Consider the following 55,486-nt stretch of genomic DNA (forward strand, 5'->3'; position numbering starts at 1 on the left):
TTCCGGCCCGTACGGAGCGCATCGGCATCCGTACGGGTCTGCGATGGAAGCTGAGCGCGGCGATCGCGCTGGTCGGCGCGCTGGTGGCGATCACGCTGAGCCTGGTCGTGCACAACGCCGCACGCGTGTCCATGCTGGACAACGCGCGCGACCTCGCCGACGAGCGCGTCCAGGTCGCCCAGCGCAACTACGAGGCGTCGGGGCGGCCGAACTTCCCCAACATCAAGATCGACGACTCGAACCTGCCGCCGGCGTTGGAGGAGAAGGTCCGGGACGGCCGCCGGGCCACGTTCGTCTCCGACCGCGCGGGCGGTGTGCCGGACATCTGGGCGGCCGTGCCGGTCAAGGACGGGCATGTGCTCTCCCTGCACACCGGGTTCACCGACCGCAGCACGGACATCCTCAACGACCTCGACCAGGCTCTGGTGATCGGCTCGATCGCGGTCGTCCTCGGCGGCAGCGCGCTCGGCGTCCTCATCGGCGGGCAGCTCTCGCGCCGGCTGCGCAAAGCGGCGGCCGCGGCGAACCAGGTCGCCAAGGGAGAGTCGGACGTCCGCGTACGGGACGCCATCGGCGGGGTCGTGCGCGACGAGACCGACGACCTCGCGAGCGCGGTCGACGCCATGGCGGACACCCTCCAGGAACGGCTGGAGGCCGAGCGCAGGGTCACCGCCGACATCGCGCACGAACTGCGCACTCCGGTGACGGGACTGCTGACGGCCGCCGAGCTGCTGCCGCCCGGCCGGCCGACGGAGCTGGTCCTGGACCGGGCGAAGGCCATGCGCACCCTCGTCGAGGATGTGCTGGAGGTCGCCCGTCTCGACGGCGCCTCGGAGCGGGCCGAGTTGCAGGACATCGTGCTGGGCGAGTTCGTGGCCCGGCGGGTGGCGGCCAAGGACCCGGATATCGAGGTGCGGGTGGTGCACGAGTCGATGGTCACGACCGATCCACGCCGTCTGGAGCGGGTCCTGTTCAACCTGCTCGCCAACGCTGCCCGGCACGGCAAGCCGCCGATCCAGGTCACCGTCGAGGGCCGGGTCATCCGGGTCCGCGACCACGGCCCCGGCTTCCCCGCGGACCTGCTCGCCGAGGGGCCGAGCCGCTTCCGCACCGGCAGCACCGACCGCGCCGGGCACGGCCACGGGCTCGGCCTGACCATCGCGGCGGGCCAGGCCCGTGTCCTGGGCGCCCGGCTGACCTTCCGCAACGTACGGCCCGCGGGAGCCCCGGAGCACATACCGTCCGAGGGTGCCGTCGCCGTCCTGTGGCTGCCCGAGCACGCGCCGACGAACACGGGAAGCTATCCGATGATGCCGTGAGGGCGGGCCGCGCGAGCTGCGACCGGTGCGCCGGCACGGTGAGCGGAGCGCCTGGTCGGCGAGCGGAGCGCCTCGATGCCGTACGGCTGCTCCTACGGCGGAGCGTCTCCTCGGCCCGCTCGATACGGCCGTGCATGAGGGACTGGCCGGGCGTTCCGCTGTAGGCCTCCTTGAAGGCACGGACGAAGTGGTGGCGGGAGTAGCCGGTGTGGCCTGCTCCCCTTGCGGCAGCGACCGTCGGTGGAGGAGCCCCTTACGGGGGTCGAGCTTGTCTGGGAGAGCGGTGCCCGTTCAGGCGCGCAGGAAGGCCCCCCGGGGCGGACACCGCCGGGGGGCCTTCGTTCAGGGCGAGGTCAGACCTCGACCATGGTGGGCGGCGCGGGCGCCGCACCGCCGCTCGCCTCGTCCGTCTTCTGCGGCCCCGCCCCCTTCAGCGGAACCTCCTTCACGAACACCGCCGCGACCAGCGCGGCCACCGCCACCACGGCCCCCAGCAGGAACGCCGAGTGGATGCCGGCCGACACCGCGTGCTGGTAGGCATCCCGGGCCTTCGCGGGCAGCTTGGCCAGGCTGGCCGCGTCCAACTGCGCGGACTGCTCTGTGATCTTCGAGCCCAGTGCTCCGGCCCGCTTGGACATGACGTCCTGGACCCGGTTGTTGAACAGCGCGCCCATGATCGCGACGCCGAAGGAGGAGCCGAGGGTACGGAAGAGCGTGGTGGACGAGGACGCGACGCCCATGTCCTTCATCTCGACGCTGTTCTGCGCGACCAGCATCGTGATCTGCATCAGGCAGCCCATGCCGAGTCCGACGACGGCCATGAAGACACCGGAGGTGAAGCGGCTGGTCCCGGTGTCCATCGTGGACAGCAGGTACAGGCCGATGACCATGAACACGCTGCCGACGACCGGGAAGATCTTGTACTTGCCGCTGCTCGTGGTCACTCGGCCCGCGACCATCGAGGTGACCAGCATGGCGCCGAGCATCGGCAGGAGCAGCAGCCCGGAGTTGGTCGCGGAGGCGCCCTGCACGGACTGCTGGTACAGCGGCAGGAAGAGGGTCGCGCCGAACATCACGAAACCGGTGATGAAGCCGATGATCGACATCAGGGTGAAGTTGCGGCTGCGGAAGATGTGCAGCGGCACGATCGGCTCGGCGGCCTTGGTCTGCCAGTACACGAACCCGATGAGCGAGGCCACACCGATGCCGATGAGCTCCATGATCCGCGCGGACGTCCAGGCGTACTCCGAGCCGCCCCAGGTGGTGACGAGGACGATGGAGGTGATGCCGACGGTCAGCAGCACGACACCGAGGTAGTCGATGCCCGCCTTCGACCGCTTCTTCGGCAGGTGCAGGACGGTGCTGATGAGAGCCAGCGACACCGCGCCGAGCGGCAGGTTGATGTAGAAGGACCAGCGCCAGCCCCAGTTGTCGGTGATGGTGCCGCCGACGAGCGGGCCGCCGATCATCGCGAGCGCCATGACTCCGGCCATCATGCCCTGGTACTTGCCGCGCTCCCTCGGCGGGATCAGGTCGCCGATGATCGCCATCACGCCGACCATCAGACCGCCCGCGCCGAGGCCCTGGATCGCGCGGAAGCCGATGAGCTCGCCCATGTTCTGGGCCATGCCGCTGAGCGCGGATCCGACCAGGAACAGCACGATCGACGACATGAAGACGCCCTTGCGGCCGTACATGTCGCCGAGCTTGCCCCAGATCGGGGTGGAAGCGGCGGTCGCGAGGGTGTACGCGGTCACCACCCAGGAAAGGTGTTCGAGCCCGCCCAGATCGCCGACGATCGTCGGCATCGCCGTGCCCACGATCATGTTGTCGAGCATCGCGAGCATCATCGTGATCATCAGTGCGAGCAGGACGACCCGCACGCTCCTCGGCGGTTTCTCCGCCCCGGTCTCCGCTGTCTTTGTGTCCGCCATCTTCCCCACTCCCCTGGGTACTCCCCCCGACCGGCCACTTACTTGCCGCCCGGCTAGTTCACTACACTGGGAAGGTAGACCTGTCACTAGCCGGGCGTCAAGTAAGTTCCTGCCTCAGACTAGCCGGGCGGCAAGTAAGTGTCCGCGGGAGCTCAAGGAGTACGAGGATGGACGTCACTATGGACGGCACAAAGCAGCAGCGCCGGGGCAATACCCGACAGCGCATCCAGGACGTTGCACTCGAACTCTTCGCCGAGCAGGGCTACGAGAAGACCTCCCTCCGCGAGATCGCGGAGCGCCTGGAGGTCACCAAGGCCGCCTTGTACTACCACTTCAAGACCAAGGAAGAGATCATCGTCAGCATCTTCAGGGATCTGACGAAGCCGATCGAAGACCTGATCGAGTGGGGCAGGAACCAGCCGCACACCCTGGAGACCAAGCAGGAGCTCGTCCGCCGCTACAGCCAGGCCCTCTCCGAGGCGACCCCACTCTTCCGCTTCATGCAGGAGAACCAGGCGACGGTGCGGGAACTCCAGATCGGCGACTCGTTCAAGGACCGCATGCGCAGCCTGCGCGACATCATCATCGACCCGGACGCTCCCCTGACTGACCAGGTCCGCTGCGTGAGCGCCATCTTCACGCTACACGCAGGCATGTTCTTCCTGCAGGACCTCGAAGGCGACCCCGAGGACAAGCGGGAAGCCGTCCTCGAGGTCGCCATCGATCTGGTGACGCAGGCGCACCAGGGCGCCTGATCACGCGAGCGTCAGACCTTCACGCCCTTGGCGCGCAGGAAGGCGACGGGGTCGATCGCCGAGCCGTAGTTCGCGGTCGTACGGATCTCGAAGTGCAGGTGCGGACCACTGGTGTTGCCGGTGTTGCCGGACAGCGCGATCTTCTGGCCCGTCTTGACGATCTGGCCGATCTTCACGTCGATCTGCGAGAGATGGGCGTACTGCGAGTAGACGCCGTTGGCGTGCTTGATCACGATGGCGTTGCCATAGGCCGGGCCGTCACCGGCGCCGTTGCCGCCGGCCTTGACCACGGTGCCGCCGTGCGCGGCCATCACCTTGGTGCCGCTCGGCACGGCGAAGTCCTGACCGCTGTGGGTGGACTGCCACATGGCGCCGGCCTGGGCGAAGCTCGCGGTCAGCGTGTACTTCTTCACCGGGTCGATCCAGGAGGCGGCGGAGACGGCCGTCTTGGCGGCGGGCGCGGCGGGCGCGGCGGCAGGGGCAGCGGCGGACGCCACTCCGGTTCCCAGCACGACCGAGGCGCCGACGGCGGCGGCCCCGACGGCCACGCGGGTGCGGAGCAGGGACGTACGGGAAGAACGGAACGTGACGTGCTGGAACATCGAAGACCTCATGGGAACGGGGACAGAGGAAACCACCCGGCACGAAGCTCTGCCGGAGTGGCTATCCCTTGGTAACCCGAGGGCCCACATACGCCCAAACGTGTGATCTACGACAGAAGCTAGTACTCCACCCCAAAACTTCTCACTTATTGACAGATCGCCCCTTCCCGACATTTTCGGTACCGATCCATGTCGACACCCGGAGTGGGGGTGGGAGTGGGGGTCAGGAGTCCAGGCTCAATGTCCCTTTTCTTAGCATTTAGGGCGACTATCCGGGCTAGTAGGGCCCTATTCACCTGTGCGGCATGTCACCGGCCGCCCACCTCAAGGGACTTCGGAATGTGACGGCGACTACTCCCGCGCCCCGCAGACCACTTGTGACCCCCGTCACGATCACAGACAAGAGTCTGTGACCAGCCTCTCATCGACCACTACCGTCCAGTAACCCGCTGGTTCCCCTCAGGCCACCCCCAGCGATCAGCATGCCCACGACACCGGCAACGCAAGGACGCGAGAGGACCCCACACATGACCAGAGGCACCTGGACGCGCCGCATAGCCATGACCGCCGCGGCGACGGCCGCGGTCACCGCGATGGCCGTCCCGGTCGGTGCCCAGGCCGCGACGGCCACCGGCACCTCCACCGTCGCCACCGCCTCCGCGGCCGCCGCGGAGGACGTCGACTACGCCACCTGGCAGCAGGACTGCCAGGCGGTGATGGACAAGGCCCTGCCGGCGCTGAAGCAGCGGATCGCCGCCGCCAAGCCGGGCGAGAGGCAGGCGATCGTCTTCGACATCGACAACACCACCCTGGAGACCGACTTCGGCTTCAGCTACCCCCAGCCGGCCAACAAGCCGGTCCTCAGCGTCGCCAAGTACGCCCAGGAGCACGGCGTCTCCCTGTTCTTCGTCACCGCCCGGCCGGGCATCATCTCCGGGGTGACCGACTACAACCTCAAGTACGTCGGCTACCAGGTCTCCGGGCTCTACGTGCGCGGCTTCCTCGACCTCTTCAAGGACGTCGCCGCCTACAAGACCGCCCAGCGCGTGAACATCGAGAGCAAGGGCTACACGATCATCGCGAACATCGGCAACAGCGCCACCGACCTCTCCGGCGGCCACGCCGAGACGACGTACAAGCTGCCGGACTACGACGGGCAGCTGTCGTAACCCATCGCGTACACGCAAGAGGGGCCGGTGCCTTTCAGCACCGGCCCCTCTTGTCAGCTCGGACGGAGGCTCAACCCCGGAGGGTCACGCGTCCTTGCTCAGGTTCGGTCCAGCGCCGCCGGCCGCCTGCTCGATCGGGGGGACGTCGGGCAGGGCCGACTTCTCCTCGCCGCGGAAGGTGAAGGTCTTGGTCTCACCCTCGCCCTCCGTGTCCACGACCACGATGTGACCGGGGCGCAGCTCACCGAAGAGGATCTTCTCCGAGAGGGTGTCCTCGATCTCGCGCTGGATGGTGCGACGCAGCGGACGCGCACCCAGCACCGGGTCGTAACCCTTCTTGGACAGCAGTTCCTTGGCGGACTGGGAGAGCTCGATGCCCATGTCCCGGTCCTTGAGGCGCTCGTCGACCTTGCCGATCATCAGGTCGACGATCCGCAGGATGTCCTCCTGCGTCAGCTGCGGGAAGACCACCACGTCGTCGACGCGGTTGAGGAACTCGGGGCGGAAGTGCTGCTTGAGCTCGTCCGAGACCTTGTTCTTCATGCGCTCGTAGTTGGACTTCTTGTCGCCCGAGGCCGCGAAGCCAAGGTTGAAGCCCTTGGAGATGTCCCGGGTGCCGAGGTTGGTCGTCATGATGATGACCGTGTTCTTGAAGTCCACGACCCGGCCCTGGGAGTCGGTCAGACGACCGTCCTCCAGGATCTGCAGCAGCGAGTTGAAGATGTCCGGGTGGGCCTTCTCGACCTCGTCGAAAAGGACGACGGAGAACGGCTTGCGGCGGACCTTCTCGGTCAGCTGGCCGCCCTCTTCGTAACCCACGTATCCGGGCGGGGAACCGAAGAGACGCGACACCGTGTGCTTCTCGCTGAACTCCGACATGTCGAGGGAGATCAGCGCGTCCTCGTCGCCGAAGAGGAACTCGGCGAGCGCCTTGGAGAGTTCGGTCTTACCGACACCGGACGGGCCGGCGAAGATGAACGAACCACCCGGGCGCTTCGGGTCCTTGAGGCCGGCACGCGTACGACGGATCGCCTTCGACAGCGCCTTGACGGCGTCGACCTGACCGATGACCCGCTTGTGGAGCTCGTCCTCCATGCGCAGCAGACGCGAGGACTCCTCCTCGGTCAGCTTGAAGACCGGGATGCCGGTGGCGGTCGCGAGGACCTCGGCGATCAGCTCGCCGTCGACCTCGGCGACGACGTCCATGTCGCCGGCCTTCCACTCCTTCTCCCGCTTGGCCTTGGCGGCCAGGAGCTGCTTCTCCTTGTCGCGGAGGGAGGCGGCCTTCTCGAAGTCCTGCGAGTCGATCGCGGACTCCTTGTCGCGGCGCACGCCCGCGATCTTCTCGTCGAACTCGCGCAGGTCCGGCGGCGCGGTCATCCGGCGGATGCGCATCCGGGAACCGGCCTCGTCGATCAGGTCGATCGCCTTGTCCGGCAGGAAGCGGTCCGAGATGTAGCGGTCAGCCAGGGTGGCGGCCTGGACCAGCGCCTCGTCGGTGATGGAGACGCGGTGGTGGGCCTCGTACCGGTCACGCAGACCCTTGAGGATCTCGATCGTGTGCGGCAGGGACGGTTCGGCGACCTGGATGGGCTGGAAGCGGCGCTCGAGGGCCGCGTCCTTCTCCAGGTGCTTGCGGTACTCGTCCAGCGTGGTGGCGCCGATGGTCTGCAGCTCACCGCGGGCCAGCATCGGCTTCAGGATCGAAGCGGCGTCGATGGCGCCCTCGGCGGCACCCGCACCGACCAGCGTGTGCAGCTCGTCGATGAACAGGATGATGTCGCCGCGGGTGCGGATCTCCTTGAGGACCTTCTTCAGGCGCTCCTCGAAGTCACCGCGGTAGCGGGAGCCGGCGACCAGCGCGCCGAGGTCCAGGGTGTAGAGGTGCTTGTCCTTGAGGGTCTCGGGCACCTCGCCCTTGACGATGGCCTGGGCGAGGCCCTCGACGACGGCGGTCTTGCCGACGCCGGGCTCACCGATCAGGACCGGGTTGTTCTTGGTGCGGCGGGACAGCACCTGCATGACCCGCTCGATCTCCTTCTCGCGCCCGATGACCGGGTCGAGCTTGGACTCACGAGCGGCCTGGGTGAGGTTCCGGCCGAACTGGTCGAGGACCAGGGACGTCGAGGGCGTGCCCTCGGCAGGCCCGCCGGCGGTGGCGGTCTCCTTGCCCTGGTAGCCGGAGAGCAGCTGGATGACCTGCTGCCGCACCCGGTTGAGATCTGCGCCCAGCTTGACGAGGACCTGGGCGGCGACGCCCTCACCCTCGCGGATCAGGCCGAGCAGGATGTGCTCCGTGCCGATGTAGTTGTGGCCCAGCTGAAGGGCCTCGCGGAGCGACAGCTCCAGGACCTTCTTGGCACGGGGGGTGAAGGGGATGTGCCCGGACGGGGCCTGCTGGCCCTGGCCGATGATCTCCTCCACCTGCTGGCGGACCGCCTCGAGCGAAATCCCGAGGCTCTCAAGGGCCTTGGCGGCGACACCCTCACCCTCGTGGATCAGGCCCAGGAGGATGTGCTCGGTGCCGATGTAGTTGTGGTTGAGCATCCGGGCTTCTTCCTGAGCCAGGACGACAACCCGCCGCGCGCGGTCGGTGAACCTCTCGAACATCGTTAATCGCTCCTCAGAGCGGTCAGGCAGTGGGGGGAACTTCCCCTCCCTGTCCTTCCGCAGCTTAGTCCCGCAAGCGGGGACCGCTCATTCCAACTGCCGACACCGTCGATGGCCTCCTGACCCCGAACGCCGACATCTGCTCCAACCCGATGGTGCGAGACGATGTTCCCGCAGGCCAGGCAGTTACCCCACTCGCCAGTACGCCGATGGCGAACGTGAGACGGCCTTTCCTGCGTGTCGCCCCCTCCCACTAGGGATGTCTTACCCGCTGGGACTGACACTCCATGCCGGGGGCACCGGTTCCCTCCGCTATGGGCGAACAACCTTGCGCCTCCCGACGCCCCCAGCCGCCCCGTTTGCCGACACATGGCGCAGCGATGGGAGCACCCAGCGTAACTTGGGAGCCTTTTGGGCGGTTGCGCTTGGCATGGTTGGCTCAGTCCCCCCGGCTGCCGGCTCGGCCGCCTCTGCGATCCTCACGGTTCCCCTCCCCCGACGGCCGCTCGATCCGGATGATCCGGACGGCCCGAACGGTCCGGACGATCGGGCGGACCGGATCCGCGGCTGGTACGAGAACGAACTGGGCTGGGCGACCGTGCCCGGGGAACCGGTACGACTTTTGGTGGGCGAGCGCTTCGACGTCCTGGACGTACCGGCCGAGGCGGGCCTCGCGGCGCTGCGGCGCCTGGCGCCGGGCTCGCCGGTGGCCGCGCGGGGCGACCGGCTGCGGCTGCTCGTGGCAGCGGGCGGCGCGGAGGAGGTGCCGGGGATCCTGCGGTGGCTGGAGTGGGGCGCGCTGCCCCTGGACCTGACGGCGATCGGCGCGGGCGGTCTCATGGAGGCGCCGTTGCCGCCCGACCAGAACCCGGGCCGGCATGCGGGCGGCCGGGACGGGAGCCGCGATCCTGACCGCACTCCTGGCCGCGATCCGGGCCTCGATCATGGCCACGATCCTGACTGCGGCAAGGGCCTTGTGTCGAGCCGTGTTCCGGGCCGCGTCACCGGGCCCCTCACGGGCTCGGACAGCCCCGGGCCGGTGCAGGGGGCCGCCGTGTGGCTGCGGCCCCCCGTGGCAGGGCGCGAGGTCGAGGCCTCGCTGCCGACGATGTCGGCCATGGGGGGCGCCCCCGATCTCGTACGGCTGGTGGACACGCTGGCGACGCATTGTCACCGTGTCCGGCTGCGACGCGCGAGCGCTCAGCCGTTGGCCTTCTCGTAGGCCTCGCGAATGGACGCGGGAACACGGCCACGGTCATTGACCTCGTAACCGTTCTCCTTCGCCCACGCACGGATCTGAGCGGTGTCCTGGCTGCCGCCGGAAGTGGCGCGCGCCTTTCCACGCCCACCCGAAGCACGGCCACCGGTACGACGGCCGCCCTTCACGTAGGGCTCCAGAAGTCCACGCAGCTTGTCCGCATTGGTAGTCGTGAGATCGATCTCGTACGTCTTGCCGTCCAGCGCGAACGTCACGGTCTCGTCCGCCTCGCCGCCGTCGAGGTCGTCGACAAGAAGGACCTGAACCTTCTGTGCCACCGGATTTCCTTTCATCGAAAACGTGAGGGACGGGGGTCCGCGGCGTCCGCCGTTTAGCCGCGCCCTGTTATATGCAGTACTGCAGTACGTCGGAAAGCAAACCGCTTTTCCTGGGAAAACACAAACCCCTGACAGAGACCGGCAGCCCGCCCCGGACCGGAAACGTGCGCGTTTCGGACATAGGGAACCCCGGCTAGGCGGGTCGGGCGGAATGGACGGCCACGATCACAGATGCAGAAGCATCCGGCTGTTGCCCAAGGTGTTCGGTTTCACTCGTTCGAGTCCGAGGAACTCCGCGACGCCCTCGTCATAGGAACGCAACAGCTCCGCGTAGACATCGGTGTCGACCGGCGTCTCGCCGATCTCCACGAAGCCGTGCTTGCCGAAGAAGTCCACTTCGAAGGTCAGGCAGAAAACGCGGCGAACCCCGAGCCAGCGTGCGGTGTGGAGCAACTTCTCCAACAACTGGTGACCGACGCCGGCGCCCTTGAGTCCGGGCTTCACCGCGAGAGTGCGGACTTCCGCCAGGTCTTCCCACATGACGTGCAGGGCGCCGCAGCCGACCACCTCGGCGTTGTCGTCGCGTTCGGCCACCCAGAACTCCTGGATGTCCTCGTAAAGCGTCACCATCGCTTTGTCGAGCAGGATGCCGCCGCGGACGTAGGCGTCAAGGAGACGGCGGACGGCGGAGACATCGCCGGTCCGGGCCCGCCGGACGGTGATGGCTTTAGCGGTGACTTCGGGGTTCTCGGCGGAGGGACTCTCTGCGGACATGTGCCGGACGCTATCGCCCGTCGGCCTCCGTTGCCGAGGCGGGGTTCTCCCCCGTAGTCGCGGTACTTGCCGTAGTCGCCGTACTCCCTGCGCTCCCGGCACTGTCCCCAGTTGCGGGTTCAGCGGTTTCGGGACCTTGGACCATGCGAACGGCGTCGCGCAGCGCGTGTCGCTGTTCGTCGCTCATCATCCCGAAGAAGGCGACGAGAGCGGCTGCTGGGTTGTCGCTCTGCGCCCAGGCGTCGTTCATCAGGGCGGCGGCGTAGGCGGCCCGGGTCGAGACCGCCTCATATCGATAGGCCCGGCCTTCCGCTTCACGGCGCACCCAGCCCTTCTGATGGAGATTGTCCAAAACGGTCATCACCGTGGTGTAGGCGATGGACCGTTCCTGCTGAAGGTCTTCCAGGACTTCTCGAACGGTCACCGGGCGGTTCCACTTCCACACCCGCGTCATGACCGCGTCTTCGAGTTCTCCCAATGGGCGAGGCACAGCTCAGAACAATAGTGGGAGATCTCGCCGATCGCGTGCCGGACGTGCACTTTCATCAACAAACAGGAACAAAAAGGGCGTGCGGGCTCCGAAAGGAGCCGCACGCCCTGGATGGCCGCGGAAGCGTCGCGACCCGGTCAGGCCTCGGGGCTCGCGGAGGCCTGGCGGGTGCTCTCCGCGCGCGCGAGGGCGGCGTCGACGACCGCGTCCTCCTTGGCCTTGTTGGCCCCGCCCTGGGTCTTCACGATCACCCTGATCACACCGATGAAGAACACGGCCATGACGACGGGGGGCACGAGCGCGGAGACGTAGTCCATGGTTCCAGGGTAGCCAGGGAGGAACGGGACATCCGGGCGGGGTCGCCCGGCGACGGCACTCGTCTCAGCCTGCGGCCAGCCGCTGCTGGTCAGGAGTGGCGGGCGGCTGGGTCGGTTTGCGGCGCGGGAAGACCTCGCCCGGCGTCGGGATCGGCCGACGGGCGGGCTCCGGGGCGGACGGCCCGGCGGGTCGGGGGCCGGGCGCGGGCGCGGGTGGGGCCGGCTTCTCGGCGGGTTTCTTCCTGGGCTCCTCGCCCGGATGCTCGCCCGCGTCCTCGGCCATCGCGGAGAGGCGGGCGCAGCCTTCGGCGGAGCGGCCCCCAGGAAGGGCCAGGAGGCGCGTACGGGACGCCGGGACGGCGGGAGCGGGCACAGAGAGCCTGCGGGCCGTACGGCGGGCCAGGCGGACGCGTACGTCCTGTTCGGCGAGCACCTGGCAGCGGTCCAGCAGGACGGCGGCCGTGGGGTTGCCGCGCAGGGCGCGGAGCGCGGCGAGGTCGTCGACGTCGGGCCGGTAGCCGGTGGCCAGGACCTCCTCCAGGAGCGTGAGGTAGCCGGCTGCCGTGCCGGGGAGGGCGGCGCGGTACCGGGCGAGGTCGGCCACCAGGAAGGCCCGCAGCCGGGCGGCCTCGCGCATCGCCTCGTCGAGGGACTCGGCGAGGCGATGGCAGTCCTGGACGTCCTCGGCGGAGACGGGGCCGGGGTGGAGGGCGAGGGCGAGGGCGCGGCGGAGCACACGCAGCTCCTCCGCGCCGAACGCCATGCCGCCGCGGGATCCGTAGGGCGTGGGCATGCCGCGACGATACGCGCTAATCAGACAAATTCGATATAAACGGCGGGTGTGGCGCGCCCCAATCCGACAGAATCCGCCCTGGTGGTGGCTTACATGCGCGAGACGTTGCGCTCGTACACCAGCCGCAGCCCGATCAGTGTCAGCCACGGCTCGTGTTCGTCGATCACCGAGGACTCGCCGAGGACCGTCGGCGCCAGGCCGCCCGTGGCGATCACCGTCACGTCGTCCGGGTCGTCCGCCAGCTCGCGGGCCATCCGGGTCACCACTCCGTCGACCTGGCCGGCGAACCCGTAGACGATGCCCGACTGCATCGCCTCGACCGTGTTCTTGCCGATCACGCTCCGGGGTCTGGCCAGCTCGATCTTGCGCAGCTGTGCGGCCTTGACGCCCAGGGCCTCGACGGAGATCTCGATGCCCGGGGCGATGACGCCGCCGACGTACTCCCCGCGCGCGGAGACCGCGTCGAACGTCGTCGCCGTTCCGAAGTCGACGACGATCGCCGGGCCGCCGTAGAGCTCGTTGGCCGCGACCGCGTTGATGATGCGGTCGGCGCCGACCTCCTTGGGGTTGTCGAAAAGGATCGGCACGCCCGTCTTCACACCGGGTTCGACGAGCACCGCGGGGACGTCGCCGTAGTAGCGCCGCGTCACCTCGCGCAGCTCGTGCAGCACGGAGGGCACGGTGGCGCAGATCGCGATCCCGTCGATGCCGTCGCCCAGATCGTCCCCGAGGAGCGGGTGCATGCCCATCAGGCCCTGCAGGAGTACGGCGAGTTCGTCCGCGGTACGGCGGGCGTCGGTGGAGATCCGCCAGTGCTCGACGATGTCCTCACCGTCGAACAGGCCGAGCACGGTGTGCGTGTTGCCCACGTCGATCGTCAGCAGCATGGCCGTTCCCCGTTCCTACTCCGCCGCTCGCAGATCCAGACCGATGTCCAGGATCGGCGAGGAGTGCGTCAGGGCGCCCACGGCGAGGAAGTCGACGCCGGTGTCGGCGTACGCCTTGGCGTTCTCCAGGGTGAGCCGGCCGGACGCCTCCAGCAGGGCGCGTCCGCCGACGATGCCGACGGCCTCGGCGCACTCGCCGGGCGTGAAGTTGTCCAGCAGGATCAGGTCCGCTCCGGCGTCGACGACCTCGCGCAGCTGGTGCAGGGTGTCGACCTCGACCTCGATCGGCACGTCCGGGAAGGCCTCCCGTACGGCCTCGAAGGCGCGGGCCACGCCGCCGGCGGCGACCACATGGTTGTCCTTGACCAGGGCCGCGTCCGACAGCGACATGCGGTGGTTGACGCCTCCGCCGCAGCGGACGGCGAACTTCTCCAGGGCGCGCAGGCCTGGCGTCGTCTTCCGGGTGTCACGCACGCGTGTCTTGGTGCCCTCCAGGACGTCCGCCCACGCGCGCGTGGCGGTGGCGATGCCGGACAGGCGGCACAGCAGGTTGAGCGCGCTGCGCTCGGCGGTGAGGAGGTCACGCGTGCGCGTGGTGACCGACAGCAGCTTCTGGCCGGCCTCCACCCGGTCGCCGTCCTCGACGTGCCGCTCGACCTCGAACTCGTCCGAGCAGACGACCGAGACGACCGCCTCGGCGATCCTGAGGCCCGCGACCACGCCCGTCTCGCGCGCGGTGAAGTCGGCGGTGGCGACCGCGTCCTCGGGGATGGTCGCGACCGTCGTCACGTCGACGCCGTGGTCCAGGTCCTCCTGGATGGCGACGTTGGCGATGTCCTCGACCTCGACGGGGTCGAGTCCGGCGTCGGCCAGGAGCTGGGCGAGCGCGGGGTCGAGCCCACACTCCAGGTATTCCTCGTCGGCGAACCCGGCGTCGGCGCCACAGGCACAGCCGTCGCCGCAGCCGCCGCTCTGGGCGAGGGGAAGGTCGGGGGTGCTCACTTCTGTCACTGCTCCTGGGGACGGTGCTCCGGCTGGTGCTGCCGGGTCGGGGGGAAGTCTGCGGTATCGGTGGTGTGTACGGCGAGCGTGCGGTCCGGATTCAGCCGGACGACGATGTGACGGCGCCAGTTCGCGTCGTCGCGGTCGGCGTGGTCCTCACGCCAGTGGCAGCCGCGGGTCTCCTCGCGCTGCCGGGCGGCGGCTACGAGGACGCGCGCGACGCACAGGAGGTTGGTGGCCTCCCAGGTGTCGACGCCGGGCTCGGCCGTCTTGCCGTTCTCGTCGAGGGCGTCGCGGGCCTCGCTGTGCAGCCTGTGAAGGTGGTCGGCGGCCTTCTCCAGGGACTCGGCGGAGCGCAGGACGCCCGCGCCGTCGGTCATGATCCGCTGGATGGCGAACCGGGCCTCGGGGGCCAGCAGCGGGTGCGCGGGCTTCTCCGGGCGCTCGACGGGCGCCGGCACGCGCGCGTGGAGGCCGTCGTCGGCCTGGCTCGCGGCGATGTCGGCGACGATGCGCTCGGCGTAGACGAGGCCCTCGAGGAGCGAGTTCGACGCGAGCCGGTTCGCGCCGTGCACGCCGGTGCAGGCGACCTCCCCGCACGCGTACAGGCCCGGCACGGTCGTGCGGCCGTGGGAGTCGGTGCGCACGCCTCCGGAGGCGTAGTGGGCGGCCGGGGCGACCGGGACGGGCTCGGTGACCGGGTCGATGCCGTGCGCCCGACAGGCGGCGAGGATCGTCGGGAAGCGGTGCTCCCACATGTCGGCGCCGAAGTGCCGGGCGTCGAGGAACATGTGCTCGGCGTCCTGCTCCTGCATACGGCGCATGATGCCCTTGGCGACGATGTCGCGGGGCGCGAGCTCGGCGAGTTCGTGCTGTCCGACCATGAAGCGCACGCCGTCCGCGTCCACCAGGTGGGCGCCCTCACCGCGCACGGCCTCCGAGACGAGGGGCTGCTGGCCCTCCGCGTCGGCGCCGAGGAACAGCACGGTCGGGTGGAACTGGACGAATTCCAGGTCGGAGACCTCCGCGCCCGCCCGCAGGGCCAGCGCCACGCCGTCACCGGTGGACACCGACGGGTTGGTGGTGGCGGAGAACACCTGCCCCATGCCGCCGGTCGCCAGGACGACCGCGGGGGCGTGCACGGCGCCCACGCCGTCGTGCTGCCCCTCGCCCATGACGTGCAGGGTGACGCCCGCGGTGCGGCCGTCGGCGTCCGTGAGCAGGTCCAGGACGAGCGCGTTCTCGATCGTGCGCAAGCCACGCGCGCGTACCGCTTCGACGAGCGCGCGGGAGATCTCCGCGCCGGTCGCGTCGCCGCCCGCGTGCGCGATACGACGGCGGTGGTGGCCGCCCTCGCGGGTGAGCTCCAGGCCGCCTTCCTCGGACTCGTCGAAGTGGGCGCCGGTCTCGATCAGCCGGCGCACGGCGTCGGGGCCCTCGGTGACGAGGATCCGTACCGCGTCCTCGTCGCACAGGCCCGCGCCCGCCACCAACGTGTCGTCCAGGTGCTGTTCGGGTGTGTCGCCCTCGCCCAGGGCCGCGGCTATGCCGCCCTGCGCCCAGCGGGTGGAGCCGTCGTCGAGGCGGGCCTTGGTGACGACGACCGTCTTCAGGCCGGCGGCCTCGCAGCGCAGGGCCGCGGTCAGGCCGGCGACGCCGGAGCCGACGACGACGACGTCCGCGGCGATGCTCCACCCGGGTGCGGGCGCGTGCAGTCGTATGCCTGTGCTGGTCACGAGGCGGCTCCGAAGGTGAGGGGGAGGTTGTCGATCAGCCGGGTCGTGCCGACCCGGGCGGCGACGGCGAGGACTGCCTCGCCGGTGAAGTCGTCCTCGATCTCGGTGAAGTCGGACGGGTCGACGAGCGCGAGGTAGTCCAGTTGCAGCGGCGGGTCGAGCCGGGCGGCGTCGTCGAGGACCATGCGGGCGGCCGCGCGGACGGCCGCGGGGTTGCCGGGCGTGGCCTTGGCGACGGCGTGCGCGTCGGCGGCCGCGCGGGACTCCCCTATGGCGCTGAGCGCCTCGGCACGCGCCTGCGTGGCGGGCACCTCACGCGCGCGTGCCCGCAGCGCCTCCTGCGCGGCGTGCCGGTCACCGCCCGCGAACAGGGCCTGGGAGAGCGCGAGCGCGGTGCGCCGCTCCTTGGCGGACAGATAGCGGTTGCGGCTGGACAGGGCCAGCCCGTCGTCCTCGCGCACGGTGGGCACGGCGACGATCTCCACACCGAAGTTCAGGTCCCGCACCATGCGGCGGATCAGGGCGAGCTGCTGGGCGTCCTTCTGCCCGAACAGGGCCACGTCGGGCCGGGTGAGGTGCAGCAGCTTGGCGACGACGGTGAGCATGCCGTCGAAGTGCCCGGGGCGCGAACTGCCCTCCAGGCGCTCCCCCATGGGGCCCGCGGTGATGCGGACCTGGGGCTCGCCGCCCGGGTAGACCTCGTCCACGGCAGGGGCGAACACGACGTCCGCTCCGGCCTGCTCGGCGATCTTGATGTCGGCGTCCAGGGTGCGCGGGTAGCGGTCGAGGTCTTCGCCCGCGCCGAACTGCAGCGGGTTGACGAAGACCGTGACGACGACCTCGCCGTCCGGCCCGGCGAGCTCGCGGGCGGTGCGCACGAGGGTGGCGTGGCCCTCGTGCAGGGCGCCCATGGTCATCACGACGGCCCGGCGGCCGCCACGCGTGCGTGCGTGCAGTTCGCCGGCGGTGCGCAGCAGGGTGGTGGTCATCCGGCGTCTCCTTCGGTGCCGTACGGGCCGGGAGTTCCGGGGCTGCCGGGAGTGCCGTGGGCGCCCTCGGCGAGCACGCCGAGGAGGTCTTGGGCGAGTTCGGGCTTGAGAAGCCCGTGGGCGAGTGCGCGGTCGGCGGTCGCGCGGGCCATCGCGAGGTAGCCGGCGACGGTCTGCGGGGCGTGCTCGCGCAGCTCCGCGACGTGCGCGGCGACCGTGCCCGCGTCCCCGCGCGCGACGGGGCCGGTGAGCGCCCCGTCGCCGGAGCGCAGCGCGTTGTCGAGGGCGGCGCCGAGGAGCGGGCCGAGCATCCGGTCGGGGGCGTCGACGCCGGCGGCGCGCAGCAGCTCCATGGACTGGGCGACCAGGGTGACCAGATGGTTGGCGCCCAGGGCGAGGGCCGCGTGGTAGAGCGGCCGGCGTTCCTCGGCGATCCACTCCGGCTCGCCGCCCATCTCGATCACGAGGGCCTCCGCGGCCAGCCGCAGCTCGTCGGGGGCGGTGACGCCGAAGGAGCAGCCGGCCAGGCGCTGGACGTCCACGGGCGTGCCGGTGAACGTCATCGCCGGGTGCAGCGCGAGCGGCAGCGCGCCCGCGCGCAGGGCGGGGTCGAGGACCTTCGCGCCGTACCGCCCGGAGGTGTGCACGAGCAGCTGGCCCGGCCGTACGGCGCCGGTCTCGGCGAGGCCCTCCACGAGGCCGGGCAGGGTGTCGTCGGGGACGGTCAGCAGCACCAGGTCGGAGCGCTGGAGGACCTCGGCGGGCGGGACGAGGGGCACGTCGGGCAGCAGGAGCGCGGCGCGCCGCCTGGAGGCGTCGGAGACGCCGGAGACGGCGACCGGGCGGTGCCCGGCGAGCTGGAGGGACGCGGCCAGGGCGGGACCCACCCGGCCGGCGCCGACCACGCCCACGGCGAGCCGCGCGGGGCGGTCCCTGGGGTCTGGCTGTTGGGCTGTACTCACGCGACGAGGGCCTTCCGTTCCAGTCCGCTCCGGGTACCGGACGATTTCTCGTCATGTTAACGCGATCGGTTCGAGGGGCGTCCGGTTGTCCACAGGCTGTGGGCTTTCCCACCCGCCTCCCACTGGCCTCCCACCCGCCTCCCACCGGCTTCCCCACTGTTTCCCCGCTGCGTCCCCGGCTTCTTCCCCGCCGCGTTCCCGGCCGCCTTCCGGTGCGGGGCCGGGGGCCGTAAATGCGCGTGCCGATGCGAGCCGCGGCACGGCATCATCCGGGGCATGGCGAACACGGCAGAGCACGACGACGAGAAGACGGCGCGGCAGCGCCTGCGGGAGCGGCGGGCGGTCGCCTTCCGGGAGGCGGAACGCGTCCTGTCGCGCGGCGGCTTCCGGAGCCCGCTGCGGGATCGGCTGGCCCTGCTGCAGGAGGCCGAACACGTCTACGACCTGGACGAACCCGCGGACATCTACGGCGACGGGGTCGTGGAGGCCCTTGAGAGGCGGGTCGCCGGGCTGCTGGGGACGGAGGCCGCGGCGTTCTTCCCGACCGGCACGATGGCCCAGCAGATCGCCCTGCGCTGCTGGGCGGGCCGCACCGGCAACCCCACGGTCGCGCTGCACGCGCTGAGTCATCCCGAGGTATGGGAGCGGGGCGCGTTCACCACCGTCAGCGAGCTGCGCACGGTCCAGGTGACCCGCGAGCCCCGCCTGCCCACGGCCGAGGAGGTCCGCGCCTTCGAGGAGCCCTTCGGGGCGCTGATGCTGGAGCTGCCCCTCAGGGACGCCGGTTTCGTACTGCCGTCCTGGGAGGAGCTGACGGAGGTCGTCGAGGCGGCGCGCGAACGCGACGCGGTGGTGCACTTCGACGGCGCGCGCCTGTGGGAGACGACCCACCACTTCGGCCGCCCTCTGCACGAGATAGCGGACCTGGCGGACAGCGTCTATGTGTCGTTCTACAAGTCCCTCGACGGCTTCGGCGGCGCCGCGCTCGCCGGCCCGAAGTCGCTGGTGGAGGAGGCGAAGACCTGGCGGCACCGCTACGGCGGAATGATCTTCCAGCAGTTCCCCACCGTCCTGTCCGCCCTCATCGGCCTGGAGCGGGAACTGCCCCGGCTGCCGGAATACGTGGCCCACGCGCGCGTGGTGGCCGCCGCACTGCGTGAGGGGTTCGCCGAGGCCGGTGTGCCGTGGGCGCGCGTGCACCCCGAGATGCCGCACACCCACGAGTTCCAGGTCTGGCTGCCGTACGAGGCGGACGTGCTCGCCGAGGCGGCGGCGCTCCAGGCCGAGGAGACGAAGACGATGCTCTTCGCCACCGCCTGGGAGCGCGGCGGCCCGGGGCTGTCCCTCACCGAGGTCTCCGTCCGCGCCGCCGGCCTCACGTGGACGGCGGACGACGTGAAGGCGGCGGTCGCGGACTTCATGGACCGGGTGGCACGCGTGGCCGAGGAGACCGGCAAGCGGGGGGTCAGCAGGTAGGGCGCGGGCGCAGTCGGCGGGCCAGGGCCCGCCGCAGCCTTCCGCGCGCGGGACGGCCCGCGAGGACCGCGCGGAACTGCTGGTGGTCGCGCAGTTCGCGCATCACCTGCCAGTCGTGGGCGCCGAGCGCCGGGACGGGGGGCTCGCCGTGCTGCCGGGCGCGGTAGGCGTCGAGGGCGTACTGCTGCGTGATGCTCATGGCCGATGCCTCTTCAGGTCTTCAGGACGTGTCGGGTCTTCAGGACGTGTCCGGTCTTCAGGACGTGTCACGTGTCGGGACGTGGAAGGGGAATCCGGAAGGCTCCGCGGCGGCCCCGGTGTCCTCAGGCTGCGCCCGGCCCGCGCCCCGCGTCGCGTCGATTGACGGCGACCGTCAATCGGGAACCCGTTGTCAGTGGTGGGGTGCACCATGAGGGCATGGGCGTGAACATCGACATCGCGGGGCTGCGGCCGGAGAGGGTCGCCGTCGTTCCTTCGCCCCTGGCCGAGCTCGGTCAGGCGCTGCACGCACTGTCCGAGCCGGGGCACCACCCCGGTCTGCAGGGCTGGGTCACCGGCGTCACCGCCCGGCTCGACCCACGACTGGCCGACCGGATGTGCGAGGCCGACTTCCTGTGGCGGACGACGTTCTCGGACCTCTTCCTGCCCTACGCGGGCATCCCGGGCCGCAGCACGCTCCCCGGAGCCACGCTCGCCGAGGAACTCGACCTCCTGGACAAGCTGACGGACGACGAGTTCGTGGACCTCGCCCTGGAGTTCACATGCGCGCCCGGGTACGACCTGCCGAGCCCCAGCGTCCTCTCCGACCCCGCACTGCGCAGCCGCACCTTCGAACTGGCCGCCTCGCGCGGACCGCGCCAGGTGAGGTTCACCCGGCGGGTGCTCGATGACCCGCCACGCGTGCGTGCCTGGCTGAGGGAGTTCCTGGAGGACTGCGAAGAGGCGTTCTTCGCCGATGTCTGGGCCCGCGTGAGCCACGCTCTCGCCGCGGACGCCCGCCACAAGACGGATCTGCTGCGCCGCAAGGGCCTGGCGGAAGCGCTCACCGCGGTGTCCCCGGCCGTGACGCTGGATGAGCAGGCCGCGCGGATCGTCGTCGACAAACTGGTCGACGCACGCTGCACCACAGGCGACGGGGGCCTGTTGCTGGTGCCGACGAGTCTCGGCTGGCCGCACCTGGCGGTGCTGCACCGGTACGGCTGGCAGCCGGTGATCCACTACCCGGTCGGTTCGCCGGAGCTGGCGTCACCGCCGTCTGTGGAGCAGCTGACGCTGCGGCTGACCGCGCTGTCCCACCCGGTCCGGATGCGGATCTGCCGCCAACTGGCCCGCAGCGCCTACACCACGACCGAGCTGGCCCAGGTCCACGGTGTGACGGCCCCCGAGATATCCCGGCACCTCGGTGTCCTGAAGAAGGCGGGCCTGCTCACCACGCGCCGGCGCGGCCGGTACGTGCTGCACCAGCTCGACGTGACCGTGGTGGCCCGGCTGGGCAGCGACTTCCTGGAGGGGATACTCCGCTAGAACCTGTCCAGGCGGGCTCAGTGGCCGCCCGCGCGGACGAGCCCCGTCTCATACGCCAGGACCACCACCTGGACCCGGTCGCGCAGCCCCAGCTTGGTGAGGATGCGGCCCACATGGGTCTTGACGGTCGCCTCGGACAGCACCAGCCGGGCCGCGATCTCCCCGTTGGACAGCCCCTGGGCGACCAGCACCATCACCTCGCGCTCCCGCTCCGTGAGCCGCTCCAGCCCCTTGTGCCGGGGTTCCTTGCCGGCGCTGGGCAGCATCGGCGCGAACCGGTCGAGGAGCCGGCGGGTGGTGGACGGGGCGACCACCGCGTCACCGCTGTGCACGGAGCGGATGGCGGCGAGGAGCTCGCCCGGCGGCACGTCCTTCAGCATGAACCCCGAGGCACCCGCCTTCAGCCCCGAGAACGCGTACTCGTCCAGGTCGAAGGTGGTCAGGATCAGCACCTTCGGCGGGTCGGGCTCCGCGCAGATGCGCCGGGTGGCCTCCACGCCGTCCAGCTTCGGCATACGGACGTCCATCAGTACGACGTCCACCTCCGTGGACCGCACCACCTGCAGGGCCTCGACCCCGTCGCCCGCCTCCGCCACGACCTCCATGTCCGGCTGGGCGGCGAGCACCATCCGGAACCCGGTGCGCAGCAGCACCTGGTCGTCGACGAGCATCACGCGGATGGTCATGAGGTCCTCTTCCGTGGGTCTTCGCTGGATGGGCGCGAGGGTGGGGGCGTGACAGGTGTCAACAGGGGGCGTGCATCGGCGTCAATGCGCGGGTTTGAGCGGGAGCAGAGCGCTGATGCGGAATCCTCCGCCGGGCCTCGGGCCCGCGTCCAGGGTGCCGCCCACCATGCCGACCCGCTCGCGCATGCCGATCAGGCCATGGCCCGCACCGTCGGCGCCGCCCTCCTCGTACAGCTCGTGCGGGGCGCCCTTGCCGTCGTCCTCGACGAGCAGGCCGAGGCCGTCGTCGAAGTAGACCAGGCGCACGCTCGCGCCCGCGTTCGGTCCGCCGTGCTTGCGCGTGTTCGTCAGCGCCTCCTGCACGATGCGGTACGCCGTCAGCTCTACGCCGCTGGGCAGCGGCCGCGCGGTGCCCTCGACCTTGAAGTCCACCGGCAGACCCGAACCGCGGCACTGCTCGACGAGATCCTCGATCTGCTCGACGTCCGGCTGTGGCACGTACTCGCCGCCCTCCTGGTGCTCGCCGGTGCGCAGCACGCCCAGCAGGCGGCGCATCTCGGCGAGGGCCTGGCGGCCGGTGGAGGAGATCGTCTCCAGGGCCTTCTTCGCCTGGTCGGGCGCCGCGTCGAGGACATAGGCGGCGCCGTCGGCCTGCACCACCATCACCGACACGTTGTGGGCGACGACGTCGTGCAGCTCGCGCGCGATGCGGGCGCGCTCGGCGGCTACCGCGACCTTCGCCTGGGCTGCGCGCTCCTTCTCCAGGCGGGCGGCACGCTCCTCCAGTTGCGCGAAGTACGCGCGACGGGTGCGAATGGAGTCACCCAGCACCCAGGCGAGGGCGAACGGCACCGTCTGGAAGACGATGACCGCGACCTGGCCCGGCACGCTGGCGTTCTCGTGCGGCCAGCGCACCTGCGCCAGGGTGGCCGCGCTCAGCGCCATGACCAGGGAGAGGCGGGAAGCCCAGCGGGCACCGATCGCGGCGACCGTGTAGACGATCACCAGCAGGGCGGAGTCGGCCGCCGTGACCCCGATGTTCAGCACCAGCTGAGCCAGTCCGAGCGCCGCGGCAAGCACGAGCATCTGCTCGGGCATACGCCGACGCAACGCGATGACCAGGCACAACAGAAACACGACCGGCACCAGCAGCGCCATGGAGTCGGTGCCGCCGCGGTCTTGTCCCGCGGTTCCGGCAGCCGCGGAGATCCCGAACACGACGAGGGCCCAGAAGCCGTCGACCCAGGTCGGGTGTCTGCGGAGGAAGTCATAGAGGCGCTGCACGTAACCCAGCGTAGGGAAGGCCGATGCGTGCAGGGGTCAACCGGAGGGCCGATCCGGTCCGGGCGCGCGTACTCCGCAAGGTGGATGCCGTGATCACCTGTACGCCTAGTCTGACCGGATGGTGGACGAGGTGACCGATCCGGGCGCGTGGCGCGGCTGGCGGGCGGCGACGCAGACCGCGCTGTACGGCACGGACACGACGGGCGGCTTCTACCGGCGGCACGAGGGTCCGGCCGGGCATTTCCGCACGTCCGTGCACGCCTCGCCGCTGTTCGCCGGGGCCGTGGCCCGGCTGCTGTGCCGGGTAGACGAGGCGCTGGGCCGTCCCGCCTCGCTCGACTTCGTCGACATGGCCGCCGGCCGGGGCGAACTTGTCACCGCGGTGCTCGCCGCGCTCCCCGCCGACGTGGCGGCGCGCACGCGCGCGTACGCCGTCGAAGTCGCCGGCCGCCCCGAGGGCCTCGCTCACCGGATCGAGTGGCTGTCCGAGCCCCCACGACAGGTCACCGGGCTGTTGTTCGCCAACGAGTGGCTGGACAACGTACCCGTGGAGGTCGCGGAGGTCGACGCCGAGGGGGTGGCGCGGCTGGTGCTGGTCCGGGGCGATGGGGTCGAACGCCTCGCGGAGCCGGTGTCCGGCGCGGAGGCGGATTGGCTCGACCGCTGGTGGCCGTGGCCGTCGGCGCGCGAGGCAGGGCTCCGCGCGGAGATCGGGCTGCCGCGGGACACCGCGTGGGCGTCCGCTGTCGGCTGCGTCGTACGGGGGCTCGCGGTGGCGGTGGACTACGCGCACTCGGCGGACGCCCGCCCCCCGTTCGGGACGCTCACCGGGTTCCGGGAGGGCCGTGAGACGGCGCCCGTGCCGGACGGGTCCTGCGACATCACGGCCCACGTCGCGCTGGACGCGTGCGCGCAGGCGGGCGAAGTCGCGCTGGACGCGTGCGCGCAGGCGGGCGAAAAGGGCTCCCGCGCCCGCCTGCTCACCCAGCGCACGGCGCTGCACGCCCTGGGCGTGACCGGCGCACGCCCCCCGCTCGCGCTCGCCTCCACCGACCCCGCGGCCTATGTGCGCGCCCTCACGAGCGCCGGAGAGGCCGCCGAGCTCACCGCGGCGGGCGGCCTGGGCGACTTCGGGTGGCTCCTCCAGCCGGTGGGAATTCCGGACCCGCTCGCCACCGCGGTCTGATCCCTACTTGTCGATGTCCCCGACCACGAAGAACATCGACCCCAGGATCGCCACCATGTCCGCGACCAGCGTGCCCGGCAGCAGTTCGGTGAGCGCCTGGATGTTGTTGTACGAGGCCGAGCGCAGCTTCAGCCGGTACGGGGTCTTCTCGCCCTTGCTGACGAGGTAGTAGCCGTTGATGCCGAGGGGGTTCTCGGTCCACGCGTACGTGTGCCCCTCGGGCGCCTTGAGGACCTTCGGGAGTCGCTGGTTGATCGGGCCGGGCGGCAGGTCGGCGAGCCGGTCGAGGCAGGCGTCCGCGAGGTCGAGCGCGTTGTGCGTCTGCTCCAGGAGGCACTCGAAGCGCGCGAGGCAGTCGCCCTCGGTCCGGTGCACCACCTTCAGGGTGTCCTGCAGCTCTCCGTACGCGAGATAGGGCTCGTCGCGGCGCAGGTCGAAGTCGACGCCCGAGGCCCGCGCGATGGGCCCGCTCACGCCGTACGCGTGCACGTGCTCCGGTGCGAGGACGCCCACGTCCCGTGTGCGCCCCCGGAAGATCTCGTTGCCGAGCACGAGGTCGTCGAACACGTCCATACGGGAACGCACCGCGGCGACGGCGCCACGCGCGCGCGTGGACCAGCCGGCCGGGATGTCCTCCTTGAGGCCGCCGACGCGGTTGAACATGTAGTGCATGCGCCCGCCGGAGACCTCCTCCATGACGTTCTGGAGCACCTCGCGCTCGCGGAAGGCGTAGAAGACCGGTGTGATGCCGCCCAGTTCCAGCGGATACGACCCCAGGAACATCAGGTGGTTCAGCACCCGGTTCAGCTCGGCGAGCAGCGTGCGGGTCCACACCGCGCGCGGGGGCACCTCCATGCCGAGCATCCGCTCCACCGCGAGGACCACACCCAGCTCGTTCGAGAACGCCGACAGCCAGTCGTGACGGTTGGCCAGCATGACGATCTGGCGGTAGTCGCGGGCCTCGAACAGCTTCTCCGCACCACGGTGCATGTAACCGATCACCGGCTCCGCGTGCCGGATGCGCTCGCCGTCCAGCACGAGCCGCAGCCGCAGCACACCGTGCGTGGAGGGGTGCTGGGGACCGATGTTGAGCACCATGTCGGTGCTCTCCGCGGCACCGCCGATCCCGACCGTGGTCTCCGTCGTAGGAGTCATGCATCACAGTCTCCCCTACGTACGCTGGCCGCATGGAAACGGGGAGCCCTGGGGGCCTGGAGACGACGGACAGCGGATCGGCCGGACCCGTGTGGACCGGACTGCCGCCGGGGCTGCTGCGGATGCGGCGACTGTTGCTGGTGGTGTGGCTGGGGCTGGCGGCCGTCGGCATCGGGCCGCCGCTCGGCCTGTTCGCCGGTCCCGCGTGGGCGGCGTTCGCGGTGCTGCCGCTGGCCGGCATCGGCTGGGGGTGGGTGCTGCTCGGCCGCAACTGGCGCTCCTGGCGGTACGCCGAGCGGGCCGACGACCTACTGATCAGCCGGGGTGTGCTGTGGCGTGAGGAGACCGTCGTGCCCTACGGACGCATGCAGCTCGTGGAGGTCACCTCGGGTCCCGTCGAGCGGCACTTCGGGCTGGCCAGCGTCCAGCTGCACACCGCGGCCGCCGCGACCGACGCGACCATCCCGGGCCTGGACCCGGCCGAGGCGGAGCGTCTGCGCGACCGGCTCACCGAGCTCGGCGAGGCCCGATCGGCGGGACTGTGACGACGCCGGGCGTCGAGGACGACGTCCCGCACAGGCCCGACGAGGCGAACGCGTACGGCATATCGGGAGGCCCCACACCTGGCGCCCGTCCGCAGCGGCCCGTCACCGAGCGCAGGCTGCACCCCGTCACGCCGTTCCGGCGGGCGTGGGCGCCGATCGCGGTCCTCGTCGGATGGGCGGTGCACGACCCGAACCAGGCGCAGGAGCAGCTGACCCGGCTCACCACCACGACCCTGCTGATCGCGCTCGCCGCCCTCGTCCCGGCGGCCTCCCTCTACGGCTTTCTGACCTGGTGGTTCACCCACTTCGCGGTGACGGACGGCGAACTGCGCATACGGACCGGCCTGCTGTTCCGGCGCACCGTGCACATCCGGCTGGAACGCATCCAGGCGATCGACGTCAGCCAGCCGCTGCTGGCGCGGATCGCGGGCGTCGCGAAGCTCCGGCTCGACGTGGTCGGCGCCGAGAAGAAGGACGAACTCGCCTTCCTGGGCGAGGAAGAGGCCCGCGTGCTGCGGGCGGAGCTGCTCGCGCGGGCTGCCGGTTTCGCCCCCGAGTCGGCGCACGAAGTGGGCGAGGCGCCCGCGCGCGAGCTGTTGCGCGTCCCGGCGCGCAAGCTGGCGATCTCCCTGCTGCTGACCGGCGCGACCTGGGGCGCGCTGGCCGCCGCGCTCGTCGTGCCGCCGGTCCTGTGGCTGGCCACGCACAGCGTGTGGACGGTCCTCGCGACCGGCGTGCCGCTCCTCGGCGCGGCGGGCGCGAGCAGCGTGGGACGGTTCGTCGGCGAGTACGACTGGACCGTGGGCGAGTCCCCGGACGGGCTGCGGATCGACCACGGGCTGCTGGACCGTACGCACGAGACCGTCCCGCCCGGACGCGTGCAGAGCGTGCGGATCGTCCGGCCGCTGCTGTGGCGGCGGCTCGGCTGGGTGCGCGTCGAGCTGCATGTGGCGGGCTCGGCCAACTCCGTGCTCGTGCCGGTCGCGCCGCGCGAGGCCGCGGAGGCCGTCGTCGCGCGCGTGCTGCCCGGGGTGAGCGTCCCGGCCGAGGAGTCGCTGTCGCGCCCCCCGCGGCGGGCCGGTCGGTGTGTGCCGGTGTGGTGGCGGGGCTACGGGATCGCCGTCACGGACAGTGTGTTCGCCGCCCGGCACGGACTGCTGCGCCGCAGCCTGACGCTCGTGCCGCACGCCAAGGTGCAGAGCGTGCGGCTGACGCAAGGGCCCTGGCAGCGCCTGTGGCGCCTCGCGGACGTCCATGTGGACACGGGAGCTGGCAAGACCGTCACAGCCCGCCTGCGGGACGCACAGGAGGCCGCGGAGCTGCTCCGCGGCCAGGCCGAACGATCACGGACCGGGCGCCTGGACGCCCGGCCCGACCGGTGGATGGCTTAGGACTGCCCGCGGGCGTCAGGAGACGGCGCTGCGCAGCCCCTGGAGGTCGATCACCTCGGTCTCGTCGTGGGCGGTCAGGTCGATCACCTGGCCCACACCGCGCGACGCCTCGTCGACCGGCTTGAACTCCGCCTCGGACTCGGCCTTGTGCAACGCGAGGGCCTCCTGGCCGACGACGTCGGCGAGGTCCTCGTTCTGCACCGACTCCAGCGTGTCGGACGACGACGCGCTCTTCGTGCCGAAGAAGTCGAACCCGCCCTCGGCCGTCGGACGTCGTACGGGCTGCGCGGCCGGTACGACGGCCACGGCGGTCGGCACGGCGAAGTGGCCGGAGGGGCGCTGCACGGGAGCGGCGGGACGGCGGACGAGCGCGGAGCCGACCTCGGCGGCGGGCGCGGAGCCGGCCGGGGCGGGGGCCGGCGACAGCTCGGGCCGCGCGGGCCGCACCTCGTTCACGTCCTGCGCGCGAGTCACGCCGACCGCACCGGCCGCGTCGTTCGCCTCATGGGCCTCGCTTGCCTCGCCCGCCTCGTTCGCCTCATGGGCCTCGTTCGCCTCGGCAGAGGTCTCTTCCGGGGCGTCCTGCTTCGCCTCGTCGCTCTCCGCGACCTCGTTCCGCGGAGCCGGGATGGCCTCGTCAGCCGTGTGGGGGGCGACCGCGCGCGCGTGCTCGTCGGCCGCCTCGGGCTTCCCCTGCGCCTCGTCCTCCTGCGCGGCCTCCGCCTCGCCACCGCCGGCGGTGACCTCCACGGAGGTCGTCCGCGCGGGCTCCTCCTCGGCGTGGTCCTCGCTCTTCGCGGGCTTGGCGGAGTCGGTGTCGAACCGGGCCAGCGCCACCTGCGCCCGCAGGAACAGCTTCGATCCCTCGGGGGAGAAGACCGCCGGGGCCTTCGGCTCCTCCTCGGCCGACTCCCCGGACTCCGCCGACTCGACGGACTCACCGGACTCGACCGCCTCCGGGGTCTCCTGGGTCTCCTCGACCCTCTCGGCCTTCTCGGCCTCCTGCGCCTCGGTGTCCGTCTCGACGGCGGCCTCGCCCTCAGTGGCCTCGATGTCCCGCGCGGTGGGCGTACCGGTCGGCTCGGCGTCCTGCGCCGTGCGCGCGGCAGGCAGTGCGGGCGAGGGAGCCGCTTCTATCTCGAGCAGCCGACGACCCTCCAGGGCGCTGGCGCGCTCGGTCTCCGCGGTGGCGTAGCGGCGCAGCAGCGCGGCGTGCTCGTTGCGCAGGCCGGCCAGTTCGGCGCGCTTGGACCGCAGCCGCTGCTCCAGCTTGACGCGCAGCTCACGCGATTCGTCGAGGTCGCTCTCCAGTTCGGCGACGCGTTCCTCGTAGCGCCATTCGTCACCGGCACGCGCGCGCGTGAGGTCGGCGACCTGCTTGCCCGCCTGCATGTCCCAGCGGCGCATCACGACCGCGCCGACGATCGCCGTCGCCGCGGCGGCCGCGGCCAGACCCCGGAGCACCGTCGGCTCCGTGAACACCCAGGGGCCTAGGGCGCAGAGAAGGGAGACGCTTGCGATCGCCGAGGGAGGCAGCAGCCTGTGCAAAGGTGGGGAATGGCGGTGACGTCCACGTGGCATGGCCAGAAACTTACCGCGCGTAGGCGAATGTTGGCGCCCCGCCCCGCAAAAACACAGCCATACCGAAGTCTTCACAGGGCATCAGCAAACAGCGCTGGCGTCGAATTCGACGGGAAGCAAGATCATTTCTGGTCGGAGCCGCCGAAGGGTGCGCTGTCACCGGTCGCCCAGCCGCCCGCTGATCCACTGCAGCACCGGCGGAATCTCCCGCCGCCAGGTGTTGAAGTTGTGCCCGCCGCTGTCCAGAACGATCGACGAGATCCGGGTTTTGCCCGTGCCCTTCGCCAGCGCTATGAACTTCATCGTGGCCTTGTAGTTGGATTCTCCAACCTTGCTGGTGGTGACGAGCAGCGAGGTATTCGGACCGGGACGGTTCTTCAGATACCAGAGCAAATCCGCCTCGTTGCGCAGCGTCTTGTTTCCGTGGAAGAGATCACCCGTGGTCGGGTCGATCGGCGCCTTGTAGTACGCCGAAAGGCCCACACCGGCCGCGTAGACCTCCGGGTGGTGCATCGCCAGCTTCAGGGCGCAGTAGCCGCCCGTGGAGTCGCCGATGATCCCCCAGTTGCCGGGCTTCTTGCCCACCCTGTAGTGGGCCGTCACGGCGTCCGGCAGGTCCTTCGCGAAGAACGACTCGGTCTGCGGCCCGCCCGGGATGTCCACGCACTCCGTGTCCCGCGGCGGCGCGACCGTCGGCCGCAGCATCACCAGGATCATCGGCTGCATCCGCCCGTCCTTGGCGAGCTCCCGCGCGGTGCTCGGGTAGTGCAACTTGTTGACGAGCGCCTCCGCCGTACCGGGGTACCCCGTCAGGATGACGGCCGCGGGGAACGTACGCGTGCGGTACGCCGGGTCGAAGTACTCCGGCGGCAGATACACATACGCGGTCGTGGCTATGTGCGTCGTCCTCCCGTTGACGGCGACCTTCTGGACCTGCCCGCCCACCTGCGGCCGCCCGCTGCCCCCGCCGTCCACGCGCCGTGTGTCGACGACCTGCAGCGGCCCCGCCGGGCCCCCGTCCGCCGCATGGTCGACGACCACGCCCTGGTCGGTCTCCTTGCCGAAGAGGTCCGCCCAGCTGGCGTAGAAGCCGAAGGCCTGGTTGGCGGAGAGCCCGACCGACGCGAACAGCGCCAACTGGGTGGCGAGCAGCAGGCCGACGCGGCCGCTGACGGCCCGCCAGCTGCGCCGGGCCAGGCGCGGCCACAGCCATACCGTGCCGACGAACAGCGAGAGGGCGAACAGCACTGACAACAGCAGCACTTTGTTGCTCGTGAGACCCACGGTGGTTTCCTGCCTGCTCTCCGTCGGGGAACACGCCCGTCCCCCCGGCTCCTTCGCGAGGGCTTGTCCCAGACTTTCCTTGGTCTTTTCAGTGGCTTTGAGGAGACGAGTGAACCTCTTAGCCCAAGACACCGTCCTAGAGGGCGCAATGTCGCCGGATGCCCGAATCGGCACCGGGTTCAAGGTCTCTCGCGGAACTACGGGATGCGATGTCTGTCACGGAAGATGGGGAAATGTCGGGCGGGGTTCCGCACCGATCAAGCCGGGTGCGGCAGATAGTGCGAGGTCCGCGCCCCGAGTCCGTACCTGCCCTCGTCGGCAGAGCGTGTGCCCTCGTGGGTCTGCTGGACGTCGCCGCGGGTGTCTTCCCGCGGTTCCGGCACAGCCGTATGCACACCTTCGCCGAGGTGCTGCCGGGTTCCTTCGGGCCCTTCGTGGCCGCGCTGTCGCTGAGCGCCGGCGTCCTGCTGCTGCTGCTCGCCCACGGCCTCAAGCGCGGCAAGCGGCGCGCCTGGCGTGCGGCGGTGGTGCTGCTTCCGGCGGGCGCGGTCGCACAGTTCGTGTACCGGCACTCGATCGTGGGCGCGCTCATCTCGGTCGCGCTCCTGGTGCCGCTGCTGGTGCACCGCGACCAGTTCGCGGCGCTGCCCGATCCGCGCAGCCGCTGGCGCGCGCTGGCCAACTTCGTCCTCATGGGAGCGGGCTCCCTCGGTCTGGGGCTGGTCATCGTCAGCGTCCACCCCAACCGCATGATCGGCGACCCGAGCCTGGCCGATCGCATTACGCATGTCCTGTACGGCCTCTTCGGCTTCGAGGGCCCGGTCGACTACCAGGGCAACACCTCCTGGACCGTCGCCTTCTCACTGGGCGCCCTGGGCTGGATCACCGCGGTGACGACGATCTACCTCGCGTTCCGCCCCGAACACCCCGCCGCCCGCCTCACCGAGGAGGACGAGACACGCCTGCGCGCCCTGCTGGACAAGCACGGCCGCCGCGACTCCCTCGGCCACTTCGCCCTGCGCCGCGACAAGGCCGTCGTCTTCTCCCCCAGCGGCAAGGCCGCCGTCACCTACCGCGTCGTCTCCGGCGTGATGCTGGCCAGCGGCGACCCCATCGGCGACGTCGAGGCCTGGCCCGGCGCGATCGAACGCTTCATGGACGAGGCCAAGGCCCACTCCTGGACCCCGGCCGTCATGGGCTGCTCCGAGACCGGCGGCGAGGTCTGGACCCGCGAGACCGGCCTGGATGCCCTCGAACTGGGCGACGAGGCGGTGGTGGACGTCGCGGATTTCTCCCTCGCCGGCCGCGCGATGCGCAACGTGCGCCAGATGGTCAAGCGCATCGAACGCGCCGGTTACGAGACCCGCGTACGGCGCGTGGGTGACCTCGGCGAAGCCGAACTCGAGCGCGTCCGCCGCGCCGCCGAGGACTGGCGCGGCACCGACACCGAACGCGGCTTCTCCATGGCCCTGGGCCGCATCGGCGACCCGGGCGACGGCGACTGCCTCATCGCCACCGCCCACAAGGCCGACGAGACCCCCGGCGAGTACGGCGACCTGAAGGCGATCCTGCACTTCGTGCCCTGGGGCCCGGACGGTGCCTCTTTGGACCTGATGCGCCGCGATCGCTCCGCCGACCCCGGCATGAACGAGCTCCTCATCGTCGCCGCCCTCCAGGCCGCCCCCAAGTTCGACATCACGCGCGTCTCGCTGAACTTCGCGATGTTCCGCTCGGCCCTCGCCCGCGGCGAGAAGATCGGCGCCGGACCCGTCCTGCGCGCCTGGCGCGGCCTGCTGGTCTTCCTCTCCCGCTGGTTCCAGATCGAGTCCCTGTACAAGTTCAACGCCAAGTTCCAGCCCCGCTGGGAACCCCGCTTCGTCGTCTACCGGGCCTCCGGCGACCTCCCCCGCATCGGCTTCGCCGCCATGCAGGCCGAAGGCTTCGTCGATCTCGCCCTCCCCCTGCCGCGTTTCCTGCGCCGCCGCTCCAGCGCGGCACGCGCGTGTGCGCACACGGTGGCGGAGAGAGACGTACGGGCGGCATAGCCGCACGATGGAGGCAACGGGACCCGGGCCCGGGCCGCACGCGGTCCGGGCCCTTCCTGGGCCTACGCTGAACGTATGAGCAAGCAGAGCGGACGCGGGCGCGTCGACGGCCTTCCGGATTGGGACCGCTGCGCGGTCATGGGAGTCGTCAACGTGACCCCCGACTCCTTCTCCGACGGCGGCCGCTGGTTCGACACGACGGCCGCCGTCAAGCACGGCCTCCAACTCGTCGCCGAGGGCGCGGACCTGGTCGACGTCGGTGGTGAGTCCACCCGCCCCGGCGCCACCCGCGTCGACGAGGCCGAGGAGCTGCGCCGGGTCGTCCCCGTCGTCCGCGGTCTCGCCTCCGAGGGCGTCGTCGTCTCCGTCGACACGATGCGCGCCTCCGTCGCCGCCCAAGCCCTCGCGGCCGGCGCCGCCCTCGTCAACGACGTCAGCGGCGGCCTCGCCGACCCGGCGATGATCCCGGCCGTGGCGGACGCGGGCGCCCCCTTCGTCGTCATGCACTGGCGCGGCTTCCTGGAGGGCGGCAACGTCAAGGGCGTCTACGCCGACGTCGTCGCCGACGTCGTGGACGAACTGCACGCGCGCGTGGACGCCGTCCTCGCGGGCGGCATCGCCCCGGACCGCATCGTCGTCGACCCGGGCCTCGGCTTCTCCAAGGAGGCCGACCACGACCTCTCGCTGCTGGCCCACCTCGACCGCCTGCGGTCCCTCGGCCACCCGCTGCTCGTCGCCGCCTCCCGCAAGCGTTTCCTCGGCCGCGTCCTCGCCGGCCCCGGGAGCGCGCCGCCGCCCGCGCGCGAGCGCGACGCCGCCACCGCCGCCGTCTCCGCTCTCGTCGCCCAGGCCGGCGCCTGGGCGGTCCGCGTGCACGAGGTACGCGCGACGGCGGACGCGGTACGGGTCGCACGCGCCGTGGAGGAGGCGCGCGAGGCAGGCGACACGCCCGACACGCACAACACTCAGGACGCGCACCCCGGCGCACACCGTCCGCACGGCCCACACGGCCCACGCGGCCCGCACGGCGCAGAAGGAGCCCGGTGAGCGCCCCCCACACCGATGTCGAGCAGGTCGCGGCCGCCAACACCGCCTTCTACGAAGCACTGGAACAGGGCGACTTCGAAGGGGTGTCCTCGCTCTGGCTCGCCCCGGCCGACCTGGGCGTGGACGAGACCTACCACGACCCGGCGGACGTCGGCGTGATCTCCTGCGTGCACCCCGGCTGGCCCGTGCTGACCGGCCGCGGCGAGGTCCTCAGGTCGTACGCGCTGATCATGGCGAACACCGACTACATCCAGTTCTTCCTCACCGATGTGCATGTCTCCGTCACCGGCGACACCGCGGTCGTGACCTGCACCGAGAACATCCTCAGCGGCGGCCCCGCGCCGGAGGACGGCGAGGAGCTCGGGCCGCTCGTCGGCCAGCTGGTGGTCGCCACGAACGTGTTCCGCCGCACATCCGACGGCTGGAAGCTGTGGTCGCACCACGGCTCTCCGGTGCTGGCCGAAAACGACGAGCCCGAGGACTCCGAGGACGAGGACACCCCCTCCTGAACGGGTAGAGGACCCACAGGGACCAAGAAGTGGTTGGAATCACGAACCCATGGGTAGGCGCGGCTACCGACGTGTGAGCCGCCGGGCGCCCCAAGGAAAACACCCGGTGAACACTCCTGGCTCCGACCCGGGCCACCGCGGCCGGGGCCAGGGTCTGTCAGTGCTCGCAGGTAGATTCGTTCGAGGGCCGGGGCGTTGCCCGCACCCGGTACGCACCGGCCGAACCGACGACTGCAGGAGGATTCGCGTGGATCGTGTCGCGCTGCGCGGCCTGAAGGCCCGCGGGTACCACGGCGTGTTCCCCAAGGAACGCGAGGAGGGGCAGACCTTCATCGTGGACCTCGTCCTGGGCCTGGACACCCGGCCGGCCGCCGCCGACGACGACCTGGCGAAGACCGTGCACTACGGCATCGTGGCGGAGGAGGTCGTGGCCGTCGTCCAGGGCGACCCCGTCGACCTCATCGAGACGCTCGCCGAGCGCATCGCCCAGGCCTGCCTGAAGCACGAAGGGGTCCAGGAGGTCGAGGTCTGCGTCCACAAACCGGACGCCCCGATCACCGTCCCCTTCGACGACGTGACCGTCACCATCACCCGGAGCCGTGCATGACCGCGTTCTTCACCGAGGGTCAGAGCGACCCGACTGTACAGCCGGTACCCGCCTCCGTCGTCGAGAAGGTCGACGCCGCCGACACCACCCTGCACAACCCCCAACGGGCCGTGATCTCCCTCGGCGCCAACCTCGGCAACCGTCTGGAGACCCTCCAGGGCGCCATCGACGCCCTGGAGGACACCCCGGGCGTCCGCATCAAGGCCGTCTCCCCGGTGTACGAGACCGAGCCGTGGGGCGTCGAGCCCGGCAGTCAGCCGTCGTACTTCAACGCGGTGATCCTGCTGAAGACGACCCTGCCGCCGTCCTCGCTCCTGGAGCGGGCGCACGCCGTCGAGGAGGCCTTCCACCGGGTACGGGACGAGCGCTGGGGCGCCCGCACCCTCGACGTCGACATCGTCGCGTACGCCGATGTCGTCGACGACGACCCGACCCTCACGCTCCCCCACCCCCGCGCCCACGAACGCGCCTTCGTCCTCGCCCCCTGGCACGACGTGGAGCCCGAGGCCCAACTCCCCGGGCGTGGCGCGGTCGCCGACCTCCTCGACGCCGTCACCCGCGAGGGCATCGCGGCCCGCAAGGACCTGGAACTCCAGCTGCCCGAGTAGTCGTTAAGGTCAGGAAGACCACTGCCCGCGCGCTGTCCGCGCCCGCGGGCTCGGGGGAGCTGAAGGGACACCGTGAGAGAGCTGCGCATCAGGGTGCTGGCCGGCGTGTTCGTCGTCGCCGCGATCCTGTCCTGGGCGGGTGCCCGCCTCTGGAACTCGATCGGGACCCTCCCCAGCGTCCCGCTGGCCGCCCCCATCGTGCTCGCCCTGATCGCCGTGGTCCTGCTCGCGACGGCGTTCTCACTGCGCGGGCGTCTCAAGGCCCAGCGTGAGCGGCGCCCCGGGGCCAAGGGAGTCGACCCCTTGATGGCGGCCCGCGCCGTTGTCTTCGGTCAGGCCAGCGCGCTGGTGGCCGCCCTGGTCTCCGGCATGTACGGAGGCACGGGCGTCTTTCTCCTGGAGTCCCTCGACATCCCGGCCCGTCGCGATCAGGCCATCTACGCGGGCTTCTCGGTCCTGGCGGGCATCGCGGTCATAGCGGCGGCCATCTTCCTGGAACGCGTCTGCAGGCTCCCCGAGGACGACGACCACCAAAACGGCGCAGCGTCGACGGCGTGACGCCGCGCGTGCGAACGCAGGCGGGACGGGCGAAGCAGGCCGGCGTCAGTCCGCCATGATCAGGCTCATCGCCTCGTTGCGCGTCGCCGCGTCCCGCAGCTGCCCGCGGACCGCCGACGTGATGGTCTTGGCGCCGGGCTTGCGAATGCCCCGCATGGACATGCACATGTGCTCGCACTCGATGACGACGATCACACCGCGCGGCTCCAGAATCCCCATCAGGGAGTCGGCGATCTGCGTGGTGAGACGTTCCTGCACCTGCGGTCGGCGAGCGTAGACGTCCACGAGGCGGGCCAGCTTCGACAGACCGGTGATCTTCCCGCTGGTGGAGGGGATGTAACCGACGTGGGCGACGCCTCTGAACGGCACCAGATGGTGTTCACAGGTGCTGAACACCTCGATGTCCTTCACCAGCACCATCTCGTCGTGCCCGAGGTCGAACGTCGTGGTCAGGACGTCCTCGGGCTGCTGCCACAGCCCCGCGAATATCTCCTTGTACGCCCGCGCCACCCGTCCCGGCGTCTCGCGGAGGCCCTCACGGTCCGGGTCCTCGCCGACCGCGATCAGCAGTTCGCGTACGGCGTTCTCGGCGCGCTTCTCGTCGAACTCGCCGATGGAGCCTTCACCGTCCAGCGTCACGGGGTCGGTCATCTGGTGCCTCGTTCCTGTGCGGGTTCGCGCGTGTGGGGCACGCGCCTCATCTGCGGGCATAAAGAATCGGTCATACGAAATGCCGCGCCCCCCAGGCTAGGTCCTGGGGGGCGCGGCATCCATTCCGGGCCTGGTGGGGCTCCCGGAGCCGGGTCAGCTCTCCGGGCGGTCCTCCGGGGCGGGCTCGGCCACCGGGCTGGACTCCACCGCGGTGGACTTGGCGGTGGAGATCGCCGGCGTCGCGCCGTTGGCGCCGTTCGTCAGTGCGAGCTCCTTGGGGGAGAGCACCGGCGGACGGGTGGAGGGCGTGCGCCGCGAGGAGCCGGTCCAGGCGGGCCGTGCCGGGCGCTTGACGATGGCCGAGAAGATCTCGGCGATCTCCTCCTTGCCCAGCGTCTCCTTCTCCAGCAGCTGAAGCACCAGGTTGTCGAGGACGTCGCGGTTCTCGACCAGGATCTCCCAGGCCTCGTTGTGCGCGTTCTCGATGAGCTTCTTGACTTCCTCGTCCACCAGGGCGGCGACCTCTTCCGAGTAGTCGCGCTGGTGAGCCATCTCACGGCCGAGGAACGGCTCGGTGTTGTCGCCGCCGAACTTGATGGCGCCCAGACGCTCGGTCATGCCGTACTGGGTGACCATCGCCCGCGCGGTCGCCGTGGCCTTCTCGATGTCGTTCGCGGCACCCGTGGTCGGGTCGTGGAAGACGAGCTCCTCCGCCGCTCGGCCGCCCAGCATGTAGGCCAGCTGGTCGAGCATCTCGTTGCGGGTGGTGGAGTACTTGTCCTCGTCCGGGAGCACCATCGTGTAGCCGAGGGCACGGCCGCGGGACAGGATGGTGATCTTGTGGACCGGGTCGGAGTTCGGCGAAGCCGCCGCGACCAGGGCGTGACCGCCCTCGTGGTACGCGGTGATCTTCTTCTCCTTGTCCGACATGATCCGGGTCCGCTTCTGCGGGCCCGCGACCACACGGTCGATCGCCTCGTCCAGCATGTGGTTGTCGATCAGCTTCAGGTCCGAGCGGGCCGTCAGCAGCGCGGCCTCGTTCAGCACGTTGGAGAGATCGGCGCCCGTGAAGCCGGGGGTGCGGCGGGCGACGGCGGCCAGGTCGACGTCGGGCGCGACCGGCTTGCCCTTCTGGTGAACCTTGAGGATCTCCAGACGGCCCTGCATGTCCGGGCGGTCGACCGCGATCTGGCGGTCGAAGCGGCCGGGGCGCAGAAGGGCCGGGTCGAGGATGTCGGGTCGGTTCGTCGCGGCGATGAGGATCACACCGCCCTTGACGTCGAAGCCGTCCATCTCGACGAGCAGCTGGTTCAGCGTCTGCTCGCGCTCGTCGTGACCGCCGCCGAGGCCGGCGCCGCGGTGGCGGCCGACCGCGTCGATCTCGTCGACGAAGACGATCGCCGGGGCGTTCGCCTTGGCCTGCTCGAAGAGGTCACGGACTCGGGAGGCACCGACACCGACGAACATCTCGACGAAGTCGGAACCGGAGATCGAGTAGAAGGGGACGCCCGCCTCGCCGGCGACGGCGCGCGCGAGCAGGGTCTTGCCAGTGCCGGGAGGCCCGTACAGGAGCACACCCTTGGGGATCTTGGCGCCGACGGCCTGGAACTTCGCCGGTTCCTGGAGGAACTCCTTGATCTCGTGGAGTTCCTCGACGGCCTCGTCCGAGCCGGCGACGTCGGCGAACGTCGTCTTCGGGGTGTCCTTGGTGATGAGCTTGGCCTTGGACTTCCCGAAGTTCATTACCCGGGAGCCGCCGCCCTGCATCTGATTCATCAGGAACAGGAACACGACCACGATGAGAACAAAGGGGAGCAGGGACAGCAGGATCCCGACGAAGGCGTTCTGCTTCGTCGGCGAGACCGTATAGCCGTCCGGAATCTGCTTGTCCTGGTACTTGGTCTGCAGCGTGTTGGCGATGGTCACGCCCTGATCGCCGATATAGCTCGCCTGGATCTTCGAGCTGCCCTCGATCTTTGTGCCGTCCTTGAGCGTGGCCTTGATGGTCTGCTCGTCACCGGTGGTGAGCTTGGCCGACTCGACCTTGTTGTCGTTGATCGCTGCAATGACCTGGCCTGTGTCCACCGTCTTGTAGCCGCCGGACGAGCCGACGACCTGCATCAACACGACCACGGCAAGGACGGCCAGCACGATCCACATGACCGGCCCACGGAAGTATCGCTTCACGTCCATCCATACGGAGCGGTGTCGCCCCGTCCCTCCTGCCACAGTGAGTTTGATAAGACAGTTCTTCTGACGGTACCCCAGCTTTGTCACGCGAAGCCGCACGGAACGGCTGGCGCACCCGTCTGCATGCTCCAACGGCGAGAGGGCCGCAGGGGTTCCCGATCTTCGTACGGGGCTTGAGCCCTTCGGGTTCAGCCGCCGTAGACGTGAGGCGCGAGCGTACCGACGAACGGGAGGTTGCGGTACTTCTCGGCGTAGTCGAGGCCGTAGCCGACGACGAACTCGTTGGGGATGTCGAAGCCGACCCACTGCACGTCGATGGCGACCTTGGCGGCCTCGGGCTTGCGCAGCAGCGTGCACACCTTCAGGGAGGCGGGCTCGCGCGAGCCGAGGTTGGACAGCAGCCAGGACAGGGTCAGCCCGGAGTCGATGATGTCCTCGACGATCAGGACGTGCTTGCCCTTGATGTCGGTGTCGAGGTCCTTGAGGATCCGCACCACACCGGAGGACTGGGTGCCCGCGCCGTAGGACGACACGGCCATCCAGTCCATGGTGACGGGGGTGGACAGCGCTCGGGCGAGGTCGGCCATGACCATCACGGCGCCCTTGAGGACGCCGACGATGAGCAGGTCCTTGCCCGCGTACTCCGCGTCGATCTTCGCGGCCAGCTCGGCCAGCTTCGCGTCGATCTCTTCCTTGGTGATGAGCACCTCTTTGAGGTCGGTGCCCATGTCTTTCGCGTCCACCCGCATCACTTTCGGTTGTCCCACCGGCCACCGGGACCGCCCACGACCACGTAAGCGGTCCTGCCGGAGGGCCCGGATTCAGCCTTGCCGAATCACCAGTCTGCCACCCTGGCGCTGGGCGACGACTTTGCCGGGGAGATTGATGACTCCCTGGCCGCGCCAGCCGGTGATCAGCCGGTCGACCTCCTCGATGTGCCGGGCGAAGAGGGAACCGGCCGGGGCGCCCGCCTCGATGGCGGCACGCCGCAGGATCCGGCGGCGTACGGCGGGCGGCAGCGCGTAGAGCTTGGCGCACTCCAGGAGGCCGGCTGCGTCCCGTACGGAGGACTCGGCCTGGCCGGCCCAGGCGTCGAGGGCGTCGGCGTCGTCGCGGGAGAGCTGGGCCGTACGGGCGAGGGCTTCGACGACGCCCTTGCCGAGGGCTTTCTCCAGGGCGGGCAGGCCCTCGTGGCGCAGCCGGGAGCGGGTGTAGGCCGGGTCGGCGTTGTGGGGGTCGTCCCAGACGGGCAGGGACTGGACCATGCAGGCCTTGCGGGCGGTCTGCCGGTCGAGCTGGAGGAAGGGGCGGCGGTAGCGGCCGCCGGCCCCCGAGACCGCGGCCATGCCGGACAGGGAGCGGATGCCGGAGCCGCGCGCGAGGCCGAGGAGGACGGTTTCGGCCTGGTCGTCGCGGGTGTGGCCGAGGAGGATCGCGGCGGCGCCGTGGCGTTCGGCCGCGGCGTCCAGGGCGGTGTAGCGCGCGTCGCGGGCGGCGGCCTCGGGGCCGCCTGCGCGGCCGACGGACACGGCGGTGGACTCGACCGGATCGAGGCCGAGTTCACGCAGTCGCAGGACGACTTCCTCGGCGCGCAGGTCGGAGCCGGGCTGCAGGCCGTGGTCCACGGTGACGCCGCCGGCGCGGATGCCGAGCCGGGGGGCCTCGAAGGCGAGGGCGGAGGCGAGCGCCATGGAGTCGGCGCCGCCGGAGCACGCCACGAGCACGAGCGGCGACTGCGGGCGCTCGTGCGGGCTTGCCTCGGGGGCGGGGTGGTCGTTGAGGATGTCGTGAAGGACGCGGCGGACCGCCAGGCGTATCGCCGCGACCGCAGGATGGGGACCCATTGTCCGGTTCCCTTCATGAAGTTTTCGGGGGTGAACCCGAGGATCGGTCACTCAGAGTGTGTAGATGGTGACAGAACCGGGCCGTTCCCCGAGCATTGCACGCCTACCGAGGGCTCACGGTCCCTCGGACGGGTGATTGAAGGGGCGTTCGCCTGCCGACGGCCGGATTCGGTTCACCATCTGTGTCGGGGTTCACCACCTGTGTCCGGGGTTCACGACTCGGCCTTGCGGTGCACCCGCGCGACCCAGTCCGCCGGTTTGGCGATCTCGGCCTTGGTCGGAAGTGTGTTCGGGGAGGTCCATACGCGGTTGAAGCCGTCCATGCCGACCTGGTCGACAACGGCCCGGACGAAGCGTTCGCCGTCCCGGTACTGCTTGAGTTTGGCGTCCAGGCCCAGCAGTTTGCGCAGGGCGAGGTCCAGCCGGGAGGCGCCCTTGGCGCGGCGCTGCTGGAACTTCTCGCGGATCTCGGCGACCGTCGACACGACTTCCGGCCCGACGCCGTCCATGACGAAGTCGGCGTGACCCTCCAGGAGGGACATCACGGCGGTGAGGCGGGCGAGGATCTCGCGCTGCGCGGGCGTCTGCACCAGTTCGACCAGGGAACGCCCGCCGTCGTCCTCCTCGCCCTCGGGTCGGCCGCCCGCGAGCGACTGGGCGGCTTCCCGGACGCGCTCCAGAAAGGTCATGGGGTCGACGTCGGTCTCGCCCAAGAACGACTGGATTTCGCCCTCCAGGTGGTCGCGCAGCCAGGGCACGGCGGAGAACTGGGTGCGGTGCGTCTCCTCGTGGAGGCACACCCACAGGCGGAAGTCGTGGGGCTGTACGTCGAGTTCGCGTTCCACATGGACGATGTTGGGCGCGACGAGCAGCAGCCGGCCGCCACCGCCCGCGCCCGCGGGCAGTTCGCGGGTGGCGGGCGCGAAGGTCTCGTACTGGCCGAGGACCCGGGAGGACAGGAAGGAAAGCAACATGCCGAGTTCGACGCCGGTGACCTTGCCGCCGACGGCGCCCAGGACCGCGCCGCCGGGGGTGTTGCCGCGGCGCTCCTGCATCTTGTCGAGGAGGGGTTTGAGGATCTCCCGGAAGCCCGCGACGTTCGCCCGCACCCAGCCGGGGCGGTCGACGACGAGGATCGGGGTGTCGTGGGCATCCTCGGTGCCCATACGAGTGAAGCCCCGGACGTGTTGCTCCGAGGCCTTGGCGTATCGGCGCAGTTCCGCGACGACGGCACGGGCCTCGTCACGACTGACCTCGGGTCCCGGCCGTACCAGGCGGGTCGCGGTCGCCACCGCGAGATTCCAGTCGACCATCCCCGAAGATGCGGCACCACCGATGCTCGTCATGCGTCAACCGTACGTGAGCGCCGCCGTTGGGGGCAGGCCGCAGGCGGCCGGTCAGGGAGATGTCAGGGTCGGGGCCGGGGGTGGCTCGGGGTGGTGGGCCGCGCCCCTCAGCGGCAGCCGCATCCGGCGAGCGCCGTGGCCGCCCGGTCCAACGCCGCCTGGGCGGCCGCCGGGTCGGTCGTGTCGGCGGTCAGGAGGGCGAACGCGAGGAGGCGGCCCTCCCGGTCGACGACCGTGCCGGCGAGGGTGTTCACGCCGGTCAGGGTGCCTGTCTTGGCGCGGACGACACCGGCCGCGCCGTCACCGTAGCGGCTGGTGAGGGTGCCGGTGAAGCCGGCGACCGGGAGGCCGGTGAGGACCGGGCGCAGGTCGGGCCGGGCGGGGTCGCCGGCCTTGACCAGGAGGGCGGTCAGCAGGTTCGCCGTGAGCCGGTCCTCGCGGTTGAGGCCACTGCCGTCCCTGAAGCGGGCGCCGGCCGTCGGCAGTCCGAGCTTCTTCAGCTGGGCCTGGACGGCCTTGCCGGCGCCGTCGAAGTCGGCGCGGACGCCGGTCGCGACGGCGGTCTGACGGGCGAGGGCCTCGGCGATGTCGTTGTCGCTGTTGGTGAGCATCCGCTCCACCAGAGCGGACAACGGGGGCGAGGAGACGGTGGCGAGGCTCTGCGCGCGCGTGGTGGCCTTGGACGGGCCGGGGGCCGTGGTCCTGACGCCGGCGGCCTTCAGGAACTCCGCGAACCTGCGGGTCGCGTCGGCCGCCGGGTCGCTCACCCGGGTCGCCGGGCCGCTGACGGAGTCGTCGGTGCGGCCCTCGTCGGCGGACAGGGCGGTGACGGAGGCGAGGTTGGGGTTGACCCCGATGGGGTGAACTTGGGTTCCGGCGTACAGGGTCGTGTCGTACGAGAGCGTCACCTGGGTGAGGCCGCGCTTCTTCAGGGCGGCGGCGGTGGAGACGGCGAGGGTGCGCAGGCTCGCCCAGCCCTCGGCGCCGGAGCGGGCCGTGAGGGTGGGGTCGCCGCCGCCGACGAGGACGAGCTCCTTGGTGTCGGGCTCGAGTGCCGCGCGCGTGGTGAGGCGGTGCTCGGCGCCCATCGCGGAGAGCGCGGCGACCGCGGTGGCGATCTTCGTGGTGGACGCAGGGGTCAACGCCTGGTCGGCTCCGGTGCCGTACAGCTGCCTGCCGGTGGCCACGTCGACGACCGCGGCGGTGTGCCGGGCGCCGAGAGCCGGATCGTCCAGGAGGGGGGCCAGGACGTTCGCGAGGCCCGGACCGGTGGGGAGAGTGGCCGGGGCCGACTTCACGGTGCTGCCGACGGTGCCGCCGAGGCCGGTGAGGACGGAGGCGGCACTGGGGGCGGGCCGCGGCGCACCGGCCGCCGTGTCGGACGTACCGGATGTACCGGATGAATCGTTCGGGCGGCCGTGATCTGCGCCACCCGTTTGTTCGAGGGCGGCTGCCCGGTCCCGCTCCGCCGTACGCTGGCCGGTGGAGTCCCAGGGGCCGGTGGCGGTCACCACGCCGGCGGCCAGCGCCAGCCCGGCGGTCGCCGCACCCGCGGTGTACTGCCAGGACCTGGCGTTGGGTCCGGAGGTCATCGGCTTCGTGACGCGTGCGAGGTGCGGTTTCGCCGCCCGTGTGAGCCGTGCGACCTGCGGCTTGGCGCCTGCGCCCACGCGCGCGAGGCCGGGTCGTACGATCCCTGCGACCCGTGCCAGACGTGGTCGTACGGCGTCCGCGACCCGCACCACATGCGGTCTCGCGGCCCGCCAAGGCCTCAGCTCTGGCACGATCACCAGCCCCTTTCGCGATCACACAGCTGCGTGAGGGACACTTAACCACCAGAACTATGTGCTGATCATGGAGGAGCCACCGGTGGAGTTCGACGTCACGATCGAGATCCCGAAGGGTTCGCGGAACAAGTACGAGGTGGACCACGAGACCGGTCGGATCCGCCTGGACCGTCGACTCTTCACCTCGACCGCCTACCCGACCGACTACGGATTCGTCGAGAACACCCTCGGCGAGGACGGCGACCCGCTGGACGCGCTGGTCATCCTGGACGAGCCCACCTTCCCGGGCTGTCTGATCCGGTGCCGCGCCATCGGCATGTTCCGGATGACGGACGAGGCCGGCGGCGACGACAAGCTGCTGTGCGTCCCGGCGACCGACCCGCGCGTGGAGCACCTGCGGGACATCCACCACGTGTCGGAGTTCGACCGCCTGGAGATCCAGCACTTCTTCGAGGTCTACAAGGACCTGGAGCCCGGCAAGTCCGTGGAGGGCGCCGACTGGGTCGGCCGTACGGACGCCGAGGCGGAGATCGAGCGGTCCTACAAGCGGTTCAAGGACCAGGGCGGTCACTGAGGCTGCCGCCGCCTAGAGGTGCGTAGAGGGCTGCACGCGCACGCGTGCGGCCCTTTCGCGTGTCTGTGCGCATACTGAGGCCTACCGAAGGTGTCGTTCAGGGAGCGTTGCTGAGTGTCGGAGGCGGAGGACCGCAAACCGCAGTCGGACGAGGCGAGGAGTGCCTTCGACCCCGAGATCACGTCGGAGTTCGCGATCCCGGCGGGGCTGGCCGTCCCGAAGGGCGGGGTCGAGTCGGAGAACACCTCGGAGTTCGCCGTTCCGCAGGGCCTGGATGTGGGGCAGCAGGCCCCTGGGGAGACCGAGGGGTCGGCGTTCAGTCTGCCGCGCACGTACAGCGCCCGGCAGGCCCCGGCCGCGTTCACGCCGGCGGCCGGCGTGCCGATGGTGAGTCTGACCAAGGACGTGCCCTGGCAGGACCGGATGCGCACGATGCTGCGGATGCCGGTGGCCGAACGGCCCGCGCCGGAGCCGGGCCCCAAGGCGGAGGAGGGCGGACCGGCCGTCCCGCGCGTGCTCGACCTCACGCTGCGCATCGGTGAGTTGCTGCTGGCGGGCGGGGAGGGCGCCGAGGACGTGGAGGCCGCGATGTTCGCCGTCTGCCGCTCCTACGGGCTCGACCGCTGCGAGCCGAACGTCACCTTCACGCTGCTGTCGATCTCGTACCAGCCGTCCCTGGTGGAGGACCCGGTGACGGCGTCGCGGACCGTGCGCCGCCGAGGCACCGACTACACGCGCCTGGCGGCCGTCTTCCGGCTCGTGGACGACCTGAGCGACCCGGAGACCCACCTCTCCCTGGAGGAGGCCTACCGGCGGCTCGCGGAGATGCGCCGCAACCGGCACCCGTACCCGACCTGGGTGCTGACCTCGGCGAGCGGGCTGCTCGCGGGCGCGGCCTCGGTGCTGGTCGGCGGTGACGTGGTCGTGTTCGTCGCGGCCGCGCTCGGCGCGATGCTCGGCGACCGGCTGGCGTGGCTCTGCGCGGGGCGCGGGCTCCCGGAGTTCTACCAGTTCCTGGTCGCCGCGATGCCGCCGGCCGCGATAGGCATCGCGCTGACGCTGGGTCACGTCGATGTGAAGGCCTCCGCGGTCGTCACCGGTGGGCTGTTCGCGCTGCTGCCGGGACGGGCGCTGGTGGCGGGCGTCCAGGACGGTCTGACGGGCTTCTACATCACCGCCGCCGCCCGCCTGCTGGAGGTCACGTACTTCTTCGTGGGCATCGTCGTCGGAGTGCTGGTGATGCTCTACGTCGGCGTACAGCTCGGCGCCCATCTCAACCCCGACGCGGCCCTGGGCATCGGCAAGCACCCACTGTGGCAGATCGGGGCGTCGATGCTGCTGTCGCTGACGTTCGCGGTGCTGCTCCAGCAGGAACGATCCACCGTGCTGGCCGTGACGCTGAACGGCGGTGTGGCCTGGTCGGTGTACGGCGCGATGCACTACACCGGCGAGATCTCGCCGGTGGCCTCCACGGCCGTCGCGGCGGGGGTGGTGGGACTGTTCGGGCAGCTGCTCTCGCGGTACCGGTTCGCGTCCGCCCTGCCGTACACGACCGCCGCGATCGGGCCCCTGCTGCCGGGGTCGGCGACGTATTTCGGGCTGTTGGCGATCGCGCAGAACAAGGTGGACGCGGGGCTGGTGTCGCTCACCAAGGCCGCGGCGCTCGCCATGGCCATCGCCATCGGCGTGAACCTGGGGTCCGAGGTGTCGCGGCTGTTCCTGCGGATCGGCTCCGCGGAGAAGCGGCGGGCCGCCAAGAGGACGCGGGGGTTCTGAGCGACGCCCCGCGCCCCTCAGGGGCGCTCGCTTCTAGTAGCCCTGGTTCTGGTTGTCATACGGGTACTGGGGCTGCTGGGGCTGCTGCTGCCAGTCCTGGGGGTACTGCTGCTGTTGCGGGTACTGCTGCTGGCCGCCGTAGTAGTCGTTCGGCTGGCCCTGGTTCGCATGGCCCTGGTTCTGATGGCCGGGCTGCTGGTAGCCCTGGTTCTGGCGGCTCTGGTCCTGGTAGCCCTGGTTCTGGTCGTAGGTGTGGTTGCCGTACGGGGCGGGCTCTTCGATGCGGCGGAGCTGGGTCGTCGCGTCGTCCATGACCGGGGGCCGCTGCTGGGCGGGGGCGGCCTGCGGGGGGTTCTTCTTGGCCTGGGAACGCGCGCGCAGGAACTCGATGATGATCGGGATCACGGAGACGAGGACGATCAGGATGAGGATCGCCTCGATGTTCGCCTTGACGAAGTCGATCTTGCCGAGCCAGGAGCCGAGCAGTGTCACGCCCGCGCCCCACAGCACGCCGCCGATGACGTTGAAGATCAGGAACGAGCGGTACTTCATGCCGCTGACACCGGCGATGATCGGCGTGAACGTGCGAACGATGGGCACGAAGCGGGCCAGGACCAGGGATTTCGGGCCGTACTTCTCGAAGAACGCGTGCGCCTTGGTGACGTTCTCCTGCTTGAAGAGGCGGGAGTCCGGGCGGTTGAAGAGCGAGGGGCCGACCTTCTTGCCGAACATGTAACCCGCCTGGTCGCCCAGGACCGCGGCGACGCAGATGAGGGCGATCGCACCCCACAGCGGGAAGTCCAGCTGGTTCGAGGTGATCAGCAGGCCAGCGGTGAACAGCAGCGAGTCGCCCGGCAGGAAGAACCCGATCAGCAGACCCGACTCCGCGAAGACGATGAGCAGCAGGCCCCAGATGCTGTAGGTGTCGAGCAGATAGTTGGGGTCCAGCCAGCTCGGCCCGAGGGCAAGAGTCGTCACGGTTCCGGGCTCCTACGGGTGGGGGATGTACGGCGTCCTTGGTACGGCCGCACAAAGCTATCAACGCAATGTTCCCGCCCCAGGTTCCACGGGTGTCCCCGGGATGCGCTGTGCCCCGACCGGGACCAGGCTGTGAGTCATGGGCATCGAGGATTACGGCGGCGGGCAGGGCCCCGAGCCGGACGTACTGGTCGTCACCACGAACGACGTACCCGGGTTCCGGGTGCAGCGGGTCATCGGTGAGGTCTTCGGGCTGACCGTGCGCTCACGGCACCTGGGCAGCCAGATCGGCGCGGGCCTGAAGTCGATGATCGGCGGCGAGCTCAAGGGGTTGACCAAGACCCTCGTGGAGACCCGCAACCAGGCCATGGAACGCCTCGTCGCGCAGGCACGCGCGCGTGGAGCCAACGGCGTGCTCATGTTCCGCTTCGACGTGACGGAGGCGGCGGACGTGGGCACCGAGGTGTGCGCGTACGGGACGGCGGTGGTCCTGGTCCAGGAGTAGGGAGTAGGGAGTAGGCCCGGACCAGAACCACACAGGCGTCGCCTTACGACGTCCGTTTACGGCGTCCGTCGCGCCGCGTTCGCCGTGATCGCCTCCTTGAGGTGCTCGGCGAGGCCCGGGTGCATGGAGTCGTAGAACGCCTTGAAGCGTTCGTCGGAGACGTACATCTCCCCCAGGCACAGGTGCGTCGTGTGCGGGCAGTCGTAGAACCATGTGCTGATGTGCCGGCGGTGTTCCTCGGCCATGTCCATCGCCGGCTCGCCGGTGGGCGGTTCGCCCGCGGCCACCAGGCCGGCGTAACGCTCGCTCCAGTCGTCGACCTCGGCCTGCAGGCGCTTCCAGTCGTCCTTGCTGTAGCCGGCGGCGCGGCGCTGGGACTCGGCGTAGGCCTCGGTGCCGCCCCATCGCCGCTCCGCCTCCTCGGCGTACTGCTCGGGGTCCTTGTCGCCGAAGACCTCGAACTTCTCCTCGGGGGTGAGGTTGATACCCATCTTGCGTGCCTCCATGGCGTGTTCCACGGCCGCGGCCATCTTCTGCAGCTTCTCGATCCGGGCGGTCAGCAGTTCGTGCTGGCGGCGCAGGTGCGCGCGCGGGTCGGTCGCCGGGTCGTCGAGCAGGGCCGCGACCTCCTCCAGCGGAAAGCCGAGCTCGCGGTAGAACAGAATCTGCTGCAGCCGGTCGAGGTCGGCGTCCTCGTAGCGCCGGTGACCCGCGTGGCTGCGCCCGCCGGGGACGAGCAGGCCGATGTCGTCGTAGTGGTGCAGGGTGCGCACCGTGACCCCGGCGAATCCGGCGACCTGTCCTACGGAGTAGCTCACTTCACCCGCTCCCTTCTCGGTACGCGCTCCACGATGTGTCCTCACGTCACGTGAGGTGCAAGCCCCCCGAGTGCCACTTTTCAAGATGTTCGTCCCGTTGGGCCCGCTTATCGTGAGCCCGTGGCCCAGGACACCGCGCGGCATACGCCTTTCGCTCCGGCGACTCCGGCACGCGTGTTCCCGCCGGTCGTGCTGCCCCGGCTGCCGGGCGCACTGTGGCCCGCGCCGGCGGAGTCGGCGACGATCGGCGCGCTGTTCGGGACACCCGTCGCGGCGGCGCCGCTGATCTCCGAGGCGCCGGCGGGGCGGCGGACCCAGGGGGCGCTGTGGGACAACGTCTTCGCGCCGCTGGTCGCCGCCGCGGCCGGCTCGATGACGATCACCCTGGTGGCCCATCGGACCTTCGACCTGTATCTGCCCGCGTTCGGGCGGCCCGGGTGGGGCGACCTGCCGGCGTCGCTAGTGATCGCGTCGGCGGGCGCGGCACTCGGCGGGTGCGCCGTGCGCGCCTTCCGGTACGTGCACGGCGCGTACGGGCGGCTGGGGCACCCGATGCCGGCGCTGCCGGCCGGCGGACTCGTCCTGGGCCTGCCGGGGGCCCTGGGCGGCCATCTGACGCTCTTCCAGGGGCTGGACGAGGTCGGGGAGCTCGCGGCCGATCCGGAGGGCTGGTGGGCCGGACAGTTCGCGACGATGACGGTGGTGAAGCTGACGGCGATGCTCGTCGCCGCCGGCGGTGGGCGTAGCGACCGGCGTGCTGGGGGTGCTCCGGGCCGTCACCCGGCAGGGGTGGGTAAGCCTGTTCACGGCCGCCGTGCTGGTCGCCTCGCCCGCGATCACCGCCCTGCTGTGCATCGCCTCGCTGCCGGCCTGGCTGCTGGTGACGGGGCGGCCGCAGATGCAGTTGCGCGACGACGGAACGGCGGTGCGGTGACTGCGTGAACCGATCAGACCCCTCGATCCGATGAAGCGGTAGAACCGCACCCGGCGGTCGCCGCTCCGCAGTTGGGAGAAGAAGCCATGCCCCTTCACGAAGGTCCCCAGAAGCCCGACGAGCGTCCCCTGTCCGTGAACCCCTTCTACGGCGAGGCGAATCCGGTCGGCGGCATGACCGAGGCGCCGCCCAAGCACCGGCTGCCGGACACGCCGATGCCTCCGTCGACGGCGTATCAGCTGGTGCACGACGAGCTGATGCTGGACGGCAACTCGCGGCTCAACCTGGCCACGTTCGTCACCACGTGGATGGAGCCGCAGGCCGGGGTGCTGATGGCGGAGTGCCGGGACAAGAACATGATCGACAAGGACGAGTATCCGCGCACCGCCGAACTGGAGCGGCGGTGCGTGGCGATGCTCGCCGACCTGTGGAACGCGCCCGACCCGTCGGCGGCTGTGGGATGTTCGACGACGGGGTCGAGCGAGGCGTGCATGCTCGCCGGGATGGCGATGAAGCGGCGGTGGGCGCAGCGCAACGCCGATCGCTATCCCGCGCGCGATGTCCGACCGAACCTCGTGATGGGGGTCAACGTCCAGGTCTGCTGGGACAAGTTCTGCAACTTCTGGGAGGTGGAGGCCCGCCTGGTCCCCATGGAGGGCGACCGGTTCCATCTCGACCCGCAGGCCGCGGCCGAGCTGTGCGACGAGAACACCATCGGGGTCGTCGGCATCCTCGGCTCCACCTTCGACGGGTCCTACGAGCCGATCGCCGAGCTGTGCGCGGCCCTCGACGCCCTCCAGGCGCGGACCGGGCTCGACATCCCGGTGCATGTGGACGGCGCGTCCGGCGCGATGATCGCTCCTTTCCTCGACGAGGACCTGGTGTGGGACTTCCGTCTCCCGCGTGTGGCGTCCATCAACACCTCGGGGCACAAGTACGGGCTGGTGTACCCGGGGGTGGGCTGGGCGCTGTGGCGCGACAAGGAGGCCCTGCCGGAGGAGCTGGTGTTCCGCGTGAACTATCTGGGCGGTGACATGCCGACCTTCGCGCTCAACTTCTCCCGGCCGGGCGCGCAGGTCGTCGCGCAGTACTACACGCTGCTACGGCTGGGCCGCGAGGGCTTCCGGGCGGTGCAGCGGTCCACTCGGGAGGTGGCCCGGCGCATCGCCGACCAGGTGGAGGCGCTCGGCGACTTCCGCCTCCTCACCCGGGGCGACCAACTGCCGGTGTTCGCCTTCACGACGGCGCCGGGCGTGGAGTCGTACGACGTCTTCGACGTCTCCCGGCGACTGCGCGAGAGCGGTTGGCTGGTGCCCGCGTACACCTTCCCCCCGAACCGGGAGGACCTGTCCGTCCTACGGGTCGTGTGCAGAAACGGCTTCTCGGAGGACCTCGCCGAGCTGTTCGTGGAGGACCTGACCCGGCTGCTGCCGGAGCTGCGGCGGCAGTCGGGGCCGTCCACGCGGGACAAGGGGGTGGCGACCGGGTTCCATCACTAGGGCGGTGGCGGCCGCCACCGGTCCCGGGCGGCAGCGGTTCATGCAGGTGTCAGTGGGAGTCCCCCGGATGCGGGGCCTTCGTCGCGTACGGGTTCTCCTGGCCCTCCGCCAGCACGCCGACGAACGGCTCGCCCTCCCCGGCGAAGGTGTACGCCCCCTCCTCGATCCGGGCGATGAGGCCGCGGGTCCACTCGGCGTCCGTGTCGGCCGTGTGGACCCAGAGGTTCATGATCTCGCCGATGTGGCCCAGCTGTTCCGGGCCGTCCTCGGGGACATAGTGCTCGGTGACGGCGGAGCGCCACTCCTCGATGCGGCGGATGCGCTCCTTCAGGAGCGACACGGCCTCCGCGCGCGGGAGGTCGACCACGGCGCCGATCGCCGCCGTCTTCATGTCCATCTTCTGGTCGTACGAGGTCAGCGCCTCGCGCACCAGCCTGAGGTACTCCTCGGTGCCGGCCTCGGTGATCTCGTACTCGGTGCGCGGCGGGCCGCCCGCGGTGGACGGGGCCGTCTCGTGCTCACGCAGCAGTCCCTGCTTCGCCATCTGCTTCAGGGCGTGGTAGATCGAGCCCGGCTTGGCGTTGGACCACTCATGGGCGCCCCAGTACTCCAGGTCGCCGCGCACCTGGTAGCCGTGGGCCCGCCCGTGCTGACGCACGGCGCCCAGCACAAGAAGACGGATCGCTGACATGTGCCCAGGTTAGGGCGTGGTCGGCGGGCGCCCCAATGCGCGGGTGCCCGCCGGTCGCGTTCAGAAGGGGAAGCCGCTGCGGCCGTGCTGGACGGAGATCCACTTCGTGGTGGTGAAGGCCTCCACGGTCGTCTCGCCGTTGAGACGGCCGACGCCGGAGTTCTTCTCGCCGCCGAAGGGGACGATCGGCTCGTCGTGGACGGTGGAATCGTTGACATGGAACATGCCGGTGACGATCTGCCGGGCGAAGGCGACGCCCCGCTCGACGTCGGCGGTGTGGACCGCGCCGCTCAGGCCGTACGGGGTGTCGTTGACCAGGCGTACGGCCTCGTCCTCGCCGTCGAAGGTGCTGAGGAAGACGACCGGGCCGAAGACCTCCTGCCGGAGCAGGGGGGAGTCGGTGGGGAGGCCCGCCAGCACGGAGGGCTCGACGACGTTTTCGGTGGTCGTGCCGTGCAGGAGCGCGTTCGCGCCCGCGGCGATCGCCTGCGTCACGACGGACGAGACCGCCTCCGCCTGCGAGCTGTTGATCAGCGGGCCGATGGTGGTCTGCGGGTCGCGGGGGTCGCCGGCCTTGAGGGTCTTCGCCTTGGCGACGAACTTCTCCGTGAACTCGTCGGCGACGGAGCGGTCGACCAGGATGCGGTTGGCGGCCATGCAGACCTGACCCTGGTGGACGAAACGGCTGAAGACGGCCGCGTCGACCGCGTAGTCGAGGTCGGCGTCGTCGAGGACGACGAACGCGCTGTTGCCGCCGAGCTCGATGACGGACCGCTTGAAGTGCGAGGCGGCGACGGTGGCGACGTGTCGGCCGACCGTGTCGGAGCCGGTGAAGGAGATGACCCGTGGGATCGGGTGCTCCAGGAAGGCGTCGCCGATCTCGGCGATGTCGGTCACGACGACGTTCAGCAGGCCCGGAGGCAGACCCGCGTCCTCGAAGAGCTTGGCGATGACGGTGCCGCCGGCGACCGGGGTGTTCTGGTGCGGCTTGATCACCACGCCGTTGCCGAGGGCCAGCGCGGGGGCGGCGGACTTCAGCGACAGCAGGAACGGGACGTTGAAGGGGCTGATCACCCCGACCACGCCGACCGGCTCGCGGTAGACGCGGTTCTCCTTGCCGTCGATCGGCGAGGGCAGGATGCGACCCTCGGGGCGCAGCGTCAGCTGGATCGACTCGCGCAGGAACTCCTTGGCCAGGTGGAGTTCGAAGGCGGCCTTGCCGAGCGTGCCGCCGGCCTCGTCGACGAGGATCGCGCTGATCTCCGGCTCGCGCTCCTCCACCAGGCGCAGCACGTTCTCGAAGACCGTGCGGCGGGCGTAGGGGCTGGTCGCGGCCCACTGCTTCTGGGCGCGGGCGGCGGCGCGGTAGGCCTCGTCGACCTCGTCGACGGTGGCGATGGTGATCGAGGCGAGCTTCTCGCCGTTGTAGGGGTTCACGGTGATGATGTCCCAGGACCCCGTCCCCGGACGCCACTTACCGTCGATGTACTGCTGGGCCAGGTCGGTGAAGTAGGACGACATGTGAACCCTCAATCCCCTGCTGCGATCGGCTGTGATCGCTCGGCATCACGTACTGATCACACGTCATCGTACGGGTGTTTCAGGGGAGTTGGGGGAGAAGGCCGTCGAGTGGAGGCAGGAGCCGGTTACGACAGCTGGATCAGTCCGCGCAGCAGGTCCCGGCTCTCGTCAGGTCCGGGGCTGTCCTGCTGGAGCTCCTTCAGCGCCTGTTCGTACTGGGCGACGTCCTCGCGCTTGTCCAGGTAGAGCGCGCTGGTGAGCTGCTCCAGATAGACGACGTCCTGCAGGTCGGACTCGGGGAAGCTCAGGATCGTGAACGCGCCGGACTCACCGGAGTGCCCGCCGAAGCTGAACGGCATCACCTGAAGCTTCACGTTGGGGCGTTCGGAGAAGTCGATCAGATGCTGGAGCTGCCCGCGCATCACCTCGCGGTCGCCGTACGGGCGGCGCAGGGCGGCCTCGTCGAGAACGATGTGGAAGTCGGGGGCGTTCTCGGCGACGAGGTACTTCTGCCGCTCCAGGCGCAGCGCCACCCGCCGGTCGATGTCCGCCGCGTTCGCGCCCTTCATGCCCCGGCTGACGACCGCGTGCGCGTACGCCTCGGTCTGCAGCAGGCCGTGCACGAACTGCACCTCGTACACCCGGATCAGCGCGGCCGCGCCCTCCAGACCGACGTAGGTGGGGAACCAGTTGGGCAGGACGTCCGAGTAACTGTGCCACCAGCCCGCCACGTTGGCCTCGCGGGCGAGTCCGACGAGGGCCTGGCGCTCGGTGTCGTCCGTGATGCCGTACAGCGTCAGCAGGTCCTCCACGTCCCGGGTCTTGAAGCTCACCCGGCCCAGTTCCATGCGGCTGATCTTCGACTCCGACGCCCTGATCGAGTATCCGGCCGCCTCGCGCGTGATGCCTCGCGTCTCACGCAGCCGCCGTAGTTGCGAGCCGAGCAGCATCCGCCGCACCACCGATCCGGGCTCTCCCGCGCTCACGTTCGCCAGCCTCCCCAACCCGTCCTAGGGGCCGCAGTCTGCCACTAAAACACTTCGAGCAGTACTCGTCTGATTACAGAGATGGAAAGAAGCCAAAGGATACGCACAGAGCGATGCGAGGGAAGAGTGAGGGGAAAGCAAGAGAAGTGCCTCTGATGAGCGAGAAGTTGGCGGAAAAAATGGCCAAGAAGCGGTACGGGCGGGTCCATTTCGGTCACGTGCACGTGCATCTGCCCTTGCATCCGCAGGGCGCATCAGAAACCATGGTCCCGCGCCACCGCTGCATCGCAACGACCGCGAATCCCGGGAGTGCCTCGCATGGGGACGAATGGATCGACCATGCTCGAGCCGTTACGGCAGGGCCTTCCGCCGCTTGATCCCGCGGCCGTGTCCAACGCCGCCTCGTGCGCCCTGCCCGCCCGCTTCGAAGCGGTGCGTGAAGCCCGCCAGTTCACCAAGAGGACCCTCGGCCAGTGGGACGTGGGCGACCGTTTCGACGACGTCTGCCTGGTCGTCTCGGAGTTGGTGACCAACGCGCTGAGACACGGACTGTCCCCGGACGACGGCCCGTGCATGACGGATCTGCATCCGCCCGTGCGGCTGCACCTGATGCGATGGACCGAGCGGCTTGTGTGCGCGGTGCGCGATCCCAGCCAGGACAGCCCCCTGCCCCGCGAGGGCGAGGACTTCTCGGCGGAGTCGGGCCGCGGCCTGTTCCTCGTCGACTCGTTCGCCGACAGCTGGGGGTGGCACCCGCTCTCCGGCAGCCTGGGCGGCAAGGTCGTCTGGGCGCTGTTCCGGCTGCACACTCCCGGCGAATGACGAACCGCGGCGCACCCTGGCGCCGCGGTTCTACGCGCGTTGTGCACTGTTTTCCAGCGGGATTTCCGAGGTGGGCGGTGCGGTGATCGTGACGGCGACGGCGCACGGGGCGGCCGGGGACGTCAGCTCGCGATCAGGTGGTCGAACTCGCCGTCCTTGATGCCGAGCAGCATCGCCTCGATCTCGGCTCGCGTGTAGACGAGCGCGGGGCCGTCGGGAAAACGCGAGTTGCGTACGGCCACGTCGCCGCCCGGCAGGCGCGCGAACTCCACGCAGGAACCCTGCGAGTTGCTGTGCCGGCTCTTCTGCCAGGCCACGCCGTACAGCTGTGTGGCCGTCATTCCGTTGTACACGTCGTGCCCCCCGTCAACGTCGTGGTCCACAGGTCGCTCCCTGGTGGTGCGCTGGCTCGTGTGGCCCGTGTGGCCATTGGTGCCGTGGTCAACTGTCCCGGATCATAACCCCGTTCACGTGCAGTCGCATGAGCAGATGCACGTGCACGCGCGGTGCTGGTGCGGTTACAGCTTTGACGCCCGCTTTACCCAACTCGTTCGATTTGCCGGACGTCGTGAAGTCCCCGTGAAAGTCGTCCGGATCGAACCACTCGTGTCCTAGGAACAGACGCGCGCCACGGCCATCGTGTTCCGTCGGCACGACAACGGATCGTCGACGGAGGGCCGGCGAAACACCGTCGGAACCCGCCCGAGGGACACCGCTCCAGCGGACGCCGGGCATCCGCTCGACGGCGTACCCGGAACCTCCGGATGTGAGGCCGCACCATCACGCACCGTCCCGCGCCGGGCCGCACGCCGACCGCCGGCCCGCCCTCCGGCCGCGCCTCGTCCCCCCGCCACCTCCAAAAACCCCGGGCACGTGTCCCTCCGGCCCCTGCCCGCACAGCCCCACTCCCCCGGTGCGGACGGGAACACCCCCTGGCCACGACGCCCGACGACGACACGCGCCACCCCCGCGTACGACGGTGAGGTCGGCCGCGGGGGTGGGGGTGGGACGGCTCGGTGCATGAGGACGAGGTCGGCTGGTCACCGGGGAGGTGGCGGAGGCAGCCGACCAGGCCGAGTAGACGGCAGAGGTGACTTTCCTCATATGAATGAGGAGGGCGGTCTACATCGCGGATGGAGGCGGGAGTACGGCTGAAGACGCGGGTGGGTGAGGGCCGGGTGGACGGGGTGGGCGCGTATCGGA

General features: G+C 70.5%; 51 protein-coding genes and 1 pseudogene (1 of these 52 running past the window's edge). 21 read left to right on the top strand and 31 right to left on the bottom strand.

Annotated features, from left to right (window positions below; translation table 11 throughout):
* Positions 1-1,319 carry the 3' portion of a two-component system sensor histidine kinase CseC gene (cseC, locus tag B5557_RS19450; protein WP_079660667.1) on the top strand. The gene continues 25 nt to the left of window position 1, outside the view, so 1,319 of the gene's 1,344 nt are visible here — the last part of the coding sequence; its start codon lies beyond the left edge, outside the window; the stop codon is at positions 1,317-1,319.
* A gap of 353 nt (positions 1,320-1,672) precedes the next feature.
* Here cseC and B5557_RS19460 read toward each other — a convergent pair whose 3' ends face one another.
* The gene (locus tag B5557_RS19460) at positions 1,673-3,253 is read right to left on the bottom strand and encodes an MDR family MFS transporter (RefSeq protein ID WP_079660668.1); all 1,581 of its coding nucleotides are present in this window, start codon (positions 3,251-3,253) and stop codon (positions 1,673-1,675) included.
* Between the two features lie 167 nt (positions 3,254-3,420).
* Here B5557_RS19460 and B5557_RS19465 point away from each other — a divergent pair, with 167 nt between their 5' ends.
* On the top strand, positions 3,421-4,008 hold the full coding sequence (locus tag B5557_RS19465; RefSeq protein ID WP_079660669.1) for a TetR/AcrR family transcriptional regulator: 588 nt from the start codon (positions 3,421-3,423) through the stop codon (positions 4,006-4,008).
* Between the two features lie 11 nt (positions 4,009-4,019).
* Here the strand turns inward: B5557_RS19465 and B5557_RS19470 are convergent, their stop codons facing one another.
* Complete coding sequence (locus tag B5557_RS19470; RefSeq protein ID WP_079660670.1) at positions 4,020-4,610, bottom strand: M23 family metallopeptidase; 591 nt, start codon at positions 4,608-4,610, stop codon at positions 4,020-4,022.
* A 527-nt stretch (positions 4,611-5,137) separates the two neighbouring features.
* Here B5557_RS19470 and B5557_RS19475 point away from each other — a divergent pair.
* Positions 5,138-5,779, top strand: a complete 642-nt coding sequence (locus B5557_RS19475) for an HAD family acid phosphatase (protein ID WP_079660671.1) — start codon at positions 5,138-5,140, stop codon at positions 5,777-5,779.
* An 84-nt stretch (positions 5,780-5,863) separates the two neighbouring features.
* On the opposite strand, the gene B5557_RS19480 is transcribed toward B5557_RS19475, so the two are convergent.
* The gene (locus B5557_RS19480) at positions 5,864-8,389 is read right to left on the bottom strand and encodes an ATP-dependent Clp protease ATP-binding subunit (RefSeq protein WP_079660672.1); all 2,526 of its coding nucleotides are present in this window, start codon (positions 8,387-8,389) and stop codon (positions 5,864-5,866) included.
* A gap of 430 nt (positions 8,390-8,819) precedes the next feature.
* Here B5557_RS19480 and B5557_RS19490 point away from each other — a divergent pair, with 430 nt between their 5' ends.
* On the top strand, positions 8,820-9,611 hold the full coding sequence (locus B5557_RS19490; RefSeq protein ID WP_079660674.1) for an SCO3374 family protein: 792 nt from the start codon (positions 8,820-8,822) through the stop codon (positions 9,609-9,611).
* Here the strand turns inward: B5557_RS19490 and B5557_RS19495 are convergent.
* The 10 genes from B5557_RS19495 to B5557_RS19540 form a co-directional block, all read right to left on the bottom strand.
* Positions 9,590-9,925, bottom strand: a complete 336-nt coding sequence (locus B5557_RS19495) for a histone-like nucleoid-structuring protein Lsr2 (protein WP_079660675.1) — start codon at positions 9,923-9,925, stop codon at positions 9,590-9,592. The two genes, B5557_RS19490 and B5557_RS19495, sit on opposite strands and share 22 nt — an antisense overlap.
* A gap of 225 nt (positions 9,926-10,150) precedes the next feature.
* A complete protein-coding gene (locus tag B5557_RS19500) occupies positions 10,151-10,699 on the bottom strand; it encodes an amino-acid N-acetyltransferase (protein WP_079660676.1) in 549 nt (182 codons plus the stop codon).
* Positions 10,700-10,709: 10 nt separating this feature from the next.
* Positions 10,710-11,153 (bottom strand): BlaI/MecI/CopY family transcriptional regulator, encoded by a 444-nt coding sequence (locus B5557_RS19505; RefSeq protein WP_231976453.1) that lies wholly within the window; start codon positions 11,151-11,153, stop codon positions 10,710-10,712.
* Between the two features lie 173 nt (positions 11,154-11,326).
* A complete protein-coding gene (locus B5557_RS19510) occupies positions 11,327-11,506 on the bottom strand; it encodes a hypothetical protein (protein ID WP_079660678.1) in 180 nt (59 codons plus the stop codon).
* 64 nt (positions 11,507-11,570) lie between these two features.
* Positions 11,571-12,269 carry a hypothetical protein gene (locus B5557_RS19515; RefSeq protein WP_079664880.1) on the bottom strand — a complete coding sequence of 233 codons (699 nt, stop codon included), beginning with the start codon at positions 12,267-12,269 and terminating at the stop codon, positions 11,571-11,573.
* 119 nt (positions 12,270-12,388) lie between these two features.
* Positions 12,389-13,186 (bottom strand): type III pantothenate kinase, encoded by a 798-nt coding sequence (locus B5557_RS19520; protein WP_079660679.1) that lies wholly within the window; start codon positions 13,184-13,186, stop codon positions 12,389-12,391.
* Between the two features lie 15 nt (positions 13,187-13,201).
* Positions 13,202-14,188, bottom strand: a complete 987-nt coding sequence (gene nadC, locus B5557_RS19525; RefSeq protein ID WP_079660680.1) for a carboxylating nicotinate-nucleotide diphosphorylase — start codon at positions 14,186-14,188, stop codon at positions 13,202-13,204.
* A gap of 5 nt (positions 14,189-14,193) precedes the next feature.
* Positions 14,194-15,924: an L-aspartate oxidase gene (locus B5557_RS19530; protein ID WP_079660681.1), complete on the bottom strand. Its 1,731-nt coding sequence runs from the start codon at positions 15,922-15,924 to the stop codon at positions 14,194-14,196.
* Positions 15,921-16,913 carry a pantoate--beta-alanine ligase gene (gene panC, locus B5557_RS19535; RefSeq protein ID WP_079660682.1) on the bottom strand — a complete coding sequence of 331 codons (993 nt, stop codon included), beginning with the start codon at positions 16,911-16,913 and terminating at the stop codon, positions 15,921-15,923. The genes B5557_RS19530 and panC overlap by 4 nt, the downstream gene beginning before the upstream one ends.
* Positions 16,910-17,875, bottom strand: coding sequence for a Rossmann-like and DUF2520 domain-containing protein (locus B5557_RS19540; RefSeq protein ID WP_079660683.1), 966 nt, complete (start codon positions 17,873-17,875; stop codon positions 16,910-16,912). The genes panC and B5557_RS19540 overlap by 4 nt, the downstream gene beginning before the upstream one ends.
* Positions 17,876-18,151: 276 nt before the next feature.
* On the opposite strand from B5557_RS19540, the gene B5557_RS19545 reads away from it, so the two are divergent.
* Positions 18,152-19,351, top strand: a complete 1,200-nt coding sequence (locus B5557_RS19545; protein WP_079660684.1) for a threonine aldolase family protein — start codon at positions 18,152-18,154, stop codon at positions 19,349-19,351.
* Here the strand turns inward: B5557_RS19545 and B5557_RS19550 are convergent.
* Positions 19,341-19,550, bottom strand: coding sequence for a hypothetical protein (locus tag B5557_RS19550; protein WP_079660685.1), 210 nt, complete (start codon positions 19,548-19,550; stop codon positions 19,341-19,343). The genes B5557_RS19545 and B5557_RS19550 overlap by 11 nt on opposite strands.
* 218 nt (positions 19,551-19,768) lie before the next feature.
* Between B5557_RS19550 and B5557_RS19555 the strand changes: the two genes are divergently transcribed.
* A complete protein-coding gene (locus tag B5557_RS19555; RefSeq protein WP_079660686.1) occupies positions 19,769-20,875 on the top strand; it encodes a DUF5937 family protein in 1,107 nt (368 codons plus the stop codon).
* Positions 20,876-20,892: 17 nt separating this feature from the next.
* Here B5557_RS19555 and B5557_RS19560 read toward each other — a convergent pair whose 3' ends face one another.
* Both B5557_RS19560 and B5557_RS19565 read right to left on the bottom strand, forming a co-directional pair.
* Positions 20,893-21,561, bottom strand: coding sequence for a response regulator (locus B5557_RS19560; RefSeq protein ID WP_079660687.1), 669 nt, complete (start codon positions 21,559-21,561; stop codon positions 20,893-20,895).
* An 81-nt stretch (positions 21,562-21,642) separates the two neighbouring features.
* Positions 21,643-22,845, bottom strand: coding sequence for a sensor histidine kinase (locus tag B5557_RS19565; RefSeq protein ID WP_079660688.1), 1,203 nt, complete (start codon positions 22,843-22,845; stop codon positions 21,643-21,645).
* A 118-nt stretch (positions 22,846-22,963) separates the two neighbouring features.
* Between B5557_RS19565 and B5557_RS19570 the strand changes: the two genes are divergently transcribed.
* Positions 22,964-24,031, top strand: coding sequence for an SAM-dependent methyltransferase (locus B5557_RS19570; RefSeq protein ID WP_079660689.1), 1,068 nt, complete (start codon positions 22,964-22,966; stop codon positions 24,029-24,031).
* Positions 24,032-24,034: 3 nt separating this feature from the next.
* Here the strand turns inward: B5557_RS19570 and B5557_RS19575 are convergent, their stop codons facing one another.
* A complete protein-coding gene (locus B5557_RS19575; protein ID WP_079660690.1) occupies positions 24,035-25,186 on the bottom strand; it encodes an NADH-quinone oxidoreductase subunit D in 1,152 nt (383 codons plus the stop codon).
* Positions 25,187-25,218: 32 nt separating this feature from the next.
* Between B5557_RS19575 and B5557_RS19580 the strand changes: the two genes are divergently transcribed.
* Positions 25,219-25,731, top strand: coding sequence for a PH domain-containing protein (locus B5557_RS19580; RefSeq protein ID WP_079660691.1), 513 nt, complete (start codon positions 25,219-25,221; stop codon positions 25,729-25,731).
* Positions 25,728-27,122 carry a PH domain-containing protein gene (locus B5557_RS19585; protein WP_079660692.1) on the top strand — a complete coding sequence of 465 codons (1,395 nt, stop codon included), beginning with the start codon at positions 25,728-25,730 and terminating at the stop codon, positions 27,120-27,122. The genes B5557_RS19580 and B5557_RS19585 overlap by 4 nt, the downstream gene beginning before the upstream one ends.
* 15 nt (positions 27,123-27,137) lie before the next feature.
* Here B5557_RS19585 and B5557_RS19590 read toward each other — a convergent pair whose 3' ends face one another.
* Together B5557_RS19590 and B5557_RS19595 are read right to left on the bottom strand one after the other, a co-directional pair.
* Positions 27,138-28,703, bottom strand: a complete 1,566-nt coding sequence (locus B5557_RS19590) for a hypothetical protein (RefSeq protein ID WP_079660693.1) — start codon at positions 28,701-28,703, stop codon at positions 27,138-27,140.
* Positions 28,704-28,859: 156 nt separating this feature from the next.
* The gene (locus B5557_RS19595; RefSeq protein ID WP_079660694.1) at positions 28,860-29,987 is read right to left on the bottom strand and encodes an alpha/beta hydrolase; all 1,128 of its coding nucleotides are present in this window, start codon (positions 29,985-29,987) and stop codon (positions 28,860-28,862) included.
* Between the two features lie 233 nt (positions 29,988-30,220).
* On the opposite strand from B5557_RS19595, the gene B5557_RS19600 reads away from it, so the two are divergent.
* The 6 genes from B5557_RS19600 (at position 30,221) to B5557_RS19625 (ending at position 35,361) form a co-directional block, all read left to right on the top strand.
* Positions 30,221-32,032, top strand: a complete 1,812-nt coding sequence (locus B5557_RS19600; RefSeq protein WP_079660695.1) for a phosphatidylglycerol lysyltransferase domain-containing protein — start codon at positions 30,221-30,223, stop codon at positions 32,030-32,032.
* 75 nt (positions 32,033-32,107) lie between these two features.
* Entirely contained in the window at positions 32,108-33,079 is a 972-nt protein-coding gene (gene folP, locus B5557_RS19605) for a dihydropteroate synthase (RefSeq protein WP_079660696.1), read from the top strand.
* Positions 33,076-33,588, top strand: a complete 513-nt coding sequence (locus B5557_RS19610; RefSeq protein ID WP_079660697.1) for a nuclear transport factor 2 family protein — start codon at positions 33,076-33,078, stop codon at positions 33,586-33,588. Before folP ends, B5557_RS19610 begins: the two co-directional genes overlap by 4 nt.
* Positions 33,589-33,835: 247 nt before the next feature.
* Positions 33,836-34,195 carry a dihydroneopterin aldolase gene (gene folB, locus B5557_RS19615; protein ID WP_079660698.1) on the top strand — a complete coding sequence of 120 codons (360 nt, stop codon included), beginning with the start codon at positions 33,836-33,838 and terminating at the stop codon, positions 34,193-34,195.
* On the top strand, positions 34,192-34,803 hold the full coding sequence (folK, locus tag B5557_RS19620; RefSeq protein ID WP_079660699.1) for a 2-amino-4-hydroxy-6-hydroxymethyldihydropteridine diphosphokinase: 612 nt from the start codon (positions 34,192-34,194) through the stop codon (positions 34,801-34,803). The genes folB and folK overlap by 4 nt, the downstream gene beginning before the upstream one ends.
* Before the next feature lie 72 nt (positions 34,804-34,875).
* Positions 34,876-35,361, top strand: a complete 486-nt coding sequence (locus B5557_RS19625) for a DUF3180 domain-containing protein (RefSeq protein ID WP_079660700.1) — start codon at positions 34,876-34,878, stop codon at positions 35,359-35,361.
* Between the two features lie 45 nt (positions 35,362-35,406).
* Here the strand turns inward: B5557_RS19625 and folE are convergent, their stop codons facing one another.
* The 6 genes from folE to dacB all read right to left on the bottom strand — a co-directional run bounded on the left by folE (position 35,407) and on the right by dacB (position 43,182).
* The gene (gene folE / locus B5557_RS19630) at positions 35,407-36,012 is read right to left on the bottom strand and encodes a GTP cyclohydrolase I FolE (protein WP_079660701.1); all 606 of its coding nucleotides are present in this window, start codon (positions 36,010-36,012) and stop codon (positions 35,407-35,409) included.
* 153 nt (positions 36,013-36,165) lie between these two features.
* Positions 36,166-38,205, bottom strand: a complete 2,040-nt coding sequence (gene ftsH, locus B5557_RS19635) for an ATP-dependent zinc metalloprotease FtsH (protein ID WP_079660702.1) — start codon at positions 38,203-38,205, stop codon at positions 36,166-36,168.
* 185 nt (positions 38,206-38,390) lie between these two features.
* Positions 38,391-38,951 carry a hypoxanthine phosphoribosyltransferase gene (gene hpt, locus B5557_RS19640; RefSeq protein ID WP_079660703.1) on the bottom strand — a complete coding sequence of 187 codons (561 nt, stop codon included), beginning with the start codon at positions 38,949-38,951 and terminating at the stop codon, positions 38,391-38,393.
* 72 nt (positions 38,952-39,023) lie between these two features.
* Complete coding sequence (gene tilS, locus B5557_RS19645) at positions 39,024-40,046, bottom strand: tRNA lysidine(34) synthetase TilS (protein ID WP_079660704.1); 1,023 nt, start codon at positions 40,044-40,046, stop codon at positions 39,024-39,026.
* Positions 40,047-40,258: 212 nt separating this feature from the next.
* The gene (locus B5557_RS19650; protein WP_079660705.1) at positions 40,259-41,392 is read right to left on the bottom strand and encodes a zinc-dependent metalloprotease; all 1,134 of its coding nucleotides are present in this window, start codon (positions 41,390-41,392) and stop codon (positions 40,259-40,261) included.
* Between the two features lie 107 nt (positions 41,393-41,499).
* Positions 41,500-43,182, bottom strand: coding sequence for a D-alanyl-D-alanine carboxypeptidase/D-alanyl-D-alanine endopeptidase (gene dacB, locus B5557_RS19655; protein WP_079660706.1), 1,683 nt, complete (start codon positions 43,180-43,182; stop codon positions 41,500-41,502).
* A 79-nt stretch (positions 43,183-43,261) separates the two neighbouring features.
* Here dacB and B5557_RS19660 point away from each other — a divergent pair, with 79 nt between their 5' ends.
* Both B5557_RS19660 and B5557_RS19665 read left to right on the top strand, forming a co-directional pair.
* Positions 43,262-43,753 (top strand): inorganic diphosphatase, encoded by a 492-nt coding sequence (locus tag B5557_RS19660; RefSeq protein WP_055637912.1) that lies wholly within the window; start codon positions 43,262-43,264, stop codon positions 43,751-43,753.
* 114 nt (positions 43,754-43,867) lie between these two features.
* On the top strand, positions 43,868-45,529 hold the full coding sequence (locus B5557_RS19665; RefSeq protein WP_079660707.1) for a threonine/serine ThrE exporter family protein: 1,662 nt from the start codon (positions 43,868-43,870) through the stop codon (positions 45,527-45,529).
* A 33-nt stretch (positions 45,530-45,562) separates the two neighbouring features.
* On the opposite strand, the gene B5557_RS19670 is transcribed toward B5557_RS19665, so the two are convergent.
* On the bottom strand, positions 45,563-46,507 hold the full coding sequence (locus B5557_RS19670; RefSeq protein ID WP_079660708.1) for a DedA family protein: 945 nt from the start codon (positions 46,505-46,507) through the stop codon (positions 45,563-45,565).
* A 139-nt stretch (positions 46,508-46,646) separates the two neighbouring features.
* Here B5557_RS19670 and B5557_RS19675 point away from each other — a divergent pair, with 139 nt between their 5' ends.
* Positions 46,647-47,012, top strand: coding sequence for a YbjQ family protein (locus B5557_RS19675; protein WP_079660709.1), 366 nt, complete (start codon positions 46,647-46,649; stop codon positions 47,010-47,012).
* 56 nt (positions 47,013-47,068) lie between these two features.
* Here the strand turns inward: B5557_RS19675 and B5557_RS19680 are convergent, their stop codons facing one another.
* Positions 47,069-47,830: a MerR family transcriptional regulator gene (locus B5557_RS19680; protein WP_079660710.1), complete on the bottom strand. Its 762-nt coding sequence runs from the start codon at positions 47,828-47,830 to the stop codon at positions 47,069-47,071.
* A gap of 192 nt (positions 47,831-48,022) precedes the next feature.
* Here B5557_RS19680 and B5557_RS19685 point away from each other — a divergent pair.
* Both B5557_RS19685 and B5557_RS19690 read left to right on the top strand, forming a co-directional pair.
* Positions 48,023-48,764: pseudogene (locus B5557_RS19685) on the top strand (chloride channel protein); the annotation flags it as partial.
* Positions 48,765-48,850: 86 nt separating this feature from the next.
* Positions 48,851-50,263 (top strand): glutamate decarboxylase, encoded by a 1,413-nt coding sequence (locus B5557_RS19690; RefSeq protein ID WP_079660711.1) that lies wholly within the window; start codon positions 48,851-48,853, stop codon positions 50,261-50,263.
* A gap of 49 nt (positions 50,264-50,312) precedes the next feature.
* Here the strand turns inward: B5557_RS19690 and B5557_RS19695 are convergent, their stop codons facing one another.
* The 3 genes from B5557_RS19695 to B5557_RS19705 form a co-directional block, all read right to left on the bottom strand.
* Positions 50,313-50,954 (bottom strand): PadR family transcriptional regulator, encoded by a 642-nt coding sequence (locus B5557_RS19695; protein ID WP_079660712.1) that lies wholly within the window; start codon positions 50,952-50,954, stop codon positions 50,313-50,315.
* Between the two features lie 60 nt (positions 50,955-51,014).
* Entirely contained in the window at positions 51,015-52,475 is a 1,461-nt protein-coding gene (locus B5557_RS19700; protein WP_079660713.1) for an aldehyde dehydrogenase family protein, read from the bottom strand.
* 125 nt (positions 52,476-52,600) lie between these two features.
* The gene (locus B5557_RS19705; protein ID WP_079664881.1) at positions 52,601-53,425 is read right to left on the bottom strand and encodes a helix-turn-helix domain-containing protein; all 825 of its coding nucleotides are present in this window, start codon (positions 53,423-53,425) and stop codon (positions 52,601-52,603) included.
* Positions 53,426-53,800: 375 nt separating this feature from the next.
* On the opposite strand from B5557_RS19705, the gene B5557_RS19715 reads away from it, so the two are divergent.
* Complete coding sequence (locus B5557_RS19715) at positions 53,801-54,283, top strand: ATP-binding protein (protein ID WP_079660714.1); 483 nt, start codon at positions 53,801-53,803, stop codon at positions 54,281-54,283.
* A 122-nt stretch (positions 54,284-54,405) separates the two neighbouring features.
* On the opposite strand, the gene B5557_RS19720 is transcribed toward B5557_RS19715, so the two are convergent.
* The gene (locus tag B5557_RS19720) at positions 54,406-54,666 is read right to left on the bottom strand and encodes a DUF397 domain-containing protein (protein WP_079660715.1); all 261 of its coding nucleotides are present in this window, start codon (positions 54,664-54,666) and stop codon (positions 54,406-54,408) included.
* Between the last annotated feature and the right edge of the window lie 820 nt (positions 54,667-55,486).

The organism is Streptomyces sp. 3214.6, assembly GCF_900129855.1.
Classification (GTDB): domain Bacteria; phylum Actinomycetota; class Actinomycetes; order Streptomycetales; family Streptomycetaceae; genus Streptomyces; species Streptomyces soliscabiei.

Excerpts from the sequence above, each read along its gene's own strand:
- B5557_RS19580 (WP_079660691.1), top strand. The coding sequence starts at position 25,219 with ATGGAAACGGGGAGCCCTGGGGGCCTGGAGACGACGGACAGCGGATCG.
- B5557_RS19520 (WP_079660679.1), bottom strand. The coding sequence starts at position 13,186 with ATGCTGCTGACGATCGACGTGGGCAACACGCACACCGTGCTCGGCCTG.
- B5557_RS19705 (WP_079664881.1), bottom strand. The coding sequence starts at position 53,425 with ATGCTGCTCGGCTCGCAACTACGGCGGCTGCGTGAGACGCGAGGCATC.
- B5557_RS19465 (WP_079660669.1), top strand. The coding sequence starts at position 3,421 with ATGGACGTCACTATGGACGGCACAAAGCAGCAGCGCCGGGGCAATACC.
- B5557_RS19700 (WP_079660713.1), bottom strand. The coding sequence starts at position 52,475 with ATGTCGTCCTACTTCACCGACCTGGCCCAGCAGTACATCGACGGTAAG.
- panC (WP_079660682.1), bottom strand. The coding sequence starts at position 16,913 with ATGACCACCACCCTGCTGCGCACCGCCGGCGAACTGCACGCACGCACG.
- B5557_RS19480 (WP_079660672.1), bottom strand. The coding sequence starts at position 8,389 with ATGTTCGAGAGGTTCACCGACCGCGCGCGGCGGGTTGTCGTCCTGGCT.
- B5557_RS19475 (WP_079660671.1), top strand. The coding sequence starts at position 5,138 with ATGACCAGAGGCACCTGGACGCGCCGCATAGCCATGACCGCCGCGGCG.
- B5557_RS19550 (WP_079660685.1), bottom strand. The coding sequence starts at position 19,550 with ATGAGCATCACGCAGCAGTACGCCCTCGACGCCTACCGCGCCCGGCAG.
- B5557_RS19515 (WP_079664880.1), bottom strand. The coding sequence starts at position 12,269 with ATGGCGTTCGGCGCGGAGGAGCTGCGTGTGCTCCGCCGCGCCCTCGCC.
- B5557_RS19490 (WP_079660674.1), top strand. The coding sequence starts at position 8,820 with ATGGTTGGCTCAGTCCCCCCGGCTGCCGGCTCGGCCGCCTCTGCGATC.
- B5557_RS19715 (WP_079660714.1), top strand. The coding sequence starts at position 53,801 with ATGCTCGAGCCGTTACGGCAGGGCCTTCCGCCGCTTGATCCCGCGGCC.
- B5557_RS19650 (WP_079660705.1), bottom strand. The coding sequence starts at position 41,392 with ATGACGAGCATCGGTGGTGCCGCATCTTCGGGGATGGTCGACTGGAAT.
- B5557_RS19690 (WP_079660711.1), top strand. The coding sequence starts at position 48,851 with ATGCCCCTTCACGAAGGTCCCCAGAAGCCCGACGAGCGTCCCCTGTCC.
- hpt (WP_079660703.1), bottom strand. The coding sequence starts at position 38,951 with ATGCGGGTGGACGCGAAAGACATGGGCACCGACCTCAAAGAGGTGCTC.
- folP (WP_079660696.1), top strand. The coding sequence starts at position 32,108 with ATGAGCAAGCAGAGCGGACGCGGGCGCGTCGACGGCCTTCCGGATTGG.
- B5557_RS19505 (WP_231976453.1), bottom strand. The coding sequence starts at position 11,153 with ATGACGCGGGTGTGGAAGTGGAACCGCCCGGTGACCGTTCGAGAAGTC.
- B5557_RS19545 (WP_079660684.1), top strand. The coding sequence starts at position 18,152 with ATGGCGAACACGGCAGAGCACGACGACGAGAAGACGGCGCGGCAGCGC.
- B5557_RS19560 (WP_079660687.1), bottom strand. The coding sequence starts at position 21,561 with ATGACCATCCGCGTGATGCTCGTCGACGACCAGGTGCTGCTGCGCACC.
- B5557_RS19555 (WP_079660686.1), top strand. The coding sequence starts at position 19,769 with ATGGGCGTGAACATCGACATCGCGGGGCTGCGGCCGGAGAGGGTCGCC.
- B5557_RS19675 (WP_079660709.1), top strand. The coding sequence starts at position 46,647 with ATGGGCATCGAGGATTACGGCGGCGGGCAGGGCCCCGAGCCGGACGTA.
- tilS (WP_079660704.1), bottom strand. The coding sequence starts at position 40,046 with ATGGGTCCCCATCCTGCGGTCGCGGCGATACGCCTGGCGGTCCGCCGC.
- folE (WP_079660701.1), bottom strand. The coding sequence starts at position 36,012 with ATGACCGACCCCGTGACGCTGGACGGTGAAGGCTCCATCGGCGAGTTC.
- B5557_RS19510 (WP_079660678.1), bottom strand. The coding sequence starts at position 11,506 with ATGGACTACGTCTCCGCGCTCGTGCCCCCCGTCGTCATGGCCGTGTTC.
- B5557_RS19500 (WP_079660676.1), bottom strand. The coding sequence starts at position 10,699 with ATGTCCGCAGAGAGTCCCTCCGCCGAGAACCCCGAAGTCACCGCTAAA.
- B5557_RS19460 (WP_079660668.1), bottom strand. The coding sequence starts at position 3,253 with ATGGCGGACACAAAGACAGCGGAGACCGGGGCGGAGAAACCGCCGAGG.
- ftsH (WP_079660702.1), bottom strand. The coding sequence starts at position 38,205 with ATGGACGTGAAGCGATACTTCCGTGGGCCGGTCATGTGGATCGTGCTG.
- B5557_RS19570 (WP_079660689.1), top strand. The coding sequence starts at position 22,964 with ATGGTGGACGAGGTGACCGATCCGGGCGCGTGGCGCGGCTGGCGGGCG.
- B5557_RS19470 (WP_079660670.1), bottom strand. The coding sequence starts at position 4,610 with ATGTTCCAGCACGTCACGTTCCGTTCTTCCCGTACGTCCCTGCTCCGC.
- B5557_RS19575 (WP_079660690.1), bottom strand. The coding sequence starts at position 25,186 with ATGACTCCTACGACGGAGACCACGGTCGGGATCGGCGGTGCCGCGGAG.
- B5557_RS19590 (WP_079660693.1), bottom strand. The coding sequence starts at position 28,703 with ATGCCACGTGGACGTCACCGCCATTCCCCACCTTTGCACAGGCTGCTG.
- B5557_RS19695 (WP_079660712.1), bottom strand. The coding sequence starts at position 50,954 with ATGTCAGCGATCCGTCTTCTTGTGCTGGGCGCCGTGCGTCAGCACGGG.
- B5557_RS19600 (WP_079660695.1), top strand. The coding sequence starts at position 30,221 with ATGTCGGGCGGGGTTCCGCACCGATCAAGCCGGGTGCGGCAGATAGTG.
- folK (WP_079660699.1), top strand. The coding sequence starts at position 34,192 with ATGACCGCGTTCTTCACCGAGGGTCAGAGCGACCCGACTGTACAGCCG.